Raw genomic sequence first — 57,671 nt, forward strand, 5'->3', positions numbered from 1 at the left:
TGATAAAATGTCTGTATTTAAAGATTATAGTGAACTTTCCAGAATAAATAAAAGTGCTGGCAAAAACTATGAAAAGGTAAGTGAAGATACATATTTTGTAATTAAAAGTTCAATAGAATACTGCAATCTTCTAAAGGGAACCTTTGATCCTACCATAAAACCTGTTGTAAAGCTGTGGAATGTAGGAAAAGAAAACTTTAGGATCCCCAAACAAAGTGAGATTGATAATGCATTAAAATTAGTTAATTATAAAGATATACTATTTGATGATGAGAACTGTTCCATTATGCTGAAAAATGAAAACCAAAATGTTGATGCAGGCGGTATAGCAAAAGGTTATGCAGCAGATGAGGTAAAGAGGATTTTTAAAAGAAATGAAATTACAAGAGGCATTATAGATCTTGGGGGAAATATATTTGCCCTGGGTGGTAAGGATGATGAATCCCCATGGAGCATAGGACTTCAAGATCCATTCAGCAAAAGAGGAGATTACATTGGCATTATTCTTGTAAGAAATAAGTCTTTAGTTACTTCAGGTAATTATGAAAGATATACAATAGCCAACGGAAAAAAATATCATCATATAATTGATCCCAGAACAGGATATCCTTCAAAAAGCGGACTTATGAGTGCTACCATAGTTTCAAATCTTTCTATTGACGGCGATGGGTTTTCTACTGGCATTTTTATTTTAGGTCTTAAAGAGGGAATGGAATTAATTAATTCCACATATGGAATTGAGGGAATATTTATTACTGAAAATAAGGAGATTTATGTTTCTTCTGGAATTAAGGACAAATTTATACTTACAAACCAAGAGTTTGTAAGTAAAGAATAAAGACTTAACCTAAAGATTAAAGATTAAAGAACAAAGAACAAAGAATGTGGATTTTCTGCGGTAGCAGAAAATCTACTAATTTAATTAAGTTATGGGTAATCAATAGTTTTTTGTTTTTAAACTGATATATGGGTTAATCATAGTTAATAAATTTTAAATAGCTATAGAAATTATTTCATGGAATGGAACGTCCATAGATTTGTGTAGAATTAAATCTATTTTTATTTTGCATTCCAATTTGTTCTCTATCTTTTAATTTTTTGGTTAAGTTTTTAATCTTTAAATCTATTTTTGTTTCTAGTTTCTGCTAATATACGTTTTGTGGTGATTGGCAGGTCTATCGGCTTTGGATTTTTCAAATCCCTTTTAACCCCATATAGTCAACTGTAATTGAAATCATCTTTGGCTAATAAAACATATGATTCACTCAGTCAATTGAATTATATGTTTTTCTGTAAGAAAATCCTCCTTATTTGTTCTTTAATCTTTAATCTTTGTCCTTTGTTTTTCTCTGGTGTCGCATATTATTACTGGTCTGCTTCTTTTAATCCTCATAACACCGGCATTTGTAAATTTGTAAATTTCTTTTAAGAATTCATCCTTATTATAATTGCCTTTTTCTATATCAAACAGCTTTTTCTCAAGGCGTCCTGTATAATCTGTATCCAGCAGCTCCTTAACAGGAAAACTTTCTATGAGCTTCACTCCAATATCTGTAATTAAAAGTGATTTACCTTTTAAAATCATATATCCTGCTGTTTTTAATTTTTTTATTGTTTCTGCTCTTGTTGCAGCAGTTCCTATGGAATATCCATATAAAATAGTTGCGTCTTCTTCATCATCCGATTTATTATTTTTTCCGCAGGTTTCCATAGCTTTTAGAAGACTTTTTTCTGTGTGATGTGCAGGAGGTTTACTCTTTTTAGTTATTACTTTTAGTTCAGAAACCTGTACTTCTTCATTGTCATTTACATCAGGTAATAGTTCATCCTTTTTATCTTCGTTATATAATTTAAGCCATCCTTTTGATTTCATTACCTTACCTTTTGTTATAAATAATCTCTCATATTTTTCGCCTTGTATACTAGTTATAATTTCTGTGTTTTCAAACTCTGCAGGCGTCATAAATTGTGAAAGGAATCTATTCTTAATGGCATTGTAAACAATCCACTGATCATTATCCAAATCTTTAGGTACCACATAAGTAGGTATTATAGCACTATGGCTTTCAACCTTATCATTATTAAATACCTTTTTAGAATCATTAAAATTTATTTCATCTCTAAAGGTCATATCCTTTTTTAAAATTTCCAATACCTTTTTGGTTTTATCTTTCAGGCTTTCATCTAATGCAGTACTTTCAGTTCTTGGATATGTAATATATTTTTTTTCATATAAGTTTTGTGCTGTCTTTAACACCTTATCTGCCGTCCATCCTGAAAACTTACTGGTGACAAATCCCTGAAGATTACTTAGGTTAAATAATGATGGTGGATATTCATTTTTGCTTTCAACCTTTTTACTCTTAACAATGCCACTTTTACCTTCAATGTCCTTTTTTAATCTTTCTACACTTTCTTTATTTCGAAACTTATCATTTTTACCATAAAAAAATTTGCCTTTATAGATGCCTGCCTGGCCTTCAAAAATTGCAGTTAATTCATGAAAGGCCTCAGGTTTAAAATTCTTTATTTCCATTTCTCTGTCATAGATAATTTTAAGAGTAGGCATAAGGACTCTTCCAATGTTAAGCAGGTTCCCCCTGCCCTTTGTATACTTCATAGTAGCCACAGCCGTAAAATTTATTCCAATTACCCAGTCTGCCAGCTGACGGCTTACACCTGCATCCTGTAAATTCACCATTTCAGAATTCTTTTTCAAATTGCTAAGGCCTTTATTTACTTCCTCTGCAGTCCATTCATTAGTTAATATTCTGTATATTGGTTTTCTCACTTTTAAATATTGAAATATAAGAAGAGCAATAAGCTCACCTTCTCTATCATAATCCGTTGCAGTAATTATTTCAGAAATATCCTGCCTGTTTACTAAACTCTCAATTAACTTCAGCTGCTTTACGGCACCCTGGTCTGGTATCTTTCTGTTCTTACTGTCATTTTTTACTTTATATTTAAATTCTTCCGGTATGTATGGAAAATTGTTAAAATCCCAAAGTGCCAGCTTTTCATCATAATCTTTGCAGTCATATAAAGTAAGTAAGTGACCAAAAGCCCAGGTAATAATATAATCACTACCTTCAATAAAACCATTTTTTCTAATTTTACATCCTAATGCTTCTGCTATATTTCCAGCTACAGAAGGTTTTTCTGCTAGTATTAATCTTTTCATTCAAACACCTTCGTAAATTTATTTAAGAGTGTACTTATTATTATATATTATATTGTTAAATCCTTTCAACAGTAATATACATATTGAACTTTACAAAGATATGTAACATAATAAATATACAGTATATACTTTGCAAAAATATACTACATAAATAAAGGAGGACCATTATACTATGGATAAAAAATACATGGACAAATATAATTACTGGAAAACAAATAAGTTTTTTAGTGAAGAAACCAGGGAAGAGTTAAAATCTATAGAAAATGATGAGAAGGAAATAGAGGATAGGTTTTACAAAGAACTTGAATTTGGCACAGCTGGTTTAAGAGGAAAGATTGGTGCCGGCACAAACAGAATGAACACATATATAATCTCAAGAGCAGCCAATGGTCTTGCAGAATATATTGAAAGTAAAGGTAAAAGCTATACAGAAAGAGGCGTTGCTATAGCTTATGACTGCAGGCATTTTTCTAAAGAATTTGCTATGACATCAGCATTGGTGTTAGCTGCCCATAATATTAAGGTTTATTTGTTTGAAAGCTTAAGGCCAACCCCTGTATTATCATTTACAGTAAGACATTTGAACACTGCTGCAGGAATTGTTGTAACAGCAAGTCATAATCCTAAAATCTATAATGGATTTAAGGTATATTGGGAGGATGGTGCTCAAATACTCCAGGAAACAGCTGATTCCATTACAGAGAACATACTTAAGGTTAAAGATTTTCAGGATATTAAAATTATGGACGAAAAGGAAGCTTTCAAAAAAGGCTTAATAACATACATTGGCAGTGAAATTGATGATAAATATGTTGAAAAGGTAAAATCTTTAAGTTTAAGGGATAATATCGACAAAAAAATAAATATAGTATATACACCTTTAAACGGTACAGGTAATATACTTGTCAGGAGAGTATTAAAGGAACGTGGTTTTACAAATATAAATGTAGTGCCTGAGCAGGAACATCCAGATGCTGATTTTACCACAGTACCATATCCAAATCCTGAAGATTCAAGAGCATTTGAATATGCAGAAAAGCTTGGACATAAAATTAATGCAGAGCTTCTTTTTGCAACAGATCCTGACTGCGACAGACTGGCTATTATGGTTAGAAATAATGATGGAAAGTACATAGCTTTTAACGGAAATCAAACTGGAGCTATTTTAGTAAAATATATTATTGAATCCATGAATGAACTTAATATACTTCCTTCAAATGGTGCCATTGTTAAATCAATAGTTACAGGAGATCTTGGAAAGGCCATAGCTTCTAAATATGGAGTTAAGACCTTTGAAACATTAACAGGATTTAAAAATATCTGCGGCAAAGAAGATGACTTTGAGAGAACTGGTGAAAATCAATTTATCTTTGGATATGAAGAAAGTATAGGATATGTTGCTGGAACTTTCGTTAGGGACAAAGATGCTGTTATTTCCTCAATGCTGCTTTGTGAAGCTGCTGCATACTATAAAAAACTTGGTAAAAACTTAAATGAAGTTTTAGAGGATATATATAAAGAGTATGGATATTACAAAGAAAATCTCATTTCTCTTGTTTTAGAGGGAATAGAGGGAAGTAACAGAATAAAAAGAATGATGGAAGGTTACAGAAAAGATTTCCCTTATGAAATAAATGGAGTAAAACTTAAACAATATATTGATTATAAATACAGTAAGATTACAGATATAAAATCAGGTAATGTGAGCAAATGCGATATTCCTGTTTCCAATGTATTGAAATTTATTCTTGAGGATGGTTCCTGGTATGCTGTTAGGCCATCAGGTACTGAACCAAAAATCAAACTTTACATGTATTCCATTGGAAAAAATTCATCAGAAGCTGAAGAAAAACTATCTGTAATGAAGGATATTATCCTTGGCAAACTTCAATCAATTAAATAATATTATTAATAACAAGGGCGGCAAAGCCGCCTTTGTTATTAAATCTTTATTCTTTAGATTAAATTTTCCTGTTTACAATAACTTTTTGCAAGGTTTTCAATTTCAACTGCAGGTAAAGGTTTACCTAAATAAAAGCCCTGAATGCAGTCAACGTCTGCATTAACTAAATAATCGTACTGAAAAGTATTTTCAACTCCTTCAGCAAGGGCTTCAATATCAAGCTTATGAACTAATGAAATTATACATTTTGTAAAGTCATTATTTTGACTAGACTTATTAATTTCATCAATAAATGACTTATCAATTTTCAATAAATCCAGGGGAAGTTTTTTCAAATAGCTTAGGGAGGAATATCCTGTTCCGAAATCGTCAAGGGCTATTTTAATTCCATATTTTTTCAATTCAGTTAGTAGATTTAATGTATAATCAAAGTCATCAATAAGCATATTTTCTGTTACTTCCAGCTCTAAATTTTCAGGTCTTATACCAGAATTTTTTACTGCTTTTAATACCATATCATAAAAGTTGGACTGTTTAAGCTGAAGAGGTGAAATATTAACAGCTATTGTTAAATTGCTCATATAGGTATCATTAATTTTTCTGGCAAAGCAGCAGGCCGTATTTAAGATCCACTCTCCAATGGATGTAATCAATCCAGTTTCCTCGGCTGTAGAAATAAACTCCAATGGATTTAAAAATCCCAGCTTTGGATTATTCCACCTTATTAGAGCTTCAAAACCTCTGAGTTTCTTTGTTTTTGCATAAAATTGGGGCTGATAATATAAGATAAGTTCATTATTAGCTATGGCTTTTCTAAGCATTAATTCTATGTTTAACTTTTTCAGAAGTTTATTTTTCATTTCAATATTATAAAATTGATATCTGTTTTTCCCCAGTTCCTTAGCCCTATACATGGCCGTATCTGCACATCTTATTAAATCCTCCACAGAACCTCCATCAGAGGGGAACACGGAAATGCCAATGCTTGCAGTCATGTTTAAAGCACTGCTTCCAATATAAAAAGCATCGTTAAATGTTCCTAGAATTCTATCTATCACTAATACAGCTTCATTTAAATCATCAGCATTTTTTAATATAATTACAAATTTATCACCGCTTACTCTTGATATAAAGTCGCTTTTTCTAATACTTAATTTAAGTCTTTCAGCACATTGTCTTAATAAATCATCTCCAAATACATGTCCAAGAGTGTCATTAATTCTTTTAAAATCATCTATATCAAGAAATAAAACTAATATCCTTTTAGTATTTCCTTTTGAATTTTCAATTTCATTTTTAAGCTGCCTGTAAAAGTATAACTTATTTGGCAGTTCAGTTAAATCATCATAGTAAGCCATATGTCTTATTATCTCTTCATTATTCCTTTTATCAGTTATGTCATGATTTGTTCCTGTAATGCCTATAACCTTTTTTCTCACATCAAATATGGGAGAAATAGTTACTTCAAAAACAGTATCTTTTCCATATTTATTTTCCGTGTAAATAGTTTTTCCAGTGGTTACAACTTTATTTAATACTTCTTCCCATTTGCTGATATGTTCCTTATTAGAAGTTAAATCACTAAACTTTTTTCCTACAATCTGCTTTATGGGCATATTCATATATTGTGAAAATCTCCTGTTTACAGCAGTAAAAACTCCGCTGATGTCACAGCTGTATATTATATCCTTTGAGTTATCCACAAGTGTTTTAAAACGCTCCTCACTAAGCTGAAGTAATTCATTGCTGGTTGATATTTCATCCAGCTGCTGTCTGAGCTTCTCCTCTGAAGCTGTAAGTTCCTTATATAGTTCACTTAATTCTTCATTATTATCTCTAAGCTTTTTTTTGGCTAAGAATATTTCTGTAAATGCTGCTTTTATTAACTTTATTTTTTCTTTTATTTCTTCAATCATAAGATATCTCCAATTTCGCACAATTATAAATAGTTACAATTAATTTCAGACACTTATTATTGTTCGACAAACATAACTAAACTCCTTTATAATATTACAATTTTAACCTAAAATAATTTATATATGAAAATAAAAAAGATTAAATAACCAAACTTATTTAATCTTTGAATCTTTTTATTATTCCCTGGAGTTTCCCAAAAAGAATAATGCCACTGTACCAGGTCCAGAGTGAGATCCTATTACAGGGCCTACATTATTTATTATTACGTTTTTAACTAAAATCTTTTCTAATATAAAATTTTTAAGGAATTCAGCATCTTCAAAGCAATCTCCATGACTAATGAATATTTTCTGTTTTTCCGGATTAACTGCTCTTTCAAAGAGCATATTTGCAAGAGCCTTTAAAGATCTTTTTCTTCCAGATACCTTGCTTTGAGGTGTTAATTTTCCTTCGTTGCTAACATTTAATATGGGTTTTATGTTAAACAAAGTCCCAATTTGAGCAGCACCTTGAGAAATCCTGCCCCCTCTTGTTAGAAATTTTAAGTCATCCACTGTAAACCAGTGGTTTACCTTTAGCTTATTATGTTCCACCCAGTTTATTACTTCTTCCTTTGAGCATCCTTCCTTAAGCATATTATATGCTTTATATACAATAAGTCCCTGGCCTAAAGATGCGCTCCTTGTATCAATGACACTAATATCAGCATCCCTGTATTCTTCTAAAACAATATTTCTTGCCATAGTTGCACTGCTGACACAACCGCTAAGTGCTGACGAAAACCCTAAATATATAACTGAATTTCCTAGCGATACTGCTTCTTTAAATGCATCTGCAAAAGTCTGAACATTAATTTGGGAAGTTGTTGTTATTTCACCTTCCCTTAGAGCAGAATAAAAATCTTTATATTTAATGGTCTTTCCAAAGTCATCTTTATATTCCTTATTTTTAAAATGAACTGTTAAACTTAATATCTTAATATTGCTGTTTTCAACAAATTCCAAAGGAAGATCACTGCAGGAATCTGTTATTAGTACTGTATTCATATTATATAATACTCCTTCCTTAACTCTTTTATTATTATGCACTTAAAATAAAAAAGTTATAATATAGATTATATACATATTTTAAAAATATGTATATAACCATTTAGGAATAGTACTAATATTTATTAAACATATTTATTAAAATGACAATGCAGCTTCCTTTGCCTCAGCTATTGCCTTATTCTTTATTTCTTCGGCTTTATCAGGCATTGCACTCATGCCCTCAGCAATAATAGACTGCTTGTCTGTTATCCCTATAAAACTTAAAACAGTATTAATGTACTTATCTCCCATTTCTAAATCAGCAATAGCTTTATTGGTATATATTCCGCCTCTTGCCTGAATATGAATAGCTTTCTTATTGTTTAAAAGTCCAATAGAACCAGTTTCTGTGTATCTAAATGTTTTATTTGCTATGCATATATTATCCAAATAAGCTTTCATCATTGGTGGTACAGTGAAGTTCCAAAGTGGTGTAACAAATATATATTTGTCAGCAGCCATAAATTGTTCCAGTAAATTATTCATAGCTGATATTTTTTTCTGTTCTTCCTGTGTCAAATCCCCAAAGCTCATGCCTTTACCAAACTTTCCCCATGCATTTAGCACATCTCCATCAATTAATGGTACATAGATTTTATATAAATCTAACATAGTTATCTCATCCTGAGGGTTCTTCTTCCTATATATTTCTAAAAAGTTCTCTCCAACAGTTAAACTAAATGAATCTTCTGTACTTTTAGGATTTGCAGTAATATACAATACTTTTGACACTTTAACATTCCCCTTTTCATTTTTGTTATTTTCTTAAGACTTAAATATTACTTTTACATTGTAATTTAATTATACAAAGTAATACCCTTATTTATGCATACCCTATAACTTTATATAAGTATATTATAATAAGTTATTTGCAATGTCAATAATAAAACTTAAAATTATTTATAGTATTTATATAGACAAAAGGCTGCCACACTAATTATTCAGCGCAGCAGCCTATTATTAATTAATATCAAATTTTCTCACATATGATGCTGTCATTTGCTATGGAATGCATCTTGTCATTAACCTTAAGATTAATAGGAACTTTCGTCCTCACCTGTATTTTTGTTTCACTTTTTCCCATGGTAACTTTTACCTTAGCACCCTTATATAAAAATTTAAATTGAAGTTTATTCCACTGTACAGGGAGTTTTGGATTTAAAGCAATGTAGTTTTCTTTTATTCTAAGCCCTGCAAAGCCAAATACTATGGCCATCCATGTGCCTCCCATATTTGCAGTGTGGATGCCATCCTTTGTATTTCCATTGGTATCATCAAGATCAAGCCTTGCTGTCTTAATAAAATATTTATAAGCCTTATCATAGTAATTCAGCTTTGAGGCCATAATACTATACACGGCATAAGAAAGAGAAGAATCATGAGTTGTGATTTTTTCATAATAATCATAAGAATTCTTCATTGTTTCATAGTTTGTTTCATTTTCCACTAAAAAATGTGCAAGCACCGTATCAGGCTGTTTAAGTACCTGATATCTGTATATTGTAAGCGGGTGATAGTGTAAAAGCAGAGGATAATTATCCTTTGGAGTATGCTGAAAATCCCAAATGGCCTTTGATAAAAAGGTATCATCCTGGGCATTTATCTTAAGATTGCTGTCATAAGGCAGATACATGCTTTGTGCAGCTTTCTGAAACCCTGTGATTTCATCCTGTGAAAGATTTATTTTGCTGCATAAGCTGCTCAAAAAGCTGCTGTCTTTTTCCTCAAGCATATTATATATTTTCACTGCCCACTGAAGATTATATTTTGCCAGCACATTAGTATAATAGTTGTTGTTAACTAAAGTTGTATATTCGTTAGGGCCTGTAACACTATCTATTTTAAATAGTCCATTATCATAATGCCCTATTTCAATCCATATTCTTGCAGTTTCAAAAATAACCTCTGCACCAAATTCCTTAATAAAATCCATGTCACCTGTTACCAGATAATATTGAATGTAAGAGTATGCAATGTCGCCATTTATATGATATTGAGCTGTACCAGCAGGGAAATAAGAGGAACATTCTTCCCCATTTATAGTCCTCCATGCATAGGCTGCCCCTTTCTTATGTCCCAGCTCCCTGGCTCTTTTTCTTGCAGAGTCCAAAATTGTATATCTGTACCTAAGAAGCTTTTTTGCAATTTGAGGACTGCACAGAGTTAGAAATGGCAGAATATAAATCTCACTGTCCCAAAAATAGTGACCTTCATAACCTTCTCCGCTTAACCCCTTGGCAGAAATATTGCTTACAGAGTCTTTACCTGCAGACTGCAGAATTTCATACATATTATATCTTAATCCCTGCTTTAAAGCCAGATCGCCTTCATTATCTATGTCTGCAGTACTCCAAAACCTCTTTAAATAATTTTGCTGGCTCTTTAAAATTTCATTAAAACTCAGAGTGCAGATTTTATTAATAAGTGTGTATCCTTTTTTTGCAGGATCTTTGCATCGTCTTGAGTCTGTATATATGTTATATTTGTTGAATTCAATTATTTTATTGCCTGGCTTTACTTTAAACACTGCCATAACTGACTTTTCATGCCTTTCATAGGATACATTGAATTCTCCGCTGCACATATGTTTCGTATTAACAGCCACACTTTGTTTTGAGCTTTTTGTTTCTGATAATACCTGAATTACATCATTCTGTACAGAGGTTGATTTTACGTCTAATATATTTTCATTACCTGATGATACTCGCATATCCATCTTATCTACATAATTTTTAACATCACCGTTTATTCTGGATTTAATAATAATATCATCATCAAAATTAACCTTTTCAATTTGGTAGTTAATTGCAAAAAGTTCTAAATATTTAAATGAAGCAACTCTTGTTATTTTTAATTTAATTTCTTTACCATCTGGGAATACATAATCGACTTCTCTTCTATAATATCCTTCTTTCATATTTACATATCTGTTAAAGCTTTTTACTGTGCCTTTAAACATGGAAAACTTTTGATTATTGATTATTAAATCAATATCCTGGCTATCTGTAACATTAACTATTTTCTGCATTGTTTCAGGATACCCATAAGCTTTTTCACCGTAGGAAACAGATGCTGTTTCATAAAAGGCGTTAATATAACTTCCCCTTATTGTAGGCATATTATCAGCATATCCTTCTTCAAAGTTTCCTCTTATACCTATGTAACCATTAGCTACATTAAATATACTTTCACTTTTTAACAAATCTTTTTCATTTAAGCTATTATCACTTACTATCCAATCATCTTTCATTTTCATTGAGCCCCTTTTCCACTGCTATTGTTTAACTGCGCCATCCATTACACCTTTAATAATGTATTTCTGTGAGAATATATAGAATATAATTATAGGTATAATAGTAAGCACAAGACCTGCCATTGCTAAGTTCCATTGGATTGTAAATTGTCCAAAGAAGTAAAATGTTGAAAGAGGAATTGTCCTATGTTCAGGACTTCTAAGTACAAGTGAAGGAAGCAGATAGTCATTCCAGGTCCAGATTACATTTAATATGGCAACTGTCACTGTAATTGGTTTAAGTGTTGGAAATACTATTTTCCAAAAAACCTGAAACTTATTACATCCATCTATCATAGCTGCTTCTTCAAGGGATATAGGTATGCTCTTTATAAATCCATGATATAAGAACACAGATAAGCTGGTACCGAAACCTACATACATAAAAATAAGTCCATAGTAGGAATCTATCATACTAAACCCGATGGATTTAATTTCCCAGTTACTCATATACTGCATAAGCGGTATCATAACAGCTTGGAATGGAATCAGCATTGTTGCTATTAACAGATAATATATAAAATTTGAGACCCTTGATTTATTTCTGACTAATACCCAGGCAGTCATGGAAGAAAATACAACAATCAAAATAATACTGAAAACAGATATAATAAGTGAATTGAAGAATGCCTTCCCAAAATTCATTCTCTCCATAGCAGTGGCATAATAAGAAAAGTCAAATGGCTTAGGTAATCCCATGGTATCCGTAAATATTTGTGCTCTACCTTTAAAGGAATTGATAACCATAATGTATATAGGAAATAAAGTAAAAACTGCAATAATCCATCCTAATATTGTTAGTGCAGTTGATTTTTTTGTTTTCCCTTTCATTACATTTCAACCTCCTTTTTTGAAGTAAAGTATACCTGTAGTAAAGTAATTACCATAATCACCAGGAAGAACACAATAGCTTTTGCCTGAGCTACAGCATATTTATTATAACCAAATGCTGTTTGGAATATATTCATTGTTATTAATTCTGTACTTCCAAAAGGTCCTCCATTAGTTAAAGATAAGTTGGTATCATATTGCTTAAATGAATTTGAAAGAGTTATAAATATGCTTACTGTAAATGCAGGTGAAATTAAAGGAAGAGTAATCTTTGTAAATTTAGTCCATGCATTTGCGCCATCTATTTCAGCAGCTTCCAAAACATCGTCAGGGATACTTTCAATTGAAGCTATATATATTATCATTACATATCCAGCCATCTGCCACACTCCGACTACAACTAAAGCCCAGAATGCTGCAGTTGGATTATCAAGCCAGTTAAAAAACACCTTTGAATTGTGAATTGCTGTGCCTAACTCAGTAAAAAACCTAGTGAATACAAATTTCCATATAAATCCTAAAATTAATCCTCCTATTAAGTTGGGCATAAAAAATACTCCCCTTAACAGATTTCTTGTTTTAATTTTTGAAGTTACAAGTAAAGCAAGAGCTAAGCCAACTACATTTACAAGTATTACCATAATTACTGTATACTTTGTAGTAAGCCAAAATGATGATACAAATTTTGCATCATTAAATGCTGCTCTATAATTTTTTAAGCCTATAAAGGAAGATCCTTTAAAAGCAAATCCATCCCAATTTGTAAATGAATAAATAATGCCCATAATAAATGGAATAATAACTACATTTACAAATGCAAACAGCGAAGGTATGACAAATAAAGCTGTAGTTATTTTGCCTTTAATTCCTTTATTCATTTTAACTCCTCCAATTTTTATTAATTTAAAAGCCTCATTTGAGAGGCTTTTAATTTAAATTATTTTATTTTTTAGCTGCATTAACCCATACATTATTGATTTCATCAAGAAGCTGATCAGGTGTTGACTGACCTGCATAGAATTTTTCCATAGCACTTGCACAATCTTTATCAACTCCGGCTGGGAACAAATTGAAAGTCCAAGGTACTGTCTTACCTGAATCAGAGTATTTTGAAACTTCCTTTGCCAGTGGATTTAATGAACTTGTATTGAATCCAGTATATGCTGGTATAAGTTTAAATTTATCAGTTACATATTTCTGACCTGTTGGATCTGTAAATAACCAGTCAAGGAAGCTTTCAGCTCCTGCCTGCTGTTCCTTTGTAGCATATTTATTTACATGGAAGAAGTTAGTGTTTCCAACAGCTATTGCAGTATTTCCATTAACAGGCATTCCTATCATGCCCATTTCAAAGTTTATTTTATAGTCATCAAGAACTGATTGTGCCCAGTTACCCTGGTGAATAATAGCATATTTACCTTGTGCAAAACCTGCAAGCTGATCATCGTAACTGTCTTTAGCAAGATTTGTATATGGTTTTAATTTATTCAAGTCTTCAGCATATTGTTTTACTTCTGGTATATCCTTAAGTTTAAGACTTCCGTCGTTAACTTTTGCTATTTTATCTTTATAGTCGCTCATTACTGCAAAAGGCCAGTTAAAAGGATGCATAAACTGGAAATATGTTTCTTTTGCAAAAGCAAGAGGTTTTACAACTCCTTTAACCTGAGCAAGTTTTTGACATGCAGCAACCAAATCATCCATGGATTTAATATCATCTGCATTTATTCCGGCTTCTTTAAATATAGTTTTGTTATATATTAATCCAAAGCCTTCAATTGCCATTGGCAGACCATAAAGCTTGCCATCTTTCATGGAATCTTCTTTTTGTCCTTTAACTATCTTGGATGCTGATTTTGTAGAATCAAGCGGAGCCATGTATTTGTAGAACTTTTCAAATTCACTGCCGCTGCCGCAAGTGAAAATAGTTGGAGCTTTCTCTGGAGTTGATGCAAACTGAGATTGTAATGTAGTTACTAAATTATCTCCTGCAGCTCCTAGAATCTTTACCTCCACATCTTTGTGAGAACTGTTGAAATCTTTTGCTGCGGCTTCAAGCTGCTGCTGAATTTCAACTTTGTTTTGAATAACCGTAACTTCGGCTTTTTTACCTGTACTTGAGGTTTGTGTTGCACTTGAACCACACCCGACCAATGCTGTTGAAGCTATGGTCAAAGCACAGGCAATGCTAAGAAATTTTTTCATTTTTATTCCCCCCATTTTAATAAATAAAAAACAAAACGATTACCGTAAATTTTGTAGGCATAATTATTATTAAACCTACATTGACATTATATAGTAAAAAGTTATATAATCTTATAGATACTTAATATATTTTATACTTTATTAAGTTTATTTCATTGAGGTGATCTGTTTTGGATAATATCTATAAAAAATTAGAATTAAGCATGGCTAATAACAGGTTCACATCATATGTACACCCTTCTTATGAGCTGGAGAAAAAACTTATAGCTTCCATGCAGATGCTTAACAAGGAAGAAAGCATTAAAATACTCCATAAAATAAACTCTCTTGAAAGAGCTCATTTATCAAAACAGCCCATTAATTCTTTAAAATATTCACTAGTAGGTTCATGTACAATTTTCACCCGTGCAGTTATTGAAGCTGGGCTGGATACTGAAACTGCCTTTATGTTAAGTGACTATTATATAAATCTTATAGATGAGGCAAAAACCAGACAACAAACTGAGGCCCTGGAATATAAAATGTTAAATGATTTTATACAGGTATTAAAGACCAATAAAGAATATATTTATAATCCAATGATTAATCATGTAATTTACTATATCAGAAAACATATAGAGGAACCCATCACATTACAGGAATTAGCATCCTATGTAAATGTACATCCAAATTATTTATCTTCCAGCTTTAAAAAACAGGTAGGGAAAACCTTAACTGAATACATAGATGAACAAAAGATAAATGCAATTAAAATTTATATGCAAAATACAAATCTTAGTATTAACGAAATAAGTTATACATTTAACTTTAACTATGTAAGCTATTTTTCCAGTTTTTTTAAGAAACATACAGGATTTACTCCTATGGAATATAAAAAGCAGATCTTCAGCAAGACATCTGCACTTAGAAGATAAAGCACTAACTCTATAGAAAGTAAATATCTATACAGTTAGTGCTGTTTTTGACTTTTTCTAATTATTATGGTGTTCTCCATGGTGATTGCATACTATATTTTTATCTTCCAGAGTTCCATTAATGTACTGTTCAACAGCCTTCATATATTCTCCGGATGCTCCTCTGATTACCCTTAGGCCTTTTTGCTGCAATCCTGAAATTGCACCTGCTCCTATGCCTCCTGTTATGACCACCTCTGCGCCATGACTTAAAAGTAAATTTGCCAGGTTTTCATGCTGATGTGTAAATTCTGCTGAGGATATTTCCTCCACACCTTCAACTTTTTTGTTTTCTACTGTTACTATAACAAAGTTTCTGCTCATTCCAAAATGCTGATTAATCAAATTACCATTGCTGGGTATTGCTATTTTCATAATTAATGGCCTCCATTCATTATTGGCATATGCTATTTATATTATATATTTGTTATACATTTCTGTCAAATGCCAGAAGCAATACTTACTTTAAACAAAATGTTATAAAATGTTTCACAAAATCTGCATCACTATCAGCTAAATACACAAAATTAAATTCTCTTGATATATTAATGCCTTTTATTTTTACTATTTTAAATTTTCCTATATCAAGCTCTTTTTTGATAGTTTCCCTGGACATTATGGAATATCCCAGGTTAGCTTCTATTAAAGATTTAATTGCAGAAATACTGCCTATCTCCATATATGGTCTGTAATTATTAAGATTGTAACCTAATTCTAAAACTTTATTTTCAAAAGTTTCTCTTGTACCAGATCCTTTTTCTCTTAATATTAATTGTCCATTTAAAACATCATCTATTTTTACATATTTTAACTTTGAAAACTCATGCTGATTTGAAACAACCAGTACTAATTCATCATCCTTATATTTAATGTGTTTGAACTTTTCCTTATGAAAGTTTCCCTCAACAAATGCCAGATCTATTTTTCTGTTTAATAATTTATCAATTATCTCCTCTGTGTTATTAACCTGAAGAAGTATGTTTATATTACCAAAGCTGTTCTTATAATCTGCAAGCATAAAAGGAAGCACATACTCTCCAATAGTCATTGATGCACCTACTTTATATGTTTTATTTATGTTATTTTTATTTTTTAGTTCTGACTCTAAACTTCTATTAATGGATTCCAGTTGTTTTGCATATCTATAAAGGATTTTCCCTTCCTCAGTGAGTTTTATAGTCCTTCCTGCTTTTTTTATAAAATCAGCACCATAATATTCTTCAAGGAACTTTATATGCTGTGATACTGCCGGCTGAGTAATATTTAATATTTCACTTGCTTTTGTATAGCTCTTAATCTGAGCCAGCACAATAAATGTCTGCAGTCTTACATCCATCATAAGTTTTATCCCCCCTAAGGCATTCATTTATATATTATAACAAATTCTTATAAAAACATAATTATTTATAATTGGTTTTATTACAGCTTCTATAATATCATTAGCTTGTACTAAATTTTATACGAGGAGTGAATTTCATGATAAAGGAAAATTTAAGTGGAATAATTGTATCACTATTACTGGCCCTGGTGGCATCAGAGCTTGGTAACCTATTTCCAATAGTAGGAGGGCCCGTATTTGGCATCGTGCTTGGAATAATTATAAACAATACTATAGGCAAGCCAGCCTCAACAAAAAAAGGCATTACATTTACATCAAAAAAAATACTTCAGTGGGCTATTATAGTGTTAGGTGCAGGCTTAAGCTTAAATGAAGTTTTAAAAACAGGCATAAGTTCATTTTCAGTAATGGTATTTACTATATTAGCAGCATTTTTAACTGCCTTTATAGTTGGAAAAATATTAGGTGTACCAGATAAGTTAAGAACCTTGATTGGAGTTGGGACAGCTATTTGTGGAGGATCTGCCATTGCAGCCATATCACCTATAATAGAGGCAGATGAAACAGAAATTGCCTATTCAGTTTCTACTATTTTTTTGTTTAACATTATTGCTGTATTAATTTTTCCGCCCCTTGGACATCTTTTGGGATTTTCAGATAAAGCCTTTGGTTTATGGGCCGGCACTGCTGTAAATGATACTTCTTCCGTGGTAGCTGCAGGATATGCATTCAGCAACACAGCAGGAGCCTATGCAACAATAGTGAAGCTTACAAGAACCACTATGATCATTCCAATATCTCTTATCTTTGCTCTGATCACAGCATATAAAAAGAAAAAGGAATCTAAAAACAATTCCAATGTAAATTACAATTTAAAAAAAATATTTCCCTGGTTTATAATTGGATTTTTATTTGCTTCCCTGTTAAATACCATAGGCATATTTAAAGGAAATTCATTATTTTACATAAACACACTTGGAAAATTCATGATTGTCATGGCTCTTTCTGCTATAGGTTTAAATACAGATTTTAAAGAAATGATGAAAAACGGTGTTAAGCCCATGCTGCTTGGTTTAATTGTCTGGTTTTCAGTGGCAGTAACAAGTATTTTAGTACAAGTGCTTACAGGCCAGATTTAGTGTCCAGGTCAATTTGTACAATCATTAATTTACCTAAAAATAAACCAAGCTTATATACTTGGTTTATTTTTTATATATTATTTTTACAGCACCATTTTTTACAAAATCCTTTTTTACTGCTGCATATAATTTTATGGGAACCACAAGAAGGACACATATTTCTGTCCTGGTCATAATTTGCTCCATAAACTGCACCGCAATTCAAACATTTAAATCTGCAGAGATTAGTTGTATAATGCCCTCCGCTTATTCTTATTGCTTTTCCCAAAGTAAGTGCAGTTGCCGTCTTTTTTCTTGCACTATCTATAATATTTTGAAATGTTTGTCTTGAAACCTGCATTTTTTCTGCACACTCCTCTTGATTTAAGTCTTCAATGTCCTTTAATCTCATAGCTTCCAGCTCTTCAACCTTTAATACTATTTCCTCCAATTCACATTTAGGTTTTCCCCATGGTACAAAATAAGTGTCATTTGGGAAAAACTCCACATTTCTAAATTTTGTGGGCCTTGGCATATTGACACCTCCCTGCATTTTCTATATATAAATAGTATACCTAATATGTTAAATTATGAAGTGTTTTTTCTTTTTCAATCGTTATATTAAATGTAAGGACAAAAAAGGATGGTGATAGTTATTGAAAAGAAACAATTTGAAAATTGCATAAAGCAATATGAACGATTAATAATCACCATTTGTTTATCCTTTACAAAAAATTATTTTGATGCAGAGGATTTGGCACAGCAAACATTTTTGTCTGCATATACAAATTATGAAAAATTTGATGGTGATAACCTTAAGGCTTGGCTTACTACAATTGCTGCAAATAAGTGTAAGGATTACATTAAAAATAAGGCAAGAAAAACCATTAATCTCACAGATGAGGATTATGAAACTATTGAAGACACAGATGAATCACCAGAAGATATAGTGATGAAAAAGTGCACCGACGAAAAAATACATAATATATGTACTAAATTAAAGGAACCTTACAGGACAGTAGCAATAAGTTATTTTTGTAAAGATATTAAACTTTCACATATGTCAGCAAATACCGGCCAAAGCTTAAAAACATTACAGACTCAATTATATAGAGCAAAAAAAATGCTTAAGGAATTATGGGAGGAGGAATTTATTTGAGAAGTAAATTATTTAATGAAGATAATCATTTAACTGAAATGTCATTAAAAGCTTTTAAGGAAGGACATTTGGATGATAAAAGCTTAATTTTATTATCAGAGCATATTGCTTGTTGTGAAAAATGTGCTGATGCTCTAGCTAACAGCTTCAATGATAATGAACTGGCAAAGGCTCCCTTAGGATTCCAGGAGGAAATACATGAAAAAATAAATAATAAAAAACAAAAAAGCTTTCAATTTGGTTTTTATTCTCTTAAGGTTGCAGTTGCTGCCTGTATAGCATTAATAATTGTTTTTTCCAGTCAATTAAACTATTTAGCTAATACAAAATTAGAAACAAGTTATATTAAGGCACCAGACTTAAGTATTGTAAACTCAATTAATACAAATCTTTATAATTTGTCAGAGAAAATAATAAATATGGAGGTTTTCAATAATGAAAAAGAAAAAAAATAAAATTTTAACCTTTATTTTTTCACTATTACCAGGGGCAGGTCATATGTATATGGGATTTATGAAGACTGGAATATCATTTATGGCAATGTTTTTCCTTATAATATTTCTTTCTTCCTGGCTTGATATAGGACCATTACTTTATATTTTACCATTAATTTGGTTTTACTCCTTTTTTGACTGTATAAATAAGGCTGAAACAGATGATGATGAATTCACGCTTTTAGAAGATAATTACCTTTTTTCCATAGATAAACTAGTATCAATTGACAAAGACATGTTCAAAAAAAGAAGACTTTTTTGGGGTATATTGTTACTGCTTTTGGGTATATATTTAGCCTGGAATAATGTTATGAACATTTTAAGCCCTTATATTCCTGATAAAACATATGACATAATTAGAAATATAACAAGAATTACTCCTCAGATAATTATAGGAATTGCAATTATAGTTTTAGGTGTAAAGCTTATTATTGGAAAGAAAAAGGAGTGTGACAACAATGCATAAGGGGCGACAGGTAGGAACATTTACTGCAGGCATAGTATTAATTATGTTTGGAATTTTATTTTTGCTTAGATTAAGCTTTCCTAATATTAGTATCTCTATGATAGTATCTTTATGGCCTCTTATTCTTGTGTTTTTGGGAATTGAAATTATTGCAGCTTATGTAATTAATAAAGAAGAAAAAATACGATATGATACTGGAGCAATAACTCTTATAATAATATTATCATTTTTCGCAATGGGTATGGCAGGAGCAGAATTTGTAATAAATCATTTGACACAGCTTAGAAATATAATTTAATGCTGATTATATAAATAAAACACCTTTAAAATTGAAGGTGTTTTATTTAATTCTCTTTTTATTACGATTTATATAGAACATCTACAGTAACAACTTCAATATTGCATTTTATTATGAATGATGATATTATATACCCATAAGGGGTATATAATATCTAAACTTTAAGGAGGAAAAAATTATGAATTATATATTGTATGCTGTCACTATACTTTTACTGATTTATATGTTCTATCCAAAAATAGTAATTAAACTTAATAAGAATGTAACAAATGTATCAGGTCCTGAGGCTGCAAAGCTTATTCGCGAAAATAAAAATATAGTGATTCTTGATGTAAGAACTAAAGGAGAATATAGCTCAGGACATATAAATGGAGCTAAACTTATGCCTGTGTCAGAAATATCATCAAGAATAGGTGAGCTTGAAAAGTACAGAGGGAGACCAATGTTAGTTCATTGTGCCTCAGGAGGACGAAGTCCAAGAGCTGTAATTGTTTTATTAAAAAATAAATTCGGGCCGATTTATCACATGAATCATGGATTATCCGGCTTTACCGGAACACTAAAATAAGGGGTTTACCTCTTATTTTTTTATATTATAGTGATACAAAATAAGCTGTGGTATTAATAGCAAATTGCTTAATTAATGCCACAGCCATCAATATTAACAGGAAGACAAATTTGATGCTTCTATGATAAAGCCTTTGTTAAACCACCTGTCAGAGTAATTTATCACTGCTCCGTTTAAATAATCTTCAAGTTCAGGTTCATATACCACTTTAATACCATCAGATTCAGATACTATATCATTTTCATTTTTTGACTCATCCAGAGTCACATCAAGTGTTGGGCCGCCTCAGCCAAAGTCCCCAAAACTAACTCTAATCATTAGATCATCTGGTTTTTTTGATTTTTGTCTGGCCTCATTGAATTTTTCTGCTGCCTTATTTGACACATTAACCATATTAAATTCACCAATCCTTTACTAAATAAAATTATATAAATAATTGTTGTTTTATCTTATTCTTTTATTGTGAAATATTCTATCTTTCCAAAGGAAGAATATAAGCTCCTGTTCCGCCTGAAACATTTATAACCTTATATCCTTTTGCTGCCAGATTCTCACATGTACTTGCACTTCTTATGCCTGTCTGGCAGATTATATAGTATTCCTTTGATTTATCCAGATACTTTTCAGGCTGTGCATTTAATTCACCCATTGGTATATTTTTAGCTGTAGGCACATGACCATCAGCATATTCATATTCTTCCCTAATATCTATTAAATTAATTTTATTTAATTTACCATCCAGGTCGTGAACACTTATTGAATTAAAATTGTTATTTTGAGACATATACGACTACCTCCTTTCAGCTTTTAATATATTAGTATTTTCTTATATACTGATATTATATTAGAAGTTTTAATTTGTCAATATGTACTTTAGCAGTCGCAATAATTTTCTTTAAGCACTTTCATTACATTTCTTACTCTGTCATCCTTTATATAATATGTAATTGAAAGTCCATTTTTTTCTGAATCTAAAACCTTATGTGCCTTAAGCATAGCTAAATGCTGAGATAAAGCTGATTGTGTAAGATTATTAATTTTTTTGTGAAGCTCACTTACAGTCATTGGAGACTCAATCAAATTGCAGACAATTAATAATCTATTTTCATTGGATAAAACCTTTAATAATTCTGATATAATTTTTACATTTTCTATCACATGAATTCCTCCTAAGTATATAAGTATATTAGAAAGTTATTATATATTATAATAGACTATTACTAATATTTTTGTCAATCAAAATTATAGAAAAAAGACAGCAGTTTTACTTTTTTGTAAAACTGCTGTCCTCAAGTTCATTTCCTATAACTTTCCTGCATGATAATTCTAAAATTATATTCAAAACATCAGATGATATTTTATCTAAACACATTTGTAAACTTCTGCTGATTTTTAAACTGCAGACTATATCCAAGGCTTCAATGCCAATAAAATAGCCCTTAATATTTTTACCATATATATATAACATATCCAGCAGATTATTTGAATGCTGGGAACAACCTTTAAAATAATTTTTGTATTGTTCTAAGGGAATTATTGTTATATCCCCGGTTTTATTTCCCAGCATAGCAGCATCTAAGATAAAAATAAAATCTTTATCTTCTAATAATGAAATACAATATTCTGTATCAGTTTCACCTATAAAGGTTTCTATGCCATATGAATTCAGGGAGCTTTGTATCTTCTCCAGTACTTTGATTCCTATGCTGTCATCACCCATTAAAATACTGCCTATTGCAATAACCTTTGTACTCAACTTACTGTGTCCTGACTATATGTGTTGCGCAGGATATGCATGGATCAAAAGAACGTATTATTCTTCCTAGTTCAGGAGTATTTTCATTACTATTCAGTTTAGTACCAATTAAGGCTTTTTCTGCGGGCCCATGTACCCCATTTTCATCCTGTGGCGACAAGTTCCATCCTGTAGGTGTAATAATATCATAATGTTTGATAACCTTATTTTCAATCTTAAGCCAGTGGCCTAATGGTCCTCTTATTGTATCTATAAGGCCTGCACCTGAAGCACTTTCAGGTATATTATAAATTCCCTGGGAGCTTTTCTTTAACTCAACCCTTTCAGTGAGTTTCTCCATTATGCCTATTATCTTCTTTGTTTCAAGAACCCTTGCAGCATTTCTATCCATACATGAACCTCCTTTAGTGTATTCACCAGTTATCATTAGCCTTGCCAGTGGGCCGCCTTCCATGGGCAGTCCATTATATCTGGGCGCCTTAATAAATGTATATGCATTTTCTTTGTTTAAATCTACTTCTTCCACAGCTTCATCTCCAGGGCTTTTTGCAGATTTGTCGCTTATATACCATGAATATAAAATATTCTCAGTAATTTTATTCATTTCAAATGGCTGCTTCTTACCATGAATTAAAACTGAAGGTTTTAAATAACTTATTTCAGGATCAGTATAGTCATTAAATAATCCAAAACTCATATAGTTTGAATATGACTCACCTTTATGGAAATAGTCCTCATAGTACTTGGAGATGGTTTCCATATCCTGAATCATAAAATTATTTACAAATTCCTTTATTTTTGAAATTATTGATTTAACTTTTTCCAATTTATATGCATCTATATTTACTGTGACTCCTCCTGGAAATATTCCGTGATTATGAGGAGCCTTTCCGCCAAGGACAGCCAGGCCCTCGTGAGCCAGTCTGCTTATTTCTATATTCTTAATATAATTTTTTTCTATATCTTTATTAAGATGCTCTGGCAGCCTGTAATCACTATACTGTTCAGGAGAAATAGGACTTACGTTAGGAAGCTTAGCATAATCAGGCATTGTAAAAAAATAAAATTGTCTCAAATGGTTCTGTAAAAATTCAAAACCATGCATTATATCTCTTATATAAAGGTCATTAATGTTTACAGGTATTCTAAGAGCATCCTCAAGTGCCAGTGAAGATGCTGCTGCATGGGATGTTGAACATATACCGCAGATTCTTTCAGTAAAATATACAGCATCTAATGGAGATCTTCCTTTCAGCATTTTTTCAAAGCCTCTAAAAAGTAATCCACTGGTCTTAGCATTTGTAACTATGTTGTTTTCGGTTTCAGCAGTAATTTCCAAAAAACCACTGACGCGAGTAACAGGATCTATTGTTATGATTTTTTTCATAGAATTCTCCTTTAAACGTTTAATATCTTACAAAAGGCTCCATGCCATCGGGAAAATAAGGCTGGGCACATCCAATACAAGGTGTATTGGCCTCAACAGGCCAGTTTACATACCCATTCCACTTTCTTCTGGGACAGTCCGTTTTTGTAACTGGCCCCCTGCATCCAAGCTTAAACATGCAGCCCGTATCCCCAAGTTTTTTTGCAAATATCTGTTTGTCAAAAAATCCCCTTCTTGTGCAATTATCATGTATGGTTACTCCATAAAATACAACTGGCCTGCTTTGTTCATCCAATTCAGGCATACCAAACCCAACTAAATGAGCCAGTGTGCCAATTACCCAGTCAGGATGGCTGGGACAACATGGAAGTCTTATAACCTCCCTATTTAACACTTCTTTAACACTTTTACTTTGTGAAGGATTTGGTGCCGCAGCTGAAATTCCTCCATAGCAGGCACAGGTTCCAACTGCAATAACATACTTAGCTTTTTCACCTGCCATGGTAACAGCCTCCAGTGCCGTTACAGGCTTTCCTTTATAATTTGCTATTATATTGTAACGACCATTATCTTTAGTAGAAACAGCCCCATCAACAAGAAGAATAAATTCTGTATTTAAAGTATTAAGAAACTGCTGAAAGGCTTTATCTCCTTCTGTTGTCATTAATGTATTATTAAATTTTAAGTCTATGATCCCGGTTAAAATATCTAATAATCCCGGATTTTCACCATTAATAAAGGACATTATATTTCCTGAACATCCAGTAGCCTCCAGCCATATTGCATTAATCTTATGAGCTCTTTTATCATGAATAAGCTGTGATACTTCTTTAATAAGGCTTTCAGCCGTAATATGTTTACTTTTTTTAAGATTATCCACATCAATACCCCCATATAGCTTCTTTTAAAAATATATGCTTAAACTACGCTGTTAAAAACCTGATTTTAAAATTTTAATCATTCTTTGCAAAAAAAAACTTCATATATTATACTTACTATATATTAATAATGAGGAGAAAAATTTATGAGGAGAGAATATATTACTTATCCTTCCGATATCCCTGTATCAATACGTTTAGCAACTATGATTAATTACCCTTTGCACTGGCATAATTCCATAGAAATACTTTATGTTTTAAAGGGAAATCTTAATATTGTAATAGGCTCAGATAAATATGAACTTATAGAAAAAGATGTGGAAATAGTTAATATTGATGAAACCCACAGCATTGTAAGTTCTGACAAAGATAACATGGTTTTAATATTTCATATAGATCCCTGTTTTTTTGAAAAATACTATACTGATATTGAAAATATGTTTTTCTTCACTAATACTACAGATGACAAAGCACAGGAAAATGATAAGTATGATGTTCTTAGGACTTTTTTAGCTGAAATAACCTGTGAAGCAGTTCAAAAGCAGGAGGACTATGATAAGGAAGCAAAAGATATTCTTGTAGATATGCTTTATTATCTTATAAACAATTTTCATTATTTAATGTATGAAAATGATGATTTGAAAGGCAATGAAGAACTTTTAGAAAGATACCACAGAATTTCAAAATATATATTTAATAATTATAACGATAATATAACTCTTCAGGATATAGCAAAAAAAGAATTTTTAAGCACTGATTATCTATCTCATGGAATAAAGGATATTACAGGCTATAGTTTTACGGATTTATTAAACTCAAATAGAATTGAAGAAGCTTTAAAACTTCTTTTAGACACAGATAAAACCATATCTGAAATTTCAGAAGATGTAGGATTTTCTCATACCAGATATTTTAATAAGCATTTTAAAATTCACTACAAATACACTCCCCTTCAATATAGAAAAAAGTTTAAAGTTGATGATGAAACATTTAACAAACAAAAAGTTATTAAATTTTATGATTTGAAGGATAGTCTTCAGTATATGACTTACTATCTGGAAGACTACGATAGATTTAATTATGAAGATAAAATAACAAAAATAAATATAAATATGGGAGAAGAAGCAGGCAAATTTAATAAAATGTTTAAGGAAGTATTAAATGTAGGAGATGCCTTTGATCTTCTTTTAGAAGATAATAAAGATATATTAGAGGTGCTTCAGGAGGAGATTGGCTTTGAATATGCAAGGCTCTTAAATGTGTTCAGCCCTGATATGTGTATATTCCCAAGTTCTAACTTTTATAACTGGAACAGAGTTTGTGATGTATTTGAGTTTTTGGATTCACTTAATCTAAAACCTCTTATAGTTTTAGATGATAATGGATTTTCTGCTTCTGACTTTATGTCAGCTGTTAAGTCCTTCCTAAATTATTTTAGTGAGCTGGATAATTTAGATATGCATTCATTTAAATTTCAATTTAGTTCGACAATTTCACCTGATGTTATTAACAAGCTATCTGAAATTTTGTGTACAGAATACCAATTGGAAATAGATAAAGATAAATTTATCTGTAATAATGCCATAGACGAAATCTATGACACAACATATATGCTGCCTTATATTATTAACGGTGTAGTAAATAATATAAACTCCTTGAACTTTTTAAGAGCATTTGATGTAATTGATAAACAGGTTAACCTTACAAATGAAGTATTTTTTGGTTATCCTGGTGTTATAAATGATAAGGGTATCAAAAAACCATCTTATTATGCCTATTACCTGTTAAACAAACTTGGAGATACATTGGTTGCCAAGGATAATGGATATATAGTTACAAAATCTGAAAAAGAATATCAGATTTTACTTTATAATCATCATAAAAATATAGATAAATTGATTCCATTAAGTAGTTTTTCAAAGCTGAGAGCTGATAAAAACGCAGCTGCACAAAAGATTTCGCTAAATATAGTTAACATTCCTTCATCTATAAGATTAACTACTTATAAAATAAATGAAAAATCAGGTTCCTCATATAATTACTGGGTTGACATGGGTAAACCTAAAAGATTAAGTAAGGAGGAAAAGCAGATTCTGCATAAAGCTTCTTTCCCTGCTATTAATTTTAAAAGTTTTAAAAAAAGCACTGTAATCAATATACAAACCAAACTTAATGGATATGGTGCCATGCTTATTTTAATTAAAGAGGCCTAATAATACCTATAGTCAGGTGTTATCAGGCTATTTCTTTAAATCAGCCATTTTAGTGGCATAGCAGTATTGTACTTTTTTATTGACCTGTAAGTGAATGTAAATTTCTCCCCAAAATTTTATAATTATTATATAAAAGAAAATAGGTTATTTTCAAAACTTGAGGTGAAATTTATGGAAATTGACAGTAATATTTTTGCAAAAGAAAAAATAAATAAAATGCTTTTTAAATTTGCTGTACCAGCAATATTTGCATTATTAGTATCTGAACTTTATAACATTGTTGACACGCTTTATGTTGCGCACTATTTAGGAGTTACCGCTCTGGCAGCCATTACCATTGCATTTCCAATTCAAAAATTATTAATAGCTCTGGGTCTTTTAGTGGCAGTTGGAACCTCTACCTATGCAGCCAGAAGCTTAGGAGAACAAAACGTTACAGAGTTTAAAAAGATAGTGATTTCATCTTTAAGCTTAGTCATAGTATTATTAACTGTAGTATCATTTATAATTTTTATATTTAAAAAGCCTATTCTTTTTACATTAGGTGCAAGTGAATTAACATACCCATTAGTTAATAAGTATGTATCTATAATATTAATAGGCGGAGTTTTCCAGTCTCTTACAGCAGTTGCATGTTATATTATGATTTCTCTAAAGAAAACAAAAGCTCTTTTATATACTAATCTAATTGGAGTCACTTTAAATATAGTAATTAATTATATTTTAATAGCCATGTCAGGCTTTGGAATAGAAGGTGCTGCTATAGCCACAGTATTTTCTCAAATAACAGCCTTTACTTTTGCTTTTTATAAATTTAAAGATGTCCTGAAAAGTTTTAATATAAAGCTTACGTTGCATTCTATCTACAGCTCAGTTTCAAAAGAAATCCTGACAAGTATAATAACAATTGGATTTTCAACCTTTGTAATAGAAATTGAAGATGCTTTAGTTTCTGTAGTGCTGAATAACATCCTCTATGCTGAGGGAGGAGAATCTGCCATTGTTATGATAGGAGTAATAACTAAAGTTTCAATGTTCCTGTTTGTTACAATAATTGGCATAAGCTCTGCAATGCAGCCCTTAGCTGCTTATAATTTTGGCGCTGAAAATTACGATAAAGTTAAAATGGTTTTATCTACTTCTGTTAAAGCTGCAGTTATAGTTTCTTTTGCATTTTGGTCAATATTTATGGTTTTTTCAAACTCCATTATAGGATTTTTCATTAACGATGCTTCACTGCTTCATGAAACAGCTGGAGCTTTTAGATTATGCATATCCCTTATTCCTTTAACAGGAATATATTATGTGGGAATTAACTATTATCAGGCAATTGGCGAAGCTAAAAAAAGCTTTTTACTTTCTATATACAGGGAAATTATAGTGTTTATTCCCTTATCAATACTATTTGTTCAGCTATTTGGTATGAAAGGAGTCTTTGCAGCCTATCCTATAACTGATTCCATTGCTGCTATAACCTCTTATTATCTGCTCAATAAAACTTTAAAAGAAGACTTCCATGAAGTTAAGGTAACTGAAGGAATTTAACAAATCAAGTGCTCTGCTTAAGTATGCCTACCTTTGGCAGCTGTGACAAAACAGCTGCTGTGCCATGGCATCCATTAAACTGAGCTGTTAAGTCCTTCCCTGCCACAAGTCCGAAATGAGTTGCCCCTCCCCATGTAGCCTCATTACTTACATCATAAACTATTCCATTAACTGCTGCATAAGCCGGCCGGCCTTCAGTACCATTAAAAGAGGACAATTCTTCAATTGTAATTTCCCGGGTTTCCCTGTAATTTCCTTCAATACAATGAATAATATTATCTATTTCCACAATTAATTGATTTTCCAGCCATTGCCTTCTTACAGGACACATTGTGGATGAAATAGTGTTTCTGTAATGCTGAATTTTACTTCTGGACTTTTTTATTTGCTCAAATTTGTTTTCACCTGCTAAATTAATCATTTATATATCCTTTAAATTATTTCATTAATAAATATATGTATGTTTAATTATATATATCAGAGAATTCCAAATTTATTTTTTCAATGCTGTTTTTACTTATAGTATCAACATGTACATTTTTATTATCAGCATTACCATGTGCCAGTTTACATGGAAGATGTATGATAAATTCCGAGCCGCAGCCTACCTTGCTTTTAGCCAATATTGTTCCGCCATGCAGTTCAACTAATTCTTTTACAAGTGATAATCCTATTCCGCTTCCTTCATGATCCCTTGCAAGGGATTTATCCACCTGTACAAAGCGCTTAAATATGCTGTTTAATTTATCTTTAGGAATGCCTCTGCCTGTATCCTTTACTCTTATACAGATATATTCTTTACCATCTTCTATGGTTACTGTAATTTTTCCTCCAGAAGGAGTGAATTTAACTGCATTTGATAATAAATTTAAAATAATCCTTTCTATTTTATCTGGATCACAGCCAATAATTTTTTCCTCTACATCTGTATCAAATGTAATTGATAAGCCTTTATTTTTTATATAATCATCAACTGATGATATTATTTCCTCAATCAAGTCTACAATGTTTATATTTGTTTCATTTATAGTGAAGAACCCTGCATCAATCTTAGTTATATCAATTAAATTATTAACAAGTCTTAAAAGACGATAGCAGTTTTGCTTCATAATCTTTGTATATTTAAACATATCAATAGATGAATCCTCAGAAAAACTCTGCTTTAACTTAAGCTCATGTATCTGCAGAGCTGAAAAAATAACACTTATAGGAGTCCTTAATTCATGAGAAATATTTGCAAAAAATTCTGTTTTAATTCTGTCATATTTTTTTATTTCATCTAACTTTTGATTTCTTTTCATTACTTTTATGTTTAATGCTTCTGCCTCTTTTTTTAAAGAAGACAATTCTAACTGTGTGTCAACCTTGGAAATTACTTCATTATAATTAAATGGACAAGTAATATAATCAGCACCACCTGCAGAAAACAATTTGTCCTTATCAATGCACTGATAATCTGGAAAGATAAATATAACAGGAATTTTCTTTAAGGTTTCATTAACTTTTAAGCTTTCACAAACATGAAACCCATCAGTTTGTTTTAAAACAGCACTAATTAATATTATATCTGTTGGATTTTCTCTCAAATCCTGAAATACTGATTCATCCCCCGAAATATTTCTTACTTTATAATTACTGTTTTTAAAAATAGTTATAAGCTGCTTAATATTTGAAGAAGAATCATCAACAATAAGTACATTAGCCTGACCTATGGAAGCAATTTCATTTTCCATAACTTGTCACTCCATTCAAGAATATTGGGATATGCTATACTTATGACCTTTATATATAATATATTGTACCATATTTTCACATAACATGTTAAATTTCTGTTAAATATATTTTTAGCAGCCTAAAATTATAGGCTGCTATTATTTATTAATTTAACTTTGGCAGAATTTCTTCAAAATAATCCAGTGACTGTGGATTTGCTAAAGCATCTCTATTTGTAACTTTACGGCCATTTATAATATTGGATACTGCACTTTCAACCTTTTTATTATTTAAAGTTCTTGGTATATCAGGGACAGGTAAGATAACTGCAGGAACATGACGCGGAGAAGCATTCTTTCTTAAAATTGTTTTTATCTCCTTTTTTAAATTTTCATCAAGCTCAATGCCTTCTTTTGTCTGAACAAATAAAATAATTCTTTGATCATCCTTGTAATTTTGTCCTATAGCCAGGCTATCCTGAATCTCTGGAATTTTTTGCACCTGATTATAGATTTCAGCTGTTCCTATTCTTACCCCAGATGGCTTCAGTACAGAATCAGATCTGCCATAATAGGTAATGCCGCCTGTATCAGAATGTATAAGAACATAGTCACCATGGTGCCAGATACCAGGATAAACTCTAAAATAAGCATCCATATATTTAGTGTTGTCAGGGTCATTCCAGAATTTAAGGGGCATAGATGGAGTTGGCATCTCACATACTAATTCTCCCTGTTCATCTCTTATGGGTTCACCTTTTTCATTATATGCATTGATTTTCATTCCAAGTCCAGGTCCCTGAAGTTCTCCTGAGTAAACAGGACTTATTGGATTTCCAGATGAAAAGCATCCATTAATATCTGTTCCTCCTGCAATTGAATTAAAATGTAAATCCTTTTTAATTTCAGTATAAATATAATCAAAACCATCCTCGGAAAGGGCAGAACCTGTTTGAGAAATTTCCCTCAGTGCCGAAAGATCAGCAGCTTTTCTAGGTGAGAACCCTTCAGCCATTAGAGCATGTACATAACTTGCACTTAGTCCAAAAATAGTAACCTTCTCCTCTTCTAATATCTTCCAGATTGCAGATGTATCAGGATAAGACGGATTTCCATCATAAAGAACTATAGATGCACCTGTTCCAAGAGCTGCAGCCTGCCAGTTCCACATCATCCAGCTGCATGTAGTAATATACAGCATACAATCAGAAGATTTTACATCGTTTTGAAGAACTAATTCTTTCAGCTGATTAATAAGAAGACCTGCAGAAGACTGTACCATGCATTTTGGCTTTCCTGTAGTACCTGATGAAAACATAACCACAAGAGGCTGCTCTGAAGGAAGCTGTTCAAATTTAAAATCCACAGGTACATTACATGATAGATAATTTTCATATGAAACACCATTTGGTATTTCAGTGGTTTTGGAATTATCACCTGCATAGTGAGAAACAACAACTCTTCTAATAGAATTAATGCCATGTATAATCTGCTTTACATTCCCCATAACATCAAAACATTTTCCCTTATAATAATATCCATCTGTTGTAAATAGAATATCAGGTTTTACTTGTCCAAGTCTGTCAATAGCGGCCTGAGGTCCTATATCAGTAGCACAGGAGCACCATATAGCACCTACTGCAGAGCATGCAAGCATGGCAATTACAGTTTCAGGTACATTAGGCATATATGCCGCAATGGTATCCCCAGGCTTTACTCCGTCTTTTCTAAGTGCTTCTGCAAGTCTTACAACCTGTTCATACAATTCCTTATGACTTAATTCACGTCTGATTTTATTTTCCCCTCTAAATACAATGGCAGTATCAGAACTTGAAGAAAAACGAAGTATATTTTCTGCATAGTTTAATTCTGCACCCACAAACCAGCTGGCACCTGGAAATTTGGACAAATCATCTACAGGTGTAGAATAAGTCTTTGAACATTTTATATCTAAAAAGTCCCACAAGGTACCCCAGAAGTCCTTGGGAAAAGTAACTGACCATTTATACAAAGCTGGGTAATCATTAAATTTCAAATTAAATTTTTCATTTACATAATTCATAAAAGAATTCATATTTGTATTTTTTATAAACTCTTTGGACGGCTTCCATAATAACTTTCTCATATATTTATCACTCCTTTGTTTTTATGCTTTAGATATATACTTTGAAACCGTTTTCAGATATGTTTAAATTACCATATCAAATTAATTATAACTCAAATACAAATATATGCAAACTTAAAATATTGAAAAATAAAGACCTAAGCTGTGCTTAGATCTTGTTTAATGTACGTTTTAGAAATTCTCTTGTACGATGCTGAGAAGGATTGTTAAAAATCTGCTCAGGTGTACCTTCTTCTGCTATAACTCCCTTATCCATAAAGACTACTCTTTGAGATACCTCTTTTGCAAAGCCCATTTCATGTGTTACTACTAACATGGTTAAGCCTGACTCAGCAAGCTCTTTCATTACCTTCAGAACTTCCCCAACCATTTCAGGATCAAGAGCTGAAGTTGGTTCATCAAACAGCATAACATCAGGTTCCATTGATAATGCCCTGGCAATAGCAACACGCTGCTTTTGTCCTCCTGACAGCTGATTTGGTTTAGCATTTATATACTGCTCCATGCCAACTACTTTCAAATATTTCATTGCAACTTTTTCAGCCTCATCTTTTGATCGTTTTAGTACTTTCATTTGTCCAACCACACAATTGTTTAAAACATCATGATTGTTAAATAAATTAAACTGCTGAAATACCATTCCCAGTTTAGTTCGATATGAATATACATCATGTTTCTGATCTAACATATTTTCTCCATTATAAATTATTTCACCACCGCTTGGCTTTTCTAAAAGATTAATACAGCGAAGAAGGGTTGATTTCCCGGATCCTGAAGATCCTATTATAGAAACTACTTCTCCTTTATTTACTGAAAAATCTATATCCTTTAAAACTTCATGATTTCCAAAGGATTTGCTTAAATGTTTTATTTCAATTACCTTTTCCATATTTGTTGCCCTCCCTCTTTTAATTATTTCCAGATCTTTTCAGCATATCCTCAGGTGTGTCAACCTGCATCTGATTAGAATACATAGTATAATTTTCGGGCCCGTCCAATTTTCTTTCAAAATGACGTAAAATTCTTGTTACAGTAAATGTCATAATAAAATAAAGAACACTGGCAATGAAAAATGATTCAAAATATCTGAAATTGTTTCCTGCAACTGATTTTGTCTCAAAATATAATTCAGTTACTGAAATTACATTAAGAACTGAAGTATCCTTTATATTTATAACAAATTCATTACCTGTAGCAGGCAGGATGTTACGCACAGCCTGAGGCAGAATAACATTTGTCATGGTCTGAAAATGGTTCATACCTATGGCCTCAGCTGCTTCAAACTGACCCTTGTCAATAGATACGATGCCACCTCGGACAATTTCTGACATATAAGCTCCTGTGTTAACTGATACTATAAGTATTGCCGCATATAATCTATTCATATCAATACCAAAAGCCATAGCAGATCCATAGAAAATTACCATGGCCTGTACTATCATAGGTGTGCCTCTGAATATTTCTATATACACAGATAAAATAACATTAATTATTTTTAAAATTACCCTCTTTATTCCTTTTTCAGGTATGGGGATAGTTCTTACCACACCTATCATTAAACCTAATATAAATCCTAAAACAGTACCAATCATTGATATAAGAAGAGTCATCCCTGCTCCACGAAGGAACATCTGCCAATCACTTGAAAGTATTTTTATTATCCAATCTAAACTCATATCTTCCTCCATTTATAAAATCAAATGCATATATAACATTGGATTTTTTAATTAAATTATTTAGCTGCCGGCTGATTTTTTATGGCAGTATCCATAATTGCCTTACGCTGTTCTTCTGATATACCTGATAATATTTTATTAATTTTAGCAGTTAAATCACTTCCCTTTGCTACACCTACTGCAATAGAAGTATCTTGGTCTGAAGTTTTAAATCCATCTTTAAATTCTATCATTTTAAAATCACTATTAGCTGTTTCTGCACTTATGCCTTCGGGACGCTCCGATACATAACCATCAATTACTCCGGATTGAAGAGCTACCCTCATAGCAGGAAAGTTATCCATTGCAGCCTGCTTATTTACTCCCTTAATCTGGTCAATTACTGAGTAATGGAATGTATTAAGCTGAGCAGTTACTTTTGCTCCCTTAAAATCCTGAATTGACGAAGCTCCATCGTATTTTCCGCCTTTTTTTACAATCATTACTAGATCTGATTTATAGTATCTATCTGAAAAATCAATTGTTTTCTTACGCTCATCTGTAGGTGACATGCCTGCCATAATTGCATCGATCTTGCCAGATGTTACAGCTGGCACAAGTCCGTCCCACTCTGTTTTTACCACAACAAGTTTTTTGCCTAAACCTGCTGCTATTTTTTTGGCAATTTCTATATCATATCCTCCTGCATACTCTGAACTTCCTTGAATTTTAACTGCACCATTTGAATCGTCATTCTGTGTCCAGTTAAAAGGTGCATATCCTGCTTCTGATCCTATTGTAAAGGTATCATCCTTTGACTGTTTGGAGCTTGTACTCTTTCCACATGCTGTGAATAAAACTGCAGCTGATAAAAAAATTGTAACAAATATTGATATTTTTTTTCTCATGATGTTGCTCCTCCTTAAATTAGTGGTTTTTTTGCAATAAAAAAAGACCTAAAGCAAGCTTTGGTCTTAATATGCAAAAAAACTAAGCCCCTTCTTTTCCCAAATGAGATAGCGCAACTCAATAAACCGGGCAGCTTATTGAGACAGTCCTGCAGCTATTAACTGCAGGCCCAGCAAATAATACTGAGAATATTATAAGCTTCGGCGACATTTCCTTCTCCCTAGTATCAATGTTTCTCAAGCTCCTCTAAGGTCTGTTAAATGTCGCTCCTCTACCCCACCTAAAAAAGTGAGGCCTTATTAAATTATGCATATAGCATATAACAATATATGACTAATGTCAACATTATTTTTAAAATTTCTTAATATTTTTAATTTAAATTTGGAATTAAATAAAGAAGAATGCAAAAGAAGTGGCAAATACTTCCTCCCATTACAAACAAGTGCCATATAGCATGATTATACGGTATATCATCTCTCATAAATATAAATGCTCCCACCGTATATAAAATGCCGCCAGCTATTAAAAGTATAACTCCAGTCATAGGCATAATCATAATTACTTTCTTAATAGCTATAACTATAAGCCATCCCATTCCTATATATATAAATGTAGAAATCTTTTCAAATTTTCCTGTAAAGAACACCTTCAAAACTATGCCTATTATTGTAAGCCCCCATTCTATCCCAAATATGGTCCATCCTAATGGTCCCCTTAAAATTGTAAGAGCAAAAGGAGTATACGTTCCAGCTATAAGAAGAAAAATTGATGCATGATCAAAAATTCTAAACAGCCTTTTCACTTTTTTCCCCGGAAGGCTGTGGTAAAGTGTGGATTCAGTATATAGGATTACAAGTGAAGCACCATATATACTATAACTTACAACATACCAAACGTCCCCATATTTAACTGCAAACACAATTAACAGTACCAATGCAGCTATGGAAAGTAATGCTCCAATTCCATGGGTAACAGCATTAGCTATTTCCTCACCTTTAGTATAAAAGTTTCCATCTTCCATTTTAAATCCTCCAACTTTATATTAAATGCTGCCTTCTTTCAGAATACTGTTCAGGTCCTTAGTTAATGAGCTGCTTCTTTCCTCAGACATGAATCCCATTATTTTTATTATCTGATCCGGCTGTTCGTCTCCAGTATACCACTGAAGTTTTTCATGAAAAAGCTTTTCAATCACATCTCCAAGCATAATGCCTAAACCAGTAAGGCAGTATACCCTTTTTTCGGGATTTTTACAACCTGAGTGAATGGTACAAGTATTGCATCCGCTGCATTTTCCTGCATTTAAAAATTTTATATTATATTTCTTATATATTTTATAGCCAAGGAAGTTCATAAAGCTATAAAGTATATTTTGAATAAGTTCTATTTTTTCCTCTGCACTGCTGGCATATGTCTGACATGTTTTTATTTTGCACATAAGCAGTATAAAATCTTTATTTTTTAAAAGATTGTCTGCTGTAGGTGAAAATGGCGGGCAACCTCCATTGGTGTTATAATTTGAGCATCCTTCCATGCACCATTTTCTTACCTGATTAATATTCAATGTTAAATCATTATAATTAAAAATATCCCATTTAACTTCTAAATCATAGCTGTTTTTTTCATATGTATGCTTTACTGTAACTGTGTTCATAATGCACCTCTAAATTTAAAATTTAATATATATATTAAGTGTAACATATAGTCTTATAATCATATATTAATATATAATTATATTTTTGGAGGTAGTTATGGATAAATTGAATTATTCAACAAATGGCTTTAGATGAGGCTGTAATCCTAAGGTTAGTAAACCTTCAGCAAATGGCATTAAAACATGGCAGCCTCCCAGCTTCATCCCAAGCAAATACAAGGCAAAAGCCCTTGGAAACACTAAAACTCCTGGTATAAACAGTATTACATCCGCATCCATTGAACACTGTTTAAAAAAATATATGTATATCTGGTTAAATAATGGTTTGGAATTTTGGTCTGTACCTTTTTTGATAAATGAAAGTTTTATTTATGCCTGGATTTGGAGCAATGCTAAATGGGAGTATTTTGCAATACCCCCGGAAAATATTGATTGTTTTATGTGCTACTAAATATATTTTTGCTGTTTATAATGATTTTAAATCATACTTCCATCACTTCGGAAATAGTACCATTTACCCTTATATAATACTTTCCCAGTTCTCATAGCACCAGAAGAAGGGTCTAGATAATACCACTTTTTATTATATAATACCCAGCCTTTACTCATTTCTCCTGAGGGCTTAAAATAATACCAGACTCCCCGGATTAATGACCATGATGTCTGCATACCCCCAGAAGCATTTAAATAATACCAATTCCCATTATATAATAACCATCCTGTTTTCATGCCCCCGGAAGCAGGATCTAGATAGTACCATGTTCCACGATCCGACAGCCATCCGATTTTCATAGCTCCAGAAGCAGTATCCAGATAGTACCAGGTTCCCATGTCTAACATCCATCCTTTATATTTTTCACCTGTATGGGTATTAAAGAGGTACCACTGATTACCTATAGAACTCCATTCATGATTATATAAGCTGTCCAATTTAGTTCTTAGTCCTAATTTATCATCTTTTATCTGGCTGAAAGAGAACAGAGAATCCCCGCTTACATTATCTAATGTTCTTATAAGTTTTATCTGATTAATTATTTCATCTGATGCGCTGAATTCTGTCCCAAGTTTATAAGCAGCTTGTCCAATTATCAAATTTACATTTGTACCTCTAACTGTTTCATTCCACCACTTTACTATTCTTTCAAAATCTGCTGCATTGTTGCCAACGCCCCAGTAAACCTGTGGAACTATATAATCAACCCAGTTATTCTTAACCCATTTAACAGAATCAGAATATGTTGCATAATAACTTTGCAGTCCATTTGTATTGCTGCCGCCTTCAGCAGGGCTGTTCTTCCATATACCAAATGGACTTATTCCAAATTTAATATTTTTATTTGAAGATTTTATTTTACTGTTTAAATCCTTAACAAATTTATTGACATTATCTCTTCTCCAGTCCTCCAGTGTCATACCATTACCATATAAATTAAATTCTTTTGAGTCATTAAATTCATATCCGGTTTTTGGATATGGGTAGAAATAATCATCTAAATGAACACCTGCTATATCATATCTATTTACTACATCCATTATTGTATCAATTACATAAGCTCTTGCTTCAGGAATTCCTGGGTTTATCATAGTATAATTAGCATAGGTGACAAGCCACTGTGGATTATCCTTCAATTTGTTACCATCAGGCAGTTTAGATAGATAATCATTTTTATCAAAAGAGGCGCTATCTGATATTCTAAATGGATTAAACCATGCATGTAGCTGTAAGTTTCTTTTCTTGCTTTCGGCTATAGCATAAGCCAGTGGATCATATCCAGGGTCCTTTCCCAGTGTACCTGTCAAATATTTTGACCAGGGCGCATAGCTTGTTGGATAAAGAGCATCTCCCATGCTTCTAACTTGAAAATATACTGTGTTGAATCCAATTCTTTGCAGCAAATCAAAATCCTCACTAAGCTCCTGCTTTGGATTTATAGTTTTGGGCCAATCAATATTATAAACAGTAGACATCCATACAGCTCTTGTTTCAGTTTGTGCAGCTGCGGCTGCATGAGCATTATAATTTGGAATACTAAATGTCAGTACTACGATAAATATGGATATAAATGCAGCAGTAATTTTTTTCATAAATAATTTCTCTCCTATCTTTAATAAGGGACGGTTAATTTTATATTATCACTAAATTTAATTTAAATCCTTACGTATTAAATAAAATTTAAGTTTATAATAAATTTTTCATTATATAATCTGCAATGAAAGTATTACATTGTGCCCAGCAAAGGAGTGTAATGTAGTATATTTTTTGCGAAGTATATAAATTTTTTTATCTTTAGCTTGTACTATATAATTTCATTTAGTAAATCGCTATTTAAGCAAGCAAAAATACTAATGCTTCTACAGTTTTTTGAGAAGCTGCATAGCTGATTTACTTTGAAATCCATTTAAATAAAAAAATGCATAACAATAAGACCTTTTATTATTATGTAAAAAAATAAAAAGTTTTTTAAAAATTTTTTAACTTGAATTACATTTTTTAAGACGTCTGCCGTAGAATAAATTTATTTACAATATCTTTATACCTATCCTCCGTTGATATTAATTCAACTCCGATAGAACAAAGCTTTGATACTCTTGACTCGGTTATATTTCCAAGGATTTCGCATATATGCTTCATTTTAAAATTACATAAACTCCTCATTAATAATACTGCTAAAGCCCTGGCAGACTTACTATTTCTGTTATTTTTAACATAAAGCATAACTTTATCTATTCCTGTTTCTTGTGATATGAATTCTAATATCTTCTCATGATCAAAATTTCTTACTAATATTTTTCTTTCACTTCTATACTCAGTTTTTTCATCTTCAAATTCTATTTCCTTCTTTAATTTCTTTTTATCACACATGTATACAAGCTTGAGATAGTTTTCCCTTGCTTTATTTACATTTAATCCCAGCATTTGCATTATGTATGCTTCACCTAAAAGACCTGTTTTATCTTCTTCAAGTCCTAAATATACTCTTAAGCTTGAATATTTATATTTTTCAGGGCATGTTTCATAACCCTTTATTTTCAGTGGATTATTGTGAATATAAGCTGATAAAGTTATTAAGTACCTGTCTGTGTCTACTATTTTGCTCTTGAACCTATCCTGAAACACATAACCATGTCTATCATGAATCCGATTGAATGTTACTGCATATTTAAAATTTAACCCATGCATTATTTTAGATATGTCCGCCCCATTAGAATCTATTATAAAATGAGCATGGTTGCTCATCATACAATATGCATAAACCTTAAATCCATATATTATTTGGTAATTTTTCATCTGATTCAAATATTTTTCCTTGTCATCATCTTTCTTAAACAATGGGACCTCTGTTATACTCCTCACCATCACGTGATATATTGCATCTTCAAATTTTATTCTTTCAGTTCTCGGCAAGAAAAGCACCTCACTTACTGTTAATTTTTACTACCTTAATAGTATTGACTTTAAGTGAGGCACTTATACTCACTTATACTCACGAATTCCAAAAGCTGGTTAGCTATTAACTACCCCCCTCTAATTCTAAAAGTTAATTAATTGTTAACTGTCCCCTTTCACCTTCAGTTCAGGGTTAAAAGTTGGAAGTTGAAAGTTAGTTGATTGTTAAACGTCCCCTTCAAAAATCAGAAGCTAATCAATTGTTAACCGTCCCTTTAAAAGTCGGCAAGTTGTTAACCGTCCCTATTGACTTAATCTATAGTTAAATATTATACTTAACTGAGTTACACCTTTAATTTAAGAAGGAGCTATAAGGTAATAATGAAAATAGTAAATAAAATATACAATTATATTCCAAAATATGCTGTTAAGCCTTTAATTTTATGTGTGGTTTTTAATTTCACAGCATACTCAGGGGTACGGTTATTTTACAAAAACAGGGTCTTTCATGATTTAACTACTGCTTTGGATAATAGAATTCCTGTTATTCCAGCATTTACATTAATCTATTTTGGAAGTTATATTTTTTGGATTGTTAACTATATATTAATATGCAGAATAAATGAAGAACGATGTTATCGCTTTATAACTGCAGATATAATGGGAAAGCTCATATGCTTTATAATATATGTTACCTTCCCAACAACTAATGTAAGACCTTATATTGCTTCATCTGATATTTTTGCAAATATGCTTAAATTTTTATATACTATAGATGCGGCAAATAATCTTTTCCCATCCATTCATTGTTTGGTAAGCTGGTATTGTTTTGCTGGTTTAAGAAATTGTAAAACAATTCCTGCATGGTATCGATATTTGTCTTTGTTTATAGCAGTAATAATATGCATTTCAACTTTGACAACAAAGCAGCATGTTATAGCAGACGTTATAGGAGGAGTTTTACTTGCGGAAATAACGTGGCAGGTATCTTTGCATGCACAACTTTATAAAACAATAAAATCTATAAATCAGGAGGCATAAATGAAAGTTCTAACTGTAGCAATACCTTGCTACAATTCAGCAGCATATATGGATAAAGCAATAGAATCGCTGCTAATTGGAAGTGAGGATATAGAAATTTTAATCGTAGACGATGGTTCCAGTGATAATACTTCAATAATAGCAGACCAGTATGAGAAAAAGTATCCTAATATTATACACGCAATACACAAGGAAAATGGCGGACATGGTGACGCAGTAAATACAGGACTTAAATATGCAAATGGCATATATTTTAAAGTTTTGGACAGCGATGACTGGTTTGATAAAGACAGTCTGGTAAAGGTACTTGAAATATTAAATGACATGATTAATAATTCCAAATCCTTAGACATGCTAATAACAAATTATGTATATGAAAATGTACATATACATAAATCTAAAAGCATTAATTATAAAAGTGCAATGCCCCAGAATAAAATTTTCACATGGGATGATTTAGGATATCTTAAAAGCAGCCAGAATATATTGATGCATTCGGTTATTTATCGTACAGAAGTGCTTAAAAAATGCGATTTAGAACTTCCTAAACATACATTTTATGTGGATAACATCTTTGTGTATAAACCACTGCCATATGTAAACACAATGTATTATGCAGATTTGGACTTATATAGATATTTTATTGGAAGAGAAGATCAGTCAGTTAATGAAAAAGTAATGATAAAACGTATTGATCAGCAGATTAAGATAACAAAAATAATGATTGACTGTTATGATCCAATGCTTATAAAATGTAAGAAACTGCAAAAATATATGATAAAATATCTTGTTATGATGATGACAGTAAGCACAGTGCTTTTGTTAAAGGATAATACAGAGGAAAGTTTAAAAAAGAAGGAAGGACTTTGGAATTATCTAAATTCCAGAAATGAGAAATTGTATGATGAAGTTAATAAATCCTTTTTAGGATTAGCTGTTCAATTTAAAGGCTCATTAGGAAGAAAAATCATATTACTTGGCTATTCAGCATCAAGAAGAATATTTGGATTTAATTAATATTATAATTAAGAAACTGAAGGTTCGATTAGTCAGCCTTCAGTTCTTTTTCCGCGCACATAAGTGCTTCTGCTACAACATTATGCATATCAAGATATCTATACATTCCAAGACGTCCGCCGAATATTACTTTATTCTCTTTATCTGCTAATTCCTTATATTTTGCATATAATTTATTATTCTTTTCATCATTCATTGGATAATAAGGTTCATCTCCATGGCTCCATGCAATTGGATATTCCCTTGTAATTACCGTCTTTGGATTAACCTTACCATTTTGGCATCCAAACTCAAAATGTTTATGCTCGATAATTCTCGTATATGGCACCTCATATTCAGTATAATTAACTACTGCATTGCCTTGATAATTTTCACAGTCCAGAACTTCTGTTTCAAAACCAAGTGAACGATATTCAAGTGTACCAAAGCAATAGTTATAGTATTCATCAATCATTCCTGTAAAAACAATTTTATCAGCAGAAGCTGTGAGCTCATCATAATGCTCAAAAAAATCTGTTTCCAGGCGCACATCTATGCCATTAAGCATTTTCTCAATTATTCCTGTGTAACCTCCAATAGGTATCCCCTGATATTTATCATTAAAATAGTTGTTATCATAAGTAAAACGAACAGGAAGTCTTTTTATAATAAAACTTGGGAGTTCTTTTGCACTTCGTCCCCACTGTTTCTCTGTATAACCTTTTATAAGCTTCTCGTATATATCCTTTCCTACTAAACTTATGGCCTGCTCTTCAAGATTTTTAGGATTAGTAATACCAGCTTCCTTAATCTGCTGCTGAATCTTAGCCTTTGCTTCTGAGGGAGTAATTACTCCCCACATATTATTAAATGTATTCATATTAAAAGGCAGATTATATACTTCAGATTTATACCTTGCAATGGGTGAATTGGTATATCTATTAAATTCAGCAAACTTATTCATATAATCCCATACCTTCTTGTTGCTGGTATGGAAAATATGTGCTCCATACTTATGTACCTGAATTCCTTCTACCTGTTCAGTATATATATTTCCTCCAATATGTGATCGTTTGTCTATTACAAGACATTTCTTACCTCTTTTATTAGCCTCATATGCAAATATGGATCCAAACAAACCTGATCCAACAATTAGATAATCGTACATTTCTTACCTCCTTTTAAAGCTGCGTTGTTTATCTTTTGAACTATCATGTCTAGTATATCATGAGTAAGCTTTATATGGCAAAAGATTATATTTCTTATTTAATAGCGTTTCTTAAGTTTTTCTTAAGTATATGGCAATTACATTGAATAAAGTAATGTCGGATAGTATACTGATAATTGAAATTATTAATTAATATTTATTATTTTTGAAAGAAGTGTTATTAATGAAACGAAAACGTTACTTGTGGATTTTATTCTACGCATTTGCAGTATTACTGCCGTCAATATTCTATATTTCTGATGCTATAAATAAACAATTAGGCTTTTTATTAATTTTAGCTGGATTCTTTGGAACAACAGCATATTCGCTTTTTGCATTCCAGTTCTTTCTCACATCCAGGCCTAAAATAATAGACAAGCAATTTGGTTTGGATAGGATTTATAGATTTCATATGTTTATTGCTGTTGCAGCATTAGTATTTGCCTTTACGCATAAAATGATAAAAGGCATATATTTTTCGGAATCTTTCCAAACCCAGCTTGGTGATGCTGCCCTTACCATTTTTATTGTCATAAGTATATTTAGTGTACTAATGATGGTTAACAAACTGTTTTTCAAAGTAAAAATTGTAGATATTCTTAGAAAGTTTTTAAATAATACTTTGAAAATAAAACATCAGTATAAGGTTCTGATACACAATATTTTCCTTATAGCTTTGGTAGTTCTGCTATTTCATATTTTATTAGCTTCTTCGGTAAAAACAAACCTGCCATTAGAAATTACTTTGATTACTTATTTTATAGTACCGCTTATTTCATACTTTAATCACAAAATAATCAAGGTACATTTTAATAAAAGCAAAAAATATACTGTATCTGAAATTATTAATGAGTCAGAAAATATTACTACAATAAAATTTAAGCCAAAGTACGGCAAAGTATTTCAGTACATGCCTGGACAATTTATGTATCTAAGGCTTTACAATCCGGATATTCCAAGGGATGAGCATCCCTTTACTATTTCCTCAAGTCCATGGCACACTGATTATGTTTCTGTAACTGTAAAGCAGTTAGGTGATTTTACAAACAGCTTAAATAAGTTAAAAGTCGGGGATGATTCATATATTGATGGGCCCTTTGGCAAATTCTCATACTTAAAAAGACCTGATCATAAAAAAATATGTTTTATAGCAGGTGGAATAGGAATCACTCCATTCCTTGGAATGTTAAGATATATGAATTCAACTGATAATGGCAAAGATGTGATATTGCTCTGGGGTGCCCGTGACCTGTCCGAAGTTATATGTAAAAAAGAACTGGATGGTTATGCATCAAAGTTTGAAAACTTTAAGTTTGTCCCTGTTATTTCAGGTGATAAATCCTATAATGGTGAGAAAGGCTATATAGATGCCAATTTAATAAAAAAATATACAGCTGATCCTCTTGATTATGATTTTTACCTATGCGGCCCTCCAGTTATGATGGAAATGATGATAAAGAATCTTAAAAGTTTAGGCGTACCAAAGGATAATGTGTATTTTGAAAGATTTGCAATATAGTTTTTAATGGGGTGCAGCGAATTTACTGCCCCCCATTAAATTTAAAAAGCTGAAATCACACTTATCAGGAATGTTACTGTGGAAAGTACCAAAGCTATTATGAGAATTGATGTTATCAAAATATTATATTTTATTAAATCAATAGATAATATATACTTTGATAAATTCAAAGCATTCAATATAAATAAAATTAAAAATATAATAAGCAGTCCTCTGCTGGCTCCTTTTATGTCGGCATAGCTTAAAGATATATGAGATGAAATACATATAGCTGTAAATAAAAAAATATAAAAGGCAGGATTTTCAAAGTTTTTCAATGAAAAGATAACTTTTATCAATCCTAAATAAGAATTCATTATCATTTCAATTGTACTTTTATTTATCACTGTAATATTCAGGCTATTAAATAATATGTTAATAAATCCGTTATATGCTTTTGGTATTATACCCTTCATTAAAGCTATTATTGAAACTGCTCCTCCAAATATAGGTGCTATACCTATAAAAAAGTTTCCTGCCTGTTGATACAAACTATCCTTGTTATATGTGTGCTGCACATATCCCATTACTCCATTTACATCTGGCTTTTGAAATAATTTTATTCCTACAATCTTATGTCCAAATAGAATGGCAATCACAGCATGACTCAGTTCATGTATTGGAACGCCAATAAATCCTGTTACCATTAGGGCTTTAGTTCCAAAACCCCTTTGAAAATTTCTTATAGAATTATTTCTTAATACTCCAAGGAGTAATCCAAACAGGACAATCACTCCTATAAGATACACTGTTTCTAAACAAGTTCTAATTAAAAGTTCAATTATAAATGTCATTATGTCTTTTTACCCTCCGTTGATGTCTGTCTTATTAAAATTTTAGTCGTTTTTATTCAGCCATTTATTAAGAACCTTTATATATTTATCATTCTCTTCTACAAATGCCATATGGCGGCTGAACTCAAATAATTCCCATTCAGAATTTGGAATCCTGTCATACATTGTTTTTGCAATAAGCGGTGAACAAAGATCAAGCAATCCGCTTGTTATCAAACAAGGTTCCTTAATATTTTTAAGCTCTTCTGTAAAATCAAAGTTCTTTAATGTACCAGATGGACTGAATTCATTCTGACCCCATGCAGTTAAATATGCCTCTGTTCCGGAAACCTTTGGACGTCTTATACATTCTGGTGAATCATCTGTTACTGGGCCTGCACAGTGACGAAGCATAAACTCTTCTTCTGCCTTCTGATATTCTTCAGATGAATAATCCCCTGTTTTTTCTGCTTTCGCAATGGCATCCTGCATTTCCTTTGGAAGATATGTAACTCTTCTACGCTGCTCTTTTTCCCATAATGCAGCAGATGGCAAAGTGCTGGACAAGATATAGCTTTTAATTCCCTTAGGTTTGTATTGACATGCATACTGAATTGCCTGCATGCCTCCCCAGGATTGTCCAAGCAGATGAATTTGGTCTAAGCTCAAATACTTTCGCAACTGGATTAATTCTTCAATCCATGTTTCAGCACGCCACAAATCAGGCCTTGAAGGTGTGGCTGATAATCCACATCCTAATTGATCATACATAATAACTGCTCGTCCATCTTCCGCAACCTTATCAAGTACCTCAAAATAATTATGTGTAGAGCCTGGTCCTCCATGTAATAAAACCAGTGGTTTCTTATTTGATGTGCATTCACCTACTATTCTGTAGTATGTTTTATATCCTAAGTATGGCATATATCCTTCAGTAATTTTCATAACAATCCCCTCCTTTATTAATGAACCCTATATCAATGTTATACCATAATTCTGCGCCTATTTAAATATAATTTTTAGCTTCATCAACACAGTACAAATTCATATAAATACTGAACATCTAATATATATATCCTCTGATTTACAATATCAATTATCTTCTCTTCCCTTAATTCATGTAGAATTCTATTAACACTGCTCCTGGTTGAAATTCCGCAGAAAGCTGCAATATCTTCATTAGTAATTGGAAAATCAATTATATATCCTGCTTCTCCTTTTCTCCCGAACTTACTGATTAAATTATATAAAAATGCACAAACTGCACCCTTTTTACTATTCATAGTTATAATCTGATGATTATGTATGCTTTCTGACAATTTTAATCTATAATATTCCTTAACATAATTCTGTAATTCTACATTATTATTTACAAACTTCCAAAATTCAACCCTGGGAATTTTATAAAAAACTGCTTCTTCAGATTCAACTCTCACATTAAATGGAGATGACGTATAATTACTTACTTCATCCCTCAGTAAAGATATAATATCTGGAACGCATATATAAGAAATATTAAATTCACGTCCATTCTTTAAAATAATACTTGTTTTTATTATTCCCTCTTTTAAAACATAAGTATATTTTTGCTCCAGTCCATAATAAGTCAAATACATGTGATATTTTTTAGTAACGGTTGGTATATTATTTTTTTCTAAAAAATCAACTAAAAAGTTTGAATCCACGATTTCCTCCGGTTTATCAACAGTATTTGATGTTATTAAATGTTAACATCAAATTATATTTTATCATATGATAATTTAATTTACACTAAGTAATATTAAACAAGGGAGGAATATATATATTATGTTAAAATTTAAATTACCATACGATTCCAAAACAATAGATGTTGAACTGGAAGAAAAAAACTTTGCAGGCATTCTGGAATCAAAACAAGGAACTTATGAATGTAAAGAAGGAGAAAGTGAAATTGTTGAAAGGTCATTAGATAATGTAATAGGGGGACATTCCTTAGAAGAATTAGCTAAGGGCAGAAAAAACATTGTAATCATTAGCAGTGATCATACAAGACCGGTTCCTTCTCGCATTATTACACCTATTTTATTAAGGAGAATCCGAAGTGTATCTCCTGATGCGCGTATTCGTATTTTAGTTGCTACAGGTTTTCACAGACCAAGTACAAAAGATGAATTAATAGCAAAGTATGGAGATGAAATTGTTAATAATGAAGAAATAGTAATGCATGTTTCTACAGATGATTCCTCCATGAAAAAAATCGGTATACTGCCAAGCGGCGGCGAATGCATTATTAATAAGATTGCCGCTGAAGCCGATTTACTTTTAGCTGAAGGATTTATAGAAGCACACTTTTTTGCAGGATTTTCTGGAGGCAGGAAATCAGTATTACCTGGTGTAGCCTCATATAAAACAATAATGGCAAATCACAGCGGAGAATTTATTAATGATAAAAACTCCCGTGCTGGAAACCTATGTCACAATTTAGTTCATGAAGATATGGTCTATGCCGCAAAAGCTGCAAAATTAGCTTTTATTATTAACGTAGTATTAAATGGTGATCACAAAATTATAGGATCCTTTGCCGGCCACCTGGAAAAAGCTCATTCAGCAGGCTGCAAATTTGTAAATAGTCTGGCTGGAGTAAATAAAGTTTCATGTGATATAGCTATTTCTACAAATGGAGGATATCCTCTTGATCAGAATATTTACCAGGCAGTTAAGGGAATGACTGCTGCAGAAGCAACTTTAAATGAAAATGGAGTAATCATTATGGTTGCAGGATGCAGAGATGGTCACGGCGGGCAGGCTTTTTATGATAACATAGCTAATGTAAAAGATCCAAAGGAATTTTTAGATTTAGCAGTTAAAACCCCAAGATTGAAAACTTTACCTGAACAGTGGACATCACAGATATTAGCCAGAATTTTAGTTCATCATAAGGTTATTATGGTTTCTGATTTGCTGGATCCATCATTAGCTGCCAATTTACATATGGAAATTGCAAAGACTATAGATGAAGCATTAAAGCGTGCATTTGAATTAAAGGGCACAAACGCAAAAGTAGCAGTAATACCTGATGGACTAAGTGTTATTGTTAACTCAAAAAACTAGGATAATTTATTTTAAAACAAAAGGAGAGAATAAACATGTTTCAACATTTAACTGCTGAATTTTTAGGCACTGCCCTTATGATTATATTTGGTGTAGGTGTACATTGTGATGAAGTATTAAAGAACACTAAATACCGTGGAAGTGGACATTTATTTGCCATTACAACATGGGCATTTGGAATTACAATCAGCTTATTTGTTTTTGGAGGTGTATGCATTAATCCAGCTATGGCTTTAGCTCAAAGTATGCTTGGAATGATTCCCTGGTCTTACTTTGTTCCTTATTGCATTGCAGAATTTTTGGGTGCCCTTGCTGGTGCATTAATTGTATATGTAATGTATGCTGACCATTTTAAAGCCAGTGAAGATGAAGTTGATCCAATTGCTGTTAGAAATATTTTTTCAACCAATCCAATTATCAGAAACTTCCCCAGGAACTTTTTTGTAGAAATGTTTGCAACCTTTATATTCATAACTTCTATTTTAGCAATTGCAATAAAAAATGAAAGTATGTTACCAATAGGAGTTGGCCTTTTAGTGTGGGCAATAGGTATGGCTCTAGGCGGCCCTACAGGCTTTGCTATGAATCAGGCTCGTGACCTGGGCCCAAGACTGGCATTTCAGATATTACCAATAAAAAATAAAGCAGATAATGACTGGCAGTATGGACTATTAATACCTGGTATAGCACCTTTCGTTGGTGCAGCTTTAGCAGCAGCATTCGTACATTTTTATTTTGGTATTTAAATTAAAAAAAATCAAAAGACTATGAAATGCAGCTTTTCATAGTCTTTTTCATATATTTCATATTAATGACAATACTATTTAATAAATCAGCTCCCCTGGTTTATAACCCTCAGGCAATTCTTCCTCACTTAAAAATTTGAAATTGTCATCTCGGAGTATTGGTAAAAATGCTTCGTATGGAATCCTTGTGAACTCACAGGCATAACTGCTGGCTCCAAACCATTTACCCTCTTTGCTGCTCAAATTTAAATCTCTTGCAAACTTTGTATAGTTTGAACAATCATGAACTACTAAATCCCATTTTTCTTCATCAGCTATTTTCATGAATTTCAAAGTTAATTCCCTGCTCCAGATTGGAGATATATAGCCATGCCTTGCAATGTACATATCTTCTCCATAATAATTATCTATGTTATTCTCATTTAAATGTAATTCCGCACAATTTATAAAATCAAGTTTTGTATCTAATATTGTTTGTTTCTTCTTAAAAAAAGCTTCAAAAAATTCAGGTGTCATTGGAGTTTCAATACCTACATTTTTAATATATTTTTTTGCTATTCCAATATTTTCAATAACTTTATCTGAACAATTAGAAGCACCCATGTTGAAACGTATCTCATCAAGACCTGCTTCACCTAATGCCTTTAATGTGTCTTCCTTAGCTAAAATCCCATTTGTATATAAATGCTGATGAACTCCTGCATCACTAAATTTCTTTATTACTGAATAGTATTTTTCAATTTCCATAAATGGCTCTAAATAAACGTAGCAGATGCCGGTGGGTTTATCATGGATGGAAAGGAGTAAATCAATATCCTTCTCATAAAACTTTGTGCCTCCAATTTCCCACATACCTTCGCCAATTGGAGGAATATCATCCATCTCTCCATAATCATAACAAAACTTACACTGCGCGTTACATTTATTGGTTTTTCTAATTGCGCCCAAACCAGTACCAAGCAGACAAGAGCAGCATCCTTTTGGGAATTTGCTTTCATTTCCCACAAAAAAAGTTCTATTCTTTAAAGTTTTCAAGTCTTTAATTTCAGACATCAACTTATCATTTCTATAATCAATAGCCGCCTCAATTTGTGCAAAGGTTGAATAAATGATTTCCTGCTGTTTTACCATAAGTTCCTGATCCTCTGGCAGCATGGAAAAGAATTCAAACCATTTAAGTGCATCTTTTTTTGAAATTTTCACAACGTGTCCTCCTTTAATTAATCCTTAGTGTAATCGTCGAACCCAATTATATCATTTTTATTTATATATAATCAACAGATAGATCAGTTGCTTTAACAGCTCTTTTTTGTATGATACACATAAGTAAAAATTCCCTCAGACATCAGTCTGGGGGAACATATTATTAACATTAATTATTTTATAATTTGTAATATTATATTTTTTGATTACAGCTTCAACACAGCTCTCCCTAATTACTACATAGATTTCTTTATTAGCTTCCAGACAGCATTTAAACAGCCTATGAAACCCCTTTTCCTGAAGTTCTAAAGGTCCTATTTCATCTATATAAACAGGCTCTATTCCTGATTTTAAAATAGAATTTATTGTATTTTCAGCATATTCTGCTCCCCCTTTTGAAAAGCAGTATGTTCCATAGCAAAGACACTGCTGAAAGTTTTGAGGCCTAGTCCCATGGCATGCCCACAGCTTACTTTTCCTGCTGGAAAGTATAACAATTTCCTGTCCTGCATAATGTCCATGAGAATATAACTTTCTATTATAAAATCCATCGCCTTTTCCAAGTCTGTTATAAATCTTAATAAGTTCAGTTGTCTTTCCTGAATTGACTCTTCCAGTAATAATGTTTATCATATGAGTAATTGCAGTGTTACTGCAAGAATAAGGGTCATAAATGATGCAATAGGTTTTATTCTAATTGATTCCATGCCTTTTTGCATAGATTCTTTTTCAAATTTGTGCTTAAACACTACATATAGCATTATAATAGCAATATTAGCTGCACTTTCTATAAACATAAAATGTATAAATGGATTTAATCCTCTTAAAGGAGAAATTGCTAAAAATGATTTGGGTGCTAAAAATAAGTAACCAGCATATAGTACCCTCCAAAAGAAATTCATTACTATAACTGCTGCTATTCCTATTTCCCTGTGCTTTTTTTCTACTATTTTATACACAGCAAATACTGCTGCTGCCTCCAATATTATAGAAACTGAAGGATTGATTACTTTATCTACTCTTGTCTCAATAAATAAATCTGCTAATTTTATTACTGAAGTGATAAGTGCTCCATATAATATATACTGTGCTTTTTTTACCTGCCTGTATATTTTATCCATAAAATAAAAAGCTATAGGAAACCATATACACCAGCCAAATTTAAAATTTATTTTGTGCAGCAGATACCCCAGAGTAGCTTCCGTAATTCCCCATATTGATCCCCAAAATATTGCAGTGCTTATGTTCATTAGAAAATCATTTGAGTTACTACATGACTTTATTTTCTCAGTCATTTTGTTTCCCCCATCAAAATATTTCATACTTTATATTATATTGATGAAAGCCATAATATATGCCTCCCGGGGGCCCATAAATTAAAATTTTTTCATAATTTCCCTATAATCCTCATGAGTATCTATGTCTAGTAATATGCCTTCATCTTCTGTGCATATATTAGAAAAGCCATGCTCATTTATAAATTCCCTCATGCTGGAATATCCTCCTGATATGATTTTATTAATAAGACAGCTTTTTATAAGCACAGGATGACCATTAATGTTTTTATAAGATGGCACTACTATGTCATTGTCAATTGATAGCAGCTTCAAGTAAGTTTCTTTTTTTATTATGGGATAATCTCCAGGAGTTATTATGAATTTATCCTGCTGTACCTTAAGTATTCCTTTTTTTATAGAACTGAACATACCTTCAGTATAATTCTCATTAAAAATCAGTTTCACTTTTCCATATGGTTTTAATGTGTGACAAAGCACATCATAATTATGCCCTCCAACAACAATTATGCTGGAGCACATATCATACATAGGCTCTATACATCTTTCTATAACTGTTTTCCCCAAAATATCCAAAGTCAATTTATATCTTCCAAATCTTGAAGATAGCCCGGCTGCCAATACAACACCGTCAATACCCATAATATCAATCCTTTTCAAGCATATTTATTTACCTTTTAGAACTGCTTTCACTGCATCCCCTATTTCCTCATAACCAGTGCACCTGCAGATGTTGGACTGAAGCCATTGTTCTATTACATGGTCGTTTGCATCAGGATGTATATTAGCCAGAGCATGACAAACCATTAAAAATCCTGATGTGCAGTATCCGCATTGAAATCCCCAATTTTCTACAAATGCCTTTTGTATTGGAGCATTTTCCAATCCTTCTACAGTTAATATTTTCTTTCCTATGGCCTCAACTGTAAGCATTAAACATGACTTTACAGGCCATCCATCTATAAGAATGGTGCATGAGCCGCAGTCTCCATTTTCACAGCCTGGTTTGCACCTGTAATTCCAAGTTCATTTCGGAGAGTATATAATAGAATATCCGAGGGTTTTGCAGCAATCTCCCTATCCTCTCCATTAATATTTAATGTAATTATTGATTTATCAAGAATCTTTAGCATTTATTTTCCCTCCAGTTTTGATAAAACTTCCATAAGCATTTTTTGCAGCATAAATTTTCTATACTCAGCTGATCCGGTTAAATCATTTAGTACCAAGTCTGGTATACTATTTATTGCATTGTCAACCCTGATATTATCTGGAAGACTAGTATCATTTAAATAGTCTTCAATTAATAAAGACCTGAAGGGATAGCTGCAGACTCCGCTAAAAGCTATATTTATTCTATTATTATCTTTAAGTGCAGCAAGAGTAATAAGAGGGTAATCAATTTTATCGCTTTTAGTTCTTTTTGAATGCACATACGGAAGAGAGAGAAAATGGCTGTCTATGGCTGCATTTACTATAAGATCTCCGCTATTTAGTTTTATTCTTTTTTCGAATATATCCATTAGGGGTACCTGTTTTAAGCCATTTAAGCTTGCTATAGTCACTTCACTGTCGGCTATTAAAAGGGGCAGTACAGATTCACGGTATATAATTGTACCTGCAATGTTTCCACCTAGTGTAATTTTGTCCTGTATGGTATGATCAGCTATTCTCTGCACTGTCAATGCAAGTACAGGAAATAAATCTGCCTCAGCAATTTGTGTAAGGGTAACAGCTGAACCAATAATAAGTTTATTGTGCTTTAACTGATGGACATTACATTCTGGAATCCCCTTTATATCAATTACAGCCTCAGTATATACATTAAATGCTCTTGCCATACTTATAATCTCAGTTCCACCCCCATAATACAAAGGCTTTTTACCTTCACTATTTAAGTCAGAGTAAATTTGAACTGCTTCTTCAATTGTTTCAGGTTTGTAATATTCAAAATCAAAAGGTATCATATTTTCCTCCAGTTTTAGCCCTCCAGATAACTTCAGGTGTAATAGGCAGTGAATCAAATTCATAATCAGCAGCACGTGATATAGCATTTGCAAATGCAGCAGGAATTGCTATTATACCATGTTCTGCAAATCCACGTGCTCCAAATGGCGCATCTACCTGTGGCATTTCAATAAAATCAATTATATATTCGGGATTCTCGCCAAACCTCATTGGCTTATAAGTGCGTAGTGAAGTGGTTTGTAACCTGCCACCGTCATCATATTCAAATGCTTCCCTGGTAGCTATTCCAAAACCCATATTTATTCCTCCCATTACTAATCCTCTTGAAGTCTTTGGATTAATAACTTTGCCTGCATCTATAACAGTAACTGCCTTTAAAAGTCTGTATGTGTAATCTATAGGATTATATTCAATTTCAACAGCCTGAGCACCTACAGTCCATGCCGGACCGGGTTTCCCTTTTCCAGTAGCTTTATCAATATCAGTAATATGGCTCATTATAAAACTTCCACGGCCAAGTATCTGCCCTTCAACAGCCAGTCCATTAGGCTCTGTATGACCTCTGACTAAATCCTTAAATGAAACATATATTTCAGGGTCCTGCTTTAAATACACTTTTTCTTCAGCAATGTCCAGATCTTCAGGAGGAGTTTTCATTATGTCAGCAGCTGCACTTTTAAGCTGTTTTATGAGATCCTCCGCAGCTCTGATAACTGCCCTCCCCGCCATAAAAGTTGTCATGCTTGCAACAGTTTTCCAGTGTTCAGGTGAAACCTGGGTATTTACTCCCATCATAACATGAATCCTGCTTACATCCATTTTCAATTTTTCAGCAAGTATCTGAGCCAGAGTAGTCTTTATGCCGGGACCTATTTCAACTGCACCAGAATTAATATTTATACTTCCATCTGAATTACAGGAAAGAAAAACACCGGAAACAGCATTCACAGGTGAATCAGAAGTTTTCCAAAGACATCCTATTCCTTTTGCCTTAATCATTCCTTCTTCTGTTTTCATTACCTGCCACTTATCCCATTCTGATAATTCCTTTAATTTTGTAAGGCAGTCTGTCAAACTTCCTGTATTGCTAATTGTTGTTTTTACCTGGGTTGGAGTATACTCGCCAGGCTTTATAGCATTTCTTATTCTTAATTCTAAAGCATCAATACCTAGCTTTGCAGCTAATTTGTCAATGATCCTTTCCATGCAGAATGTGCATTCAGAATGACCAAAACCACGATAGGATGTTACATATGTGTGGTTAGTATATATACTTACTGAGTCACACCATATATTTTCAATATTATATGGCCCTGAACAATCTACTGCAATAGCTTTGGCTATACGCGGACCAATATCTGTATATGCCCCGCTGTCAACCATATATCTGGCTTCAAACTTTTATAATTCCATCTTTTGTGGCACCTATTTTTAAATCTGCCTTCAGTCCTATTTTACAAGGTGAAGTTCTAATATCATCTTCTCTTGAATTTGCTATTCTCACCAATTTACCATTAACGGCTTTTGAAGCAAGGTATGCAATGGCTTCCAGCTGCACAGGTGCTTTGCCTCCAAATCCCCCGCCCACAAATGGTACCTTGACAATTATGTTTCCTTCCGGTATGTTATAATACTTGCTTAAAAGCTTTCTAACGGAATAGGGCGCCTGTGTGGAAGTATATATCATTACCCTTCCATCAGGCAGAATTTGTGCTCTCACATTTCGGGTTTCCATGGCAATATGATCCGTCTGTGGAAGAGAAAACTCTGAATATAATATAACTTCACTTTCTTCCCACGCTTTTATTACATCACCTTTTCTTATTTTCACACGGTCTGAAATATTAGTGTTTACTTCAGGATAAACGTCCTGAACTGCATGTTTGTACTGCCCCAGGTTTTCATGTATAACAACAGCATTTGGTTTTATAGCATCATCTATTGTGTTAACCACAGGCAAAGGATCATATGAAACCTTTATAAGTTTTAATGCTTTCATTGCCTCCTGTTCGCTATTTGCAACAACTACCGCAACAGGTTCACCATAATATCGTACTTTGTCTTTTGCTATTGGCGGTCTGTCTTCTAATACTGTCCCGCACAGCACAGGTGAATAATCTCCGGTTATTACTGCTTTAACACCTTTTGACTTCACAGCTTCAGATACATCAATTGAATTAATCTTTGCATGGGCATAAGGACTTGTAAGTATCTTACCATGTAACATACCAGGAATTATTTCATCATCAGTATATCTTGCTGTTCCGGTAACCTTGTCAAAAGCTTCTTTTCTTGGCACACTTATTCCAATTCCATCTATATTGCTCAAATATTATGCCACCTTCCTCAGATATTTATTTACATGAATAGGTTTATCTTTTCCATTTTGCTGCTTTTTTATTCCAATATTTTTCCCTAATTTACTTTACAATAAAAATCACCCTTGTAAACGGCTTAAATAAGTCATTTTCAAGGGTGATTATTTTTTATGGTTACAATATAATGTTATACACCAAATAAATTAAACACATCTTTATCATCAATAATACGTTCACTTTTCTTATCTGCATTTTTAAGCATACTCTGCATTTTCTCTTCCATTGATTTTTTGAGTAATTCCTGGAAGTCAATGTCTCTAAGCTTAAAAAATAAAATGGGGTCTTCATCTAATCGTGCACCAATTCCATACAAAGCAGCTGCTACATGCTTGCACATTCTTGCAGAATCAGGACAGCTGCACTTAAAATGAATTTCTTTTGGGCTTGGAAACAATCCATATTTTGGATTGCTGAAAAATTCATCAAACTCTTTGGGGAATTTTCCTGAAAGAAGTGTTTCCAAAGTATCAATTCTATTATTGCAGGCTTCCGTCACATTTTTCCACTTGGTTTTACTTAACTTATCAATTGTAATTTCAACTTTATATGGTTTTGTGCTGCTGCCTTGAACTAATGCTTCTACCTTTCCCTCTTTAATTTTTAAATCTAAAACTGCACCGTTTCTTACATAAGACCTGCCCCGTCCTATTCTATTGCTGTAGTCAGCATAGCTTTCCAGGTTTTTATTCCAGGCTTTACCCCACCATTTATTTGCAATACTTCTTCCTTCAATAATAACTGGTGAAATATCAGGGTTTGACTTTTTAAGCTTTGCCAGACTTTTTTTAGCTTTTTCCTTTTTTTCTGAAACTGAAACATATTCAGGATAGCCATAATAACTCATTTATTTTTCACCACCCAGCCTGAATAATTCCATAAGTGACTTGTTATCCAGTTCTGTAATCCAGTTTTCTCCTGATGAACCTATTATATCACTGGCTAATTTTTGTTTTTCTTCTATCATGGAATCTATTTTTTCTTCAATTGTTCCCTTTGTAATAAATTTATGTACCATTACATTTTTCGTCTGGCCTATACGAAATGCTCTGTCTGTTGCCTGATTTTCAACTGCAGGATTCCACCATCTGTCAAAGTGAATAACATGATTAGCTGCTGTAAGATTTAATCCAACGCCCCCTGCTTTTAGTGAAAGTACCATGAAAGGAATGTATTCTTCTCCATTAAATCTTTCCACCATTTTACTTCGATTTTTAACAGATGTCCCTCCATGAAGAACTAATCCTTCTCTGCCAAATATTTTCTCCAAAAAGTCTGCTATAGGCTCAGTCATTTCTCTAAACTGCGTAAACACAAGTACTCTTTCTCTTTTTTCATATATATTTTCACAAATATCTTTAAGCTGCTGAAACTTTCCGCTG

General features: G+C 32.2%; 55 protein-coding genes, 2 pseudogenes and 1 riboswitch (2 of these 58 running past the window's edge). Of the genes and pseudogenes, 16 read left to right on the forward strand and 41 right to left on the reverse strand.

All coding sequences use genetic code 11. The features are described 5' to 3' along the window. Positions 1–838: the 3' portion of an FAD:protein FMN transferase gene (locus EQM05_RS10170; protein ID WP_128749936.1), read on the forward strand. Its footprint begins 161 nt before the window's first position; only the last 838 of its 999 coding nucleotides appear in the window; its start codon lies beyond the left edge, outside the window; it ends in the stop codon at positions 836–838. 480 nt (positions 839–1,318) lie between these two features. Here EQM05_RS10170 and EQM05_RS10175 read toward each other — a convergent pair whose 3' ends face one another. Continuing rightward, on the reverse strand, positions 1,319–3,184 hold the full coding sequence (locus EQM05_RS10175; RefSeq protein WP_128749937.1) for a DNA topoisomerase: 1,866 nt from the start codon (positions 3,182–3,184) through the stop codon (positions 1,319–1,321). A 172-nt stretch (positions 3,185–3,356) separates the two neighbouring features. Between EQM05_RS10175 and EQM05_RS10180 the strand changes: the two genes are divergently transcribed. Beyond that, positions 3,357–5,087: a phospho-sugar mutase gene (locus EQM05_RS10180; RefSeq protein WP_243108044.1), complete on the forward strand. Its 1,731-nt coding sequence runs from the start codon at positions 3,357–3,359 to the stop codon at positions 5,085–5,087. Between the two features lie 53 nt (positions 5,088–5,140). Here EQM05_RS10180 and EQM05_RS10185 read toward each other — a convergent pair whose 3' ends face one another. The 7 genes from EQM05_RS10185 to EQM05_RS10215 all read right to left on the reverse strand — a co-directional run bounded on the left by EQM05_RS10185 (position 5,141) and on the right by EQM05_RS10215 (position 14,420). Continuing rightward, entirely contained in the window at positions 5,141–7,003 is a 1,863-nt protein-coding gene (locus tag EQM05_RS10185; RefSeq protein WP_128749938.1) for an EAL domain-containing protein, read from the reverse strand. A 177-nt stretch (positions 7,004–7,180) separates the two neighbouring features. Next, a complete protein-coding gene (locus EQM05_RS10190) occupies positions 7,181–8,050 on the reverse strand; it encodes a DegV family protein (protein ID WP_128749939.1) in 870 nt (289 codons plus the stop codon). A 138-nt stretch (positions 8,051–8,188) separates the two neighbouring features. Further along, positions 8,189–8,824: an FMN-dependent NADH-azoreductase gene (locus EQM05_RS10195; RefSeq protein WP_128749940.1), complete on the reverse strand. Its 636-nt coding sequence runs from the start codon at positions 8,822–8,824 to the stop codon at positions 8,189–8,191. Positions 8,825–9,062: 238 nt separating this feature from the next. Then, positions 9,063–11,342 carry a glycosyl hydrolase family 65 protein gene (locus EQM05_RS10200; RefSeq protein ID WP_128749941.1) on the reverse strand — a complete coding sequence of 760 codons (2,280 nt, stop codon included), beginning with the start codon at positions 11,340–11,342 and terminating at the stop codon, positions 9,063–9,065. Between the two features lie 24 nt (positions 11,343–11,366). Then, positions 11,367–12,215 carry a carbohydrate ABC transporter permease gene (locus tag EQM05_RS10205; RefSeq protein WP_128749942.1) on the reverse strand — a complete coding sequence of 283 codons (849 nt, stop codon included), beginning with the start codon at positions 12,213–12,215 and terminating at the stop codon, positions 11,367–11,369. Then, positions 12,215–13,093: a sugar ABC transporter permease gene (locus tag EQM05_RS10210; RefSeq protein ID WP_128749943.1), complete on the reverse strand. Its 879-nt coding sequence runs from the start codon at positions 13,091–13,093 to the stop codon at positions 12,215–12,217. Before EQM05_RS10210 ends, EQM05_RS10205 begins: the two co-directional genes overlap by 1 nt. 64 nt (positions 13,094–13,157) lie before the next feature. Beyond that, complete coding sequence (locus EQM05_RS10215; RefSeq protein ID WP_164917262.1) at positions 13,158–14,420, reverse strand: ABC transporter substrate-binding protein; 1,263 nt, start codon at positions 14,418–14,420, stop codon at positions 13,158–13,160. Between the two features lie 170 nt (positions 14,421–14,590). Here EQM05_RS10215 and EQM05_RS10220 point away from each other — a divergent pair, with 170 nt between their 5' ends. Next, complete coding sequence (locus EQM05_RS10220; RefSeq protein WP_128749945.1) at positions 14,591–15,334, forward strand: AraC family transcriptional regulator; 744 nt, start codon at positions 14,591–14,593, stop codon at positions 15,332–15,334. A gap of 57 nt (positions 15,335–15,391) precedes the next feature. On the opposite strand, the gene EQM05_RS10225 is transcribed toward EQM05_RS10220, so the two are convergent. Next, positions 15,392–15,748 (reverse strand): NifB/NifX family molybdenum-iron cluster-binding protein, encoded by a 357-nt coding sequence (locus EQM05_RS10225; RefSeq protein ID WP_128749946.1) that lies wholly within the window; start codon positions 15,746–15,748, stop codon positions 15,392–15,394. 85 nt (positions 15,749–15,833) lie between these two features. Beyond that, on the reverse strand, positions 15,834–16,712 hold the full coding sequence (locus EQM05_RS10230; protein ID WP_128749947.1) for a LysR family transcriptional regulator: 879 nt from the start codon (positions 16,710–16,712) through the stop codon (positions 15,834–15,836). 137 nt (positions 16,713–16,849) lie between these two features. On the opposite strand from EQM05_RS10230, the gene EQM05_RS10235 reads away from it, so the two are divergent. Next, positions 16,850–17,851 carry a YeiH family protein gene (locus EQM05_RS10235; protein ID WP_128749948.1) on the forward strand — a complete coding sequence of 334 codons (1,002 nt, stop codon included), beginning with the start codon at positions 16,850–16,852 and terminating at the stop codon, positions 17,849–17,851. Positions 17,852–17,921: 70 nt separating this feature from the next. Here EQM05_RS10235 and EQM05_RS10240 read toward each other — a convergent pair whose 3' ends face one another. Next, positions 17,922–18,365, reverse strand: coding sequence for a DUF134 domain-containing protein (locus EQM05_RS10240; protein WP_128749949.1), 444 nt, complete (start codon positions 18,363–18,365; stop codon positions 17,922–17,924). 108 nt (positions 18,366–18,473) lie between these two features. On the opposite strand from EQM05_RS10240, the gene EQM05_RS10245 reads away from it, so the two are divergent. The 5 genes from EQM05_RS10245 (at position 18,474) to EQM05_RS10265 (ending at position 20,815) form a co-directional block, all read left to right on the forward strand. Next, on the forward strand, positions 18,474–18,989 hold the full coding sequence (locus tag EQM05_RS10245) for a sigma-70 family RNA polymerase sigma factor (protein WP_128749950.1): 516 nt from the start codon (positions 18,474–18,476) through the stop codon (positions 18,987–18,989). Then, on the forward strand, positions 18,986–19,444 hold the full coding sequence (locus EQM05_RS10250) for a hypothetical protein (protein ID WP_128749951.1): 459 nt from the start codon (positions 18,986–18,988) through the stop codon (positions 19,442–19,444). The genes EQM05_RS10245 and EQM05_RS10250 overlap by 4 nt, the downstream gene beginning before the upstream one ends. Next, complete coding sequence (locus tag EQM05_RS10255; RefSeq protein ID WP_128749952.1) at positions 19,425–19,949, forward strand: hypothetical protein; 525 nt, start codon at positions 19,425–19,427, stop codon at positions 19,947–19,949. Before EQM05_RS10250 ends, EQM05_RS10255 begins: the two co-directional genes overlap by 20 nt. Further along, positions 19,942–20,247 carry a DUF5668 domain-containing protein gene (locus EQM05_RS10260; protein WP_128749953.1) on the forward strand — a complete coding sequence of 102 codons (306 nt, stop codon included), beginning with the start codon at positions 19,942–19,944 and terminating at the stop codon, positions 20,245–20,247. The genes EQM05_RS10255 and EQM05_RS10260 overlap by 8 nt, the downstream gene beginning before the upstream one ends. 178 nt (positions 20,248–20,425) lie before the next feature. Further along, the gene (locus EQM05_RS10265; RefSeq protein ID WP_128749954.1) at positions 20,426–20,815 is read left to right on the forward strand and encodes a rhodanese-like domain-containing protein; all 390 of its coding nucleotides are present in this window, start codon (positions 20,426–20,428) and stop codon (positions 20,813–20,815) included. A gap of 93 nt (positions 20,816–20,908) precedes the next feature. Here EQM05_RS10265 and EQM05_RS16385 read toward each other — a convergent pair whose 3' ends face one another. From EQM05_RS16385 to EQM05_RS10295, 6 genes are all read right to left on the reverse strand, one after another. Then, positions 20,909–21,208 (reverse strand): iron-sulfur cluster assembly accessory protein, encoded by a 300-nt coding sequence (locus EQM05_RS16385; protein WP_347560224.1) that lies wholly within the window; start codon positions 21,206–21,208, stop codon positions 20,909–20,911. Positions 21,209–21,287: 79 nt separating this feature from the next. Further along, on the reverse strand, positions 21,288–21,599 hold the full coding sequence (locus EQM05_RS10275; protein WP_128749956.1) for a rhodanese-like domain-containing protein: 312 nt from the start codon (positions 21,597–21,599) through the stop codon (positions 21,288–21,290). Between the two features lie 89 nt (positions 21,600–21,688). Further along, positions 21,689–21,973: a metalloregulator ArsR/SmtB family transcription factor gene (locus EQM05_RS10280; protein WP_128749957.1), complete on the reverse strand. Its 285-nt coding sequence runs from the start codon at positions 21,971–21,973 to the stop codon at positions 21,689–21,691. Between the two features lie 106 nt (positions 21,974–22,079). Next, positions 22,080–22,571, reverse strand: coding sequence for a hydrogenase maturation protease (locus EQM05_RS10285; RefSeq protein WP_128749958.1), 492 nt, complete (start codon positions 22,569–22,571; stop codon positions 22,080–22,082). Between the two features lies 1 nt (position 22,572). After that, positions 22,573–23,958, reverse strand: a complete 1,386-nt coding sequence (locus EQM05_RS10290; RefSeq protein WP_128749959.1) for a nickel-dependent hydrogenase large subunit — start codon at positions 23,956–23,958, stop codon at positions 22,573–22,575. Positions 23,959–23,977: 19 nt separating this feature from the next. After that, on the reverse strand, positions 23,978–24,844 hold the full coding sequence (locus EQM05_RS10295) for a hydrogenase small subunit (RefSeq protein WP_128749960.1): 867 nt from the start codon (positions 24,842–24,844) through the stop codon (positions 23,978–23,980). Between the two features lie 138 nt (positions 24,845–24,982). On the opposite strand from EQM05_RS10295, the gene EQM05_RS10300 reads away from it, so the two are divergent. Beyond that, positions 24,983–27,049 (forward strand): helix-turn-helix domain-containing protein, encoded by a 2,067-nt coding sequence (locus EQM05_RS10300; RefSeq protein ID WP_128749961.1) that lies wholly within the window; start codon positions 24,983–24,985, stop codon positions 27,047–27,049. A 171-nt stretch (positions 27,050–27,220) separates the two neighbouring features. After that, positions 27,221–28,594: an MATE family efflux transporter gene (locus tag EQM05_RS10305; RefSeq protein WP_128749962.1), complete on the forward strand. Its 1,374-nt coding sequence runs from the start codon at positions 27,221–27,223 to the stop codon at positions 28,592–28,594. A 4-nt stretch (positions 28,595–28,598) separates the two neighbouring features. Here the strand turns inward: EQM05_RS10305 and EQM05_RS10310 are convergent, their stop codons facing one another. The 11 genes from EQM05_RS10310 to EQM05_RS10355 all read right to left on the reverse strand — a co-directional run bounded on the left by EQM05_RS10310 (position 28,599) and on the right by EQM05_RS10355 (position 40,064). Beyond that, a complete protein-coding gene (locus EQM05_RS10310; protein ID WP_128749963.1) occupies positions 28,599–29,015 on the reverse strand; it encodes a cytochrome b5 domain-containing protein in 417 nt (138 codons plus the stop codon). 43 nt (positions 29,016–29,058) lie between these two features. Continuing rightward, a complete protein-coding gene (locus tag EQM05_RS10315; protein ID WP_128749964.1) occupies positions 29,059–30,327 on the reverse strand; it encodes a hybrid sensor histidine kinase/response regulator in 1,269 nt (422 codons plus the stop codon). Between the two features lie 145 nt (positions 30,328–30,472). Then, entirely contained in the window at positions 30,473–32,431 is a 1,959-nt protein-coding gene (locus tag EQM05_RS10320) for an acetoacetate--CoA ligase (RefSeq protein WP_128749965.1), read from the reverse strand. A 148-nt stretch (positions 32,432–32,579) separates the two neighbouring features. Next, positions 32,580–33,320, reverse strand: a complete 741-nt coding sequence (locus EQM05_RS10325; protein ID WP_128749966.1) for an amino acid ABC transporter ATP-binding protein — start codon at positions 33,318–33,320, stop codon at positions 32,580–32,582. Positions 33,321–33,339: 19 nt separating this feature from the next. Next, the gene (locus tag EQM05_RS10330) at positions 33,340–34,107 is read right to left on the reverse strand and encodes an amino acid ABC transporter permease (RefSeq protein ID WP_128749967.1); all 768 of its coding nucleotides are present in this window, start codon (positions 34,105–34,107) and stop codon (positions 33,340–33,342) included. 56 nt (positions 34,108–34,163) lie between these two features. Then, positions 34,164–34,994 (reverse strand): transporter substrate-binding domain-containing protein, encoded by an 831-nt coding sequence (locus EQM05_RS10335; protein ID WP_128749968.1) that lies wholly within the window; start codon positions 34,992–34,994, stop codon positions 34,164–34,166. Between the two features lie 101 nt (positions 34,995–35,095). Beyond that, a riboswitch (Lysine riboswitch) is annotated at positions 35,096–35,277 on the reverse strand. An 88-nt stretch (positions 35,278–35,365) separates the two neighbouring features. Further along, positions 35,366–36,016 (reverse strand): hemolysin III family protein, encoded by a 651-nt coding sequence (locus tag EQM05_RS10340; protein ID WP_128749969.1) that lies wholly within the window; start codon positions 36,014–36,016, stop codon positions 35,366–35,368. Positions 36,017–36,037: 21 nt separating this feature from the next. Beyond that, complete coding sequence (locus EQM05_RS10345) at positions 36,038–36,649, reverse strand: DUF2284 domain-containing protein (RefSeq protein ID WP_128749970.1); 612 nt, start codon at positions 36,647–36,649, stop codon at positions 36,038–36,040. 111 nt (positions 36,650–36,760) lie between these two features. Beyond that, positions 36,761–36,928 (reverse strand): hypothetical protein, encoded by a 168-nt coding sequence (locus EQM05_RS15790; RefSeq protein ID WP_164917263.1) that lies wholly within the window; start codon positions 36,926–36,928, stop codon positions 36,761–36,763. A gap of 198 nt (positions 36,929–37,126) precedes the next feature. Then, the gene (locus tag EQM05_RS10350) at positions 37,127–38,734 is read right to left on the reverse strand and encodes a family 10 glycosylhydrolase (protein WP_128749971.1); all 1,608 of its coding nucleotides are present in this window, start codon (positions 38,732–38,734) and stop codon (positions 37,127–37,129) included. A gap of 406 nt (positions 38,735–39,140) precedes the next feature. After that, on the reverse strand, positions 39,141–40,064 hold the full coding sequence (locus tag EQM05_RS10355) for a transposase (RefSeq protein ID WP_128749972.1): 924 nt from the start codon (positions 40,062–40,064) through the stop codon (positions 39,141–39,143). A gap of 354 nt (positions 40,065–40,418) precedes the next feature. On the opposite strand from EQM05_RS10355, the gene EQM05_RS10360 reads away from it, so the two are divergent. Together EQM05_RS10360 and EQM05_RS10365 are read left to right on the forward strand one after the other, a co-directional pair. After that, complete coding sequence (locus tag EQM05_RS10360; protein ID WP_128749973.1) at positions 40,419–41,078, forward strand: phosphatase PAP2 family protein; 660 nt, start codon at positions 40,419–40,421, stop codon at positions 41,076–41,078. Continuing rightward, a complete protein-coding gene (locus EQM05_RS10365; RefSeq protein ID WP_128749974.1) occupies positions 41,079–42,095 on the forward strand; it encodes a glycosyltransferase family 2 protein in 1,017 nt (338 codons plus the stop codon). Positions 42,096–42,123: 28 nt separating this feature from the next. On the opposite strand, the gene glf is transcribed toward EQM05_RS10365, so the two are convergent. Further along, positions 42,124–43,242 (reverse strand): UDP-galactopyranose mutase, encoded by a 1,119-nt coding sequence (gene glf / locus EQM05_RS10370; protein WP_128749975.1) that lies wholly within the window; start codon positions 43,240–43,242, stop codon positions 42,124–42,126. 223 nt (positions 43,243–43,465) lie between these two features. Between glf and EQM05_RS10375 the strand changes: the two genes are divergently transcribed. After that, positions 43,466–44,800 carry an FAD-binding oxidoreductase gene (locus EQM05_RS10375; RefSeq protein ID WP_128749976.1) on the forward strand — a complete coding sequence of 445 codons (1,335 nt, stop codon included), beginning with the start codon at positions 43,466–43,468 and terminating at the stop codon, positions 44,798–44,800. A 41-nt stretch (positions 44,801–44,841) separates the two neighbouring features. On the opposite strand, the gene EQM05_RS10380 is transcribed toward EQM05_RS10375, so the two are convergent. The 3 genes from EQM05_RS10380 to EQM05_RS10390 form a co-directional block, all read right to left on the reverse strand. Then, positions 44,842–45,633, reverse strand: a complete 792-nt coding sequence (locus EQM05_RS10380; RefSeq protein WP_128749977.1) for a M50 family metallopeptidase — start codon at positions 45,631–45,633, stop codon at positions 44,842–44,844. Positions 45,634–45,675: 42 nt separating this feature from the next. After that, complete coding sequence (gene pepI / locus EQM05_RS10385) at positions 45,676–46,557, reverse strand: proline iminopeptidase (RefSeq protein ID WP_128749978.1); 882 nt, start codon at positions 46,555–46,557, stop codon at positions 45,676–45,678. Between the two features lie 83 nt (positions 46,558–46,640). Further along, positions 46,641–47,297, reverse strand: a complete 657-nt coding sequence (locus tag EQM05_RS10390; protein WP_128749979.1) for a Crp/Fnr family transcriptional regulator — start codon at positions 47,295–47,297, stop codon at positions 46,641–46,643. A 121-nt stretch (positions 47,298–47,418) separates the two neighbouring features. On the opposite strand from EQM05_RS10390, the gene larA reads away from it, so the two are divergent. Continuing rightward, the gene (gene larA, locus EQM05_RS10395) at positions 47,419–48,702 is read left to right on the forward strand and encodes a nickel-dependent lactate racemase (protein ID WP_128749980.1); all 1,284 of its coding nucleotides are present in this window, start codon (positions 47,419–47,421) and stop codon (positions 48,700–48,702) included. A gap of 35 nt (positions 48,703–48,737) precedes the next feature. Continuing rightward, positions 48,738–49,448: a D/L-lactic acid transporter LarD gene (gene larD / locus EQM05_RS10400; protein WP_128749981.1), complete on the forward strand. Its 711-nt coding sequence runs from the start codon at positions 48,738–48,740 to the stop codon at positions 49,446–49,448. Positions 49,449–49,526: 78 nt separating this feature from the next. Here the strand turns inward: larD and EQM05_RS10405 are convergent, their stop codons facing one another. From EQM05_RS10405 to EQM05_RS10445, 9 genes and pseudogenes are all read right to left on the reverse strand, one after another. Then, on the reverse strand, positions 49,527–50,651 hold the full coding sequence (locus tag EQM05_RS10405) for a radical SAM protein (RefSeq protein WP_128749982.1): 1,125 nt from the start codon (positions 50,649–50,651) through the stop codon (positions 49,527–49,529). A gap of 135 nt (positions 50,652–50,786) precedes the next feature. Then, positions 50,787–51,284 (reverse strand): nucleoside-triphosphatase, encoded by a 498-nt coding sequence (locus EQM05_RS10410; RefSeq protein ID WP_128749983.1) that lies wholly within the window; start codon positions 51,282–51,284, stop codon positions 50,787–50,789. Then, positions 51,281–51,946: a hypothetical protein gene (locus tag EQM05_RS10415; protein WP_128749984.1), complete on the reverse strand. Its 666-nt coding sequence runs from the start codon at positions 51,944–51,946 to the stop codon at positions 51,281–51,283. Before EQM05_RS10415 ends, EQM05_RS10410 begins: the two co-directional genes overlap by 4 nt. A gap of 81 nt (positions 51,947–52,027) precedes the next feature. Next, positions 52,028–52,588 (reverse strand): nucleotidyltransferase family protein, encoded by a 561-nt coding sequence (locus EQM05_RS10420; protein WP_128751096.1) that lies wholly within the window; start codon positions 52,586–52,588, stop codon positions 52,028–52,030. 24 nt (positions 52,589–52,612) lie between these two features. Next, positions 52,613–53,079: pseudogene (locus tag EQM05_RS10425) on the reverse strand ((2Fe-2S)-binding protein). Continuing rightward, on the reverse strand, positions 53,080–53,913 hold the full coding sequence (locus tag EQM05_RS10430) for an FAD binding domain-containing protein (protein ID WP_128749985.1): 834 nt from the start codon (positions 53,911–53,913) through the stop codon (positions 53,080–53,082). Beyond that, positions 53,900–56,243, reverse strand: a pseudogene (locus EQM05_RS10435) (xanthine dehydrogenase family protein molybdopterin-binding subunit). The gene EQM05_RS10430 and the pseudogene EQM05_RS10435 overlap by 14 nt, the downstream one beginning before the upstream one ends. A gap of 176 nt (positions 56,244–56,419) precedes the next feature. Next, positions 56,420–57,136, reverse strand: coding sequence for a hypothetical protein (locus tag EQM05_RS10440; RefSeq protein WP_128749986.1), 717 nt, complete (start codon positions 57,134–57,136; stop codon positions 56,420–56,422). After that, on the reverse strand, positions 57,137–57,671 hold the 3' portion of the coding sequence (locus EQM05_RS10445) for a DEAD/DEAH box helicase (RefSeq protein WP_128749987.1). Its footprint extends 2,132 nt past the window's final position; only the last 535 of its 2,667 coding nucleotides appear in the window; the start codon falls outside the window, past its right edge; the stop codon is at positions 57,137–57,139.

Origin of the sequence: Clostridium sp. JN-9 (assembly GCF_004103695.1) — a bacterium.
GTDB lineage: Bacteria > Bacillota > Clostridia > Clostridiales > Clostridiaceae > JN-9.

What these genes read in the sequence shown, in the direction of transcription:
- EQM05_RS10330 (WP_128749967.1), bottom strand. Translation starts at nt 34,107, where the DNA reads ATGAGTTTAGATTGGATAATAAAAATACTTTCAAGTGATTGGCAGATG.
- EQM05_RS10345 (WP_128749970.1), bottom strand. Translation starts at nt 36,649, where the DNA reads ATGAACACAGTTACAGTAAAGCATACATATGAAAAAAACAGCTATGAT.
- EQM05_RS10200 (WP_128749941.1), bottom strand. Translation starts at nt 11,342, where the DNA reads ATGAAAGATGATTGGATAGTAAGTGATAATAGCTTAAATGAAAAAGAT.
- EQM05_RS10420 (WP_128751096.1), bottom strand. Translation starts at nt 52,588, where the DNA reads ATGGGTATTGACGGTGTTGTATTGGCAGCCGGGCTATCTTCAAGATTT.
- EQM05_RS10380 (WP_128749977.1), bottom strand. Translation starts at nt 45,633, where the DNA reads ATGACATTTATAATTGAACTTTTAATTAGAACTTGTTTAGAAACAGTG.
- EQM05_RS10245 (WP_128749950.1), top strand. Translation starts at nt 18,474, where the DNA reads ATGGTGATAGTTATTGAAAAGAAACAATTTGAAAATTGCATAAAGCAA.
- EQM05_RS10265 (WP_128749954.1), top strand. Translation starts at nt 20,426, where the DNA reads ATGAATTATATATTGTATGCTGTCACTATACTTTTACTGATTTATATG.
- EQM05_RS10225 (WP_128749946.1), bottom strand. Translation starts at nt 15,748, where the DNA reads ATGAAAATAGCAATACCCAGCAATGGTAATTTGATTAATCAGCATTTT.
- EQM05_RS10300 (WP_128749961.1), top strand. Translation starts at nt 24,983, where the DNA reads ATGAGGAGAGAATATATTACTTATCCTTCCGATATCCCTGTATCAATA.
- EQM05_RS10315 (WP_128749964.1), bottom strand. Translation starts at nt 30,327, where the DNA reads ATGGAAAATGAAATTGCTTCCATAGGTCAGGCTAATGTACTTATTGTT.
- EQM05_RS10305 (WP_128749962.1), top strand. Translation starts at nt 27,221, where the DNA reads ATGGAAATTGACAGTAATATTTTTGCAAAAGAAAAAATAAATAAAATG.
- EQM05_RS10310 (WP_128749963.1), bottom strand. Translation starts at nt 29,015, where the DNA reads ATGATTAATTTAGCAGGTGAAAACAAATTTGAGCAAATAAAAAAGTCC.
- EQM05_RS10185 (WP_128749938.1), bottom strand. Translation starts at nt 7,003, where the DNA reads ATGATTGAAGAAATAAAAGAAAAAATAAAGTTAATAAAAGCAGCATTT.
- EQM05_RS10440 (WP_128749986.1), bottom strand. Translation starts at nt 57,136, where the DNA reads ATGAGTTATTATGGCTATCCTGAATATGTTTCAGTTTCAGAAAAAAAG.
- EQM05_RS10240 (WP_128749949.1), bottom strand. Translation starts at nt 18,365, where the DNA reads ATGCCAAGGCCCACAAAATTTAGAAATGTGGAGTTTTTCCCAAATGAC.
- pepI (WP_128749978.1), bottom strand. Translation starts at nt 46,557, where the DNA reads ATGAAAATTACTGAAGGATATATGCCATACTTAGGATATAAAACATAC.
- glf (WP_128749975.1), bottom strand. Translation starts at nt 43,242, where the DNA reads ATGTACGATTATCTAATTGTTGGATCAGGTTTGTTTGGATCCATATTT.
- larA (WP_128749980.1), top strand. Translation starts at nt 47,419, where the DNA reads ATGTTAAAATTTAAATTACCATACGATTCCAAAACAATAGATGTTGAA.
- EQM05_RS10360 (WP_128749973.1), top strand. Translation starts at nt 40,419, where the DNA reads ATGAAAATAGTAAATAAAATATACAATTATATTCCAAAATATGCTGTT.
- EQM05_RS10375 (WP_128749976.1), top strand. Translation starts at nt 43,466, where the DNA reads ATGAAACGAAAACGTTACTTGTGGATTTTATTCTACGCATTTGCAGTA.
- EQM05_RS10290 (WP_128749959.1), bottom strand. Translation starts at nt 23,958, where the DNA reads ATGAAAAAAATCATAACAATAGATCCTGTTACTCGCGTCAGTGGTTTT.
- larD (WP_128749981.1), top strand. Translation starts at nt 48,738, where the DNA reads ATGTTTCAACATTTAACTGCTGAATTTTTAGGCACTGCCCTTATGATT.
- EQM05_RS10190 (WP_128749939.1), bottom strand. Translation starts at nt 8,050, where the DNA reads ATGAATACAGTACTAATAACAGATTCCTGCAGTGATCTTCCTTTGGAA.
- EQM05_RS10215 (WP_164917262.1), bottom strand. Translation starts at nt 14,420, where the DNA reads ATGAAAAAATTTCTTAGCATTGCCTGTGCTTTGACCATAGCTTCAACA.
- EQM05_RS10235 (WP_128749948.1), top strand. Translation starts at nt 16,850, where the DNA reads ATGATAAAGGAAAATTTAAGTGGAATAATTGTATCACTATTACTGGCC.
- EQM05_RS10340 (WP_128749969.1), bottom strand. Translation starts at nt 36,016, where the DNA reads ATGGAAGATGGAAACTTTTATACTAAAGGTGAGGAAATAGCTAATGCT.
- EQM05_RS10230 (WP_128749947.1), bottom strand. Translation starts at nt 16,712, where the DNA reads ATGATGGATGTAAGACTGCAGACATTTATTGTGCTGGCTCAGATTAAG.
- EQM05_RS10365 (WP_128749974.1), top strand. Translation starts at nt 41,079, where the DNA reads ATGAAAGTTCTAACTGTAGCAATACCTTGCTACAATTCAGCAGCATAT.
- EQM05_RS10415 (WP_128749984.1), bottom strand. Translation starts at nt 51,946, where the DNA reads ATGACTGAGAAAATAAAGTCATGTAGTAACTCAAATGATTTTCTAATG.
- EQM05_RS10210 (WP_128749943.1), bottom strand. Translation starts at nt 13,093, where the DNA reads ATGAATAAAGGAATTAAAGGCAAAATAACTACAGCTTTATTTGTCATA.
- EQM05_RS10180 (WP_243108044.1), top strand. Translation starts at nt 3,357, where the DNA reads ATGGATAAAAAATACATGGACAAATATAATTACTGGAAAACAAATAAG.
- EQM05_RS10175 (WP_128749937.1), bottom strand. Translation starts at nt 3,184, where the DNA reads ATGAAAAGATTAATACTAGCAGAAAAACCTTCTGTAGCTGGAAATATA.
- EQM05_RS10325 (WP_128749966.1), bottom strand. Translation starts at nt 33,320, where the DNA reads ATGGAAAAGGTAATTGAAATAAAACATTTAAGCAAATCCTTTGGAAAT.
- EQM05_RS15790 (WP_164917263.1), bottom strand. Translation starts at nt 36,928, where the DNA reads ATGGATGCGGATGTAATACTGTTTATACCAGGAGTTTTAGTGTTTCCA.
- EQM05_RS10410 (WP_128749983.1), bottom strand. Translation starts at nt 51,284, where the DNA reads ATGATAAACATTATTACTGGAAGAGTCAATTCAGGAAAGACAACTGAA.
- EQM05_RS10205 (WP_128749942.1), bottom strand. Translation starts at nt 12,215, where the DNA reads ATGAAAGGGAAAACAAAAAAATCAACTGCACTAACAATATTAGGATGG.
- EQM05_RS10335 (WP_128749968.1), bottom strand. Translation starts at nt 34,994, where the DNA reads ATGAGAAAAAAAATATCAATATTTGTTACAATTTTTTTATCAGCTGCA.
- EQM05_RS10275 (WP_128749956.1), bottom strand. Translation starts at nt 21,599, where the DNA reads ATGTCTCAAAATAACAATTTTAATTCAATAAGTGTTCACGACCTGGAT.
- EQM05_RS10430 (WP_128749985.1), bottom strand. Translation starts at nt 53,913, where the DNA reads ATGATACCTTTTGATTTTGAATATTACAAACCTGAAACAATTGAAGAA.
- EQM05_RS10255 (WP_128749952.1), top strand. Translation starts at nt 19,425, where the DNA reads ATGAAAAAGAAAAAAAATAAAATTTTAACCTTTATTTTTTCACTATTA.
- EQM05_RS10260 (WP_128749953.1), top strand. Translation starts at nt 19,942, where the DNA reads ATGCATAAGGGGCGACAGGTAGGAACATTTACTGCAGGCATAGTATTA.
- EQM05_RS10320 (WP_128749965.1), bottom strand. Translation starts at nt 32,431, where the DNA reads ATGAGAAAGTTATTATGGAAGCCGTCCAAAGAGTTTATAAAAAATACA.
- EQM05_RS10350 (WP_128749971.1), bottom strand. Translation starts at nt 38,734, where the DNA reads ATGAAAAAAATTACTGCTGCATTTATATCCATATTTATCGTAGTACTG.